This is a genomic window from Prevotella sp. kh1p2, from assembly GCF_900111525.1.
GTDB lineage: Bacteria > Bacteroidota > Bacteroidia > Bacteroidales > Bacteroidaceae > Prevotella.
On record NZ_FOHY01000015.1, the window covers coordinates 30,497 to 88,167 of the forward strand.

Genomic DNA, 57,671 nt, shown 5'->3' on the forward strand with positions numbered 1-57,671 from the left:
ATAACTGATTTTTAAATAGATAAAAGGTTATTTAGAGAATTATAAAATGATACCGCAAAACAAAATCCCATTCGATAAGAGTGGGATTTTCGTTTTCTATTGGATGCGAGATTAGAATAGTTCCAATTGTTGACCAGGAGTATTAGGAGGCTTTTGTTTCTCACCATAGAAGAGTTGGATGTTAGCAAACTGCTTATCTGTGATGCACAAGATACCGACTTTTCCCACTTTGGGCAATAATGAACGGACACGCTTCATGTGAACCTCGGCATTCTCCATACTTGCACAATGACGTACGTAGATGGAAAACTGGAACATTGTAAAGCCATCTTTCATCAGAGATTTGCGAAAATCAATATAGGCTTTCTTCTCCCTCTTGGTTTCCGTTGGCAGGTCAAAGAATACAAGAATCCACATAATTCGATATTCACTGAAGCGGTCGAAGCTGGTCATATGAATCTACATTTCTGGAAAACTGATGTGACGAGTCTCGCCGGCAAAACATTTTGCAAGGGAAGCGGTTGTCTGTTGAGTGGCAATCATCAGCGGACTGCGCTTGCTATTCACCACGACATCTAACATCGGAATACCCAGAAGCTGCATTTTCAGTTCTTTGGTAATTACCGAAACGTCGTCGTTATGGTTAATGATGTCGATAACAAGCTGGTCTACATACGGTCGATAGGGTTCCATTATGTCGTCAGCCAAACAGTAAGCGTTGTAACGGTTGTGATGATGAATGCCCAGAGTTGGAAGCAAGCCACTACCCACTAACGACCGGGCAATGACTGCTCGCAAGATGGCATAGCCATAGTTGAGAAGATTGTTTGGTGGTATACCTTCGCGGTCGCGAACAAAGCCGGGATAATCTGCGAAGATATTTCGCCAGTAATAGACTGCTGCTCTTGCTTCAAGGTTTCCGGGGTCTCCGCTGCGCACGTCGTTTGCCCATACACGCATGCAGTTGGTTTCTTTGTCTGTGTTGGTTCGTAGGATATGCTCCTGATTGAGAATTTTCTGCTTCACAGTCTGTTGCCAAAGCTGTTTCCGCAATGGCAGCGAGGCATCCAACTGTGAACGAAACCGCTCGTTCTGTGTATTGTTACCACATAAAGGGAGAAGCAGACCAACAGGCATACTTTTTTGGTCGCAAGTGATAACGGCACAGTTGTTCTCCAACAGTGCTTCCAGTACACCCGAAGTTACCGTTATGCGCCGATTATCAAGTATAACCACCCCGATATCTTCTATCGGGATGGTGCGCTCAGCTTCTTTCTTCATCGTTTCAGGCAATGTGCCGTTGTCCTCCACTTCGGGCAAATGTAATACTAACTGGGCATTACGCAGACTCAAGTAGATGGGGTTGCTGAAACATAATGTTTTCTTAATCATAGGAAAAGAAATTTTATTTAATTATTCTAAGAATATTTCCCAGACGATCTACTTCCATTTTCCAGCAGACAGTCTTTATCATTTCGCCAGATAAAGCTCTACCTATTTTATTCATTGCTTCAAATTCAAACTTATCGTAAATAGGTTTAGCTATATAACATGGTAAGAAATGACATTGATTCCCTGTAGAGCTTACCATTTTATAAATCCTTTCCTTATTCAATCTGCATTCCTTCGTAATCATTTCATCCTCTGATGGTACATAGACCAGATCATTAGGCGAGATATAGAACTTCAACGGCACCCCCTCCTCATTCTTCTCTGGCACTGGAGGCAGTTCTTGTTTCAGCCGTTCTATCACCTCGTTCAATGGCATTGTTTTGTATGTTCTTTTTCCTTCTTCATCTTCGTAGATGGCAAAGTAAAGGTTAGTGCCTTTTTGAGCTTCAACAAACTTATCAGCCTTGTTGCCTATTTGTCCTACCGGATACTTCGCACCCATTGGTTCAGACACTCTGACCTTCAAGATTGGTTGATGCTTCTTACCGCCGTTATAGTCAGCTATATGCTGATTTAACTCAGTAATTCCCTCTGGCGTAAAGGCTACGGTAGGGTTTCCTCCTTTCGTCTCAAGGTAGGTAAGGAGTATTTTCTGGATGCCTGTATCTGTGATAGAAGCAATGCGCTTGGCATCAAATGATATATCAAGTGTTTTCCTCGTTGCCACCATCTTTTCTTTCTCATCACTGAATTGCCAAACCTCCACTTTATCCACATGCTGCTTGTTCCAATGATAACCGATGCTCTTGAAATGGGCAAGCAACTGTTTGGTATTGAAATGTTTCTCAACCAAGCTGTTGATGTAGTCACGCAAATCCTTGTTGCAAATAGACGGGATATTCTCCAAAGCATCTTTAAGCTTGACCGTTTCTTTCCGCCGAAGATTGACATGACCAAACACCGTTTCCTTGTGCATTGGCTTTCTTACTGCCCACATTTCCTTACTCTGCTGTTCCGCCATAATCTTCTTACCTTCTGCATCATACCGCTCATAATAATTGGTGGCTTTGTTGATAACACGGACATAGCTCTTGAAGCTGACTATCACATTTTCCAGTGCAGCACAGGCATCCTGCGTGAAAGTGTCCCACGGCTTACGGATAATTCGGTTCTTGTCACAAAGCTGCCGCCGCAGGTCTTCCCGTTTATCCAGACTGTTGGCAGACTCATTGTTAAGGTAGTTGATGATGTTGCGGGAGGCACATGCTATCACCAATGCGTCCATGGCATGGTGACGGTGATCGATGCGTTTCTTACTAAATCCAACCTGCAACTTCAGCGGGAGAGATGTCTGGAAGACCCTTTTGCCTTCCTTGTTTTCCCAATGGCCGAAAACTTCAGACTGTGTAAGATCATTGAGCCGTTCAAAACGTGGGTAAACGATATGATTCCATACATCATTCAGTCCCCAGTCTTTCTTCAGTCTGTCAGTTATGCCACCCGTACAAGGGATGACAAACTTTGAAGTGGTTTCCATTTCCTCCTCCGTCCGCACGATATTTGAAAGCAAAGCCATTACCACCTTACTTATATATCGGCTGTCGTTCATCTGTCGGTTCAGGAACTCCTGAGGTATGTCTTCCATCAGTAACTTATCTTTCTTTGCCCGATTGTTAGCGTAATGGTCCAATACGAATGCCTTGTACTCGTTCTCGCTTAGGATTTTGACATCACCTAACATCGTGCAGTGGACTATCTCTCCACCATGATTTTTGATAAACTCGTAGCCCAGCATATTGCTCTTCTTGGTGTTTACCTCGGCCTCACAAATCACTTTATTATTAAAAGAATCGTCAAAGTAACGGCTCTGTGGAATAACATGTTCTATCTGATATGCCGAAGTGAAGAGCTTCGACAGCGAAATGGGCTTCCCGGTATAAGGCGAACGATATTTCTGTTCCAGCCAGAGCTTATACCTTAACAGTTCGCTTGCCGAAGGCTGCGCCATTTTTGAGATTTTAGAAATCTCGGTAAAGTCCTTATCATCCTTGGTCAGTTCCTGTAAGGCTCCTTCCTCATAAATACGCAATATCTCCTGCTGCATGGGCGAGTAAGGACGTACATCCTTGATATCCGCATCATTCTTCAGTTCCATCAGTAGACTCTTGATGCGCAGATTGGTATTTTCGTTCTTCTGAATATTCTGCGTCATGCGGGCGCGCTGATCCGCTGTACTCTTCATGCTTCGTCCTAATTCAACATGAATTTCGTCTATTCGTCCAGACTCTTTCCATATGTCGTGAACTGTCCGAAGAGTTTCGAGAACACATTGCTCTACGATGGGATTGCGAAGCGAGTGCTGCTTGAAACCATTTATATATGCCATCAAGCTTTCCGGAGTCTCCCAACGTTGAATCTCCGTTGCTTCAGAATGACGCCCATACACAACATAGCATGCCAACCATTCGGGCAGTCCCTGAAAGTCAGAGAGCTGACCGAAAGAATAGGCTGCATGGCTCATTCTTTCTTTTATCTTTTCATCCATATCTCCTTGCAGAATACTCACTATCCTACCTCTCGTCTCTTCACAGATGTTTGCCTCGTGCCACAAGCTACCCATACGCATGACAGCCAACAGCTTTTTCACGGCTTTCTCAGAGTAGGCACCGTAATCTTTCTTAAACGGCTTTACTTTTAGGAAAGCACTAACGAAAACATTCTCATCATTGACAACAACCCGTTTTGCTGCCTCTATCTCTTTTCCTTTCTCTTTTTTATTTGTATCTGCACACAGTTTCTGCAACGCTCTTTCTACCTCATCCTTGGTTTCTACAGAGTAGAGCAAATGCCAAAGGCGATATTGTCGTTCACCGTCATCCAGCCAACTGTGTTCCAAACTTGCACGATCGAGTGCCATAAGCAGTTCATATCGCGTCTCATTGCATGGATATTTCTTCTCTTTATCCTCTATGTAATTCCAACGGATGGGAAACTCTTTCTCTGCACCCGGTGCCTTTACTTTTTTCAGACCAAAGAAATCTTTCAGTAATGTCTCCTGATTGATTTCCTTGCGGTCGTTCAGATAAACAAACAACCGTGCATAATCTTCCCGTGACTGCAGGTACTCCGCAGTAACTTCCTTGTCGTCCGTTCTGTCATAGAGCCGAAGATTGAGGATGAACTGCCACAACCGGAACTCCTGATAATACGGGTTTGACTTCGCAATACACTTGATACCCTGCTGCCTGATTTCTCCTGTCTCCTTGTCTACATATTGATAATGTTCGTATGGACAATCTGCAATCAGCGACTTCTTGCTCTTCAGCGGTCTCTGATAGAAGATAAGGTCAGTCAAGAGCAGATAGACCATATCCTTCTTCAACAGACTATCCCGGTGAGGCTGATTGTTCTGATAAAGTTCCCTGGCACAAGCAGCAAGTATTTCCTTACTCCGCAGTTCCTCATGATATTTGCATTGCTCACGCAGAATGGCTTCCAGTTCTGCCTTATAGTATTTGCGTTCGATGGTACGGATGAAGTTTCCGCGAATTTTGTCAGCAGGTTCAGCCAGCAGATGATCGTAGATGAACGTTCCTACAGTTTTGCCCGATGCTTCCAGTTGACTCTCCGTACGTTTCTTCCGCAACCCCCAATCGTCTTCTTTTGGGGCCCGGAACGACCGTTTCACCTCTCCGGCTTTGTCTTTCTTCGGTGTTGTGCCATCCTTTTCATATTCAGTCGTAACGATAAACTGCCTGGTCTTGCCCACCCAGTCATCAAGAGAAATCTTGCTGCTGCGACGATAAATCCATCCGTTTTCCAACCTGACATTATACCACACTTCATCACCTTTCCGCTCATCTGTTGCTTCCACACCGGTCACTTTCAGCTCATAGAATTCCTCACGCTTCGTCGGATCCTCTTCTTCCTCTTCTCCACGCAACTGATAGTAGCCACGCTTCTGGTTGAAGTTGAGCAGTATCCACGCCAGTTCCTCTTTCCGGATGGCTTGCGTAAGGGCCTTTTTCCGCAGGTAATAGAGTGTCCAGTCCAGTGGTATCTTCCTTCCGTCAGCAACCAGGGCTGGCTGATAACGTTCGAAATCAGCCATCATCTCATGAAACGAATCCATGAAGAGGAACCGCATTGAGCCGTCTGCCTGCCGTTCCCAAGCCAGCTTCGGTTCGCCATGATTGAGGAACTTGCCGTATGTGATCGCCTCCTCTCTGTTCCATCCGATGGCCGAGTCGTAGTGAGGAGGCAGGAAACCCATCACATGCAGCACTCTGTGCAACCGCTCGCGACGCTGCAGGGAACGTTCCCGAATTCTCCGCACACCCCGAAAACCCGTCCGAATGGCTGTCTGCGACTCTGTTACTCCTTTGTCGAAGTTACCCAGTGCATCCTGGCTCATCGGAATAATGCGGCTTCCAAGTTTGATGTCATGCAAGTAATTACCATCGTCGTCAATAGAGACTTTAGCCCAACCAATACTATTGGTTCCCAAGTCTAATCCTAAGATTGTTTTCATCTTTTTGATAGATTTATTTGGTTATTAATAATTAAGTTATTATATTTGCAACAGAATTTTCAAGCAAATCACAATAAGGATTATTCCGTTGTGAAAACAAACAAGGCGGGGCAACTCGCCTTTTTCTTTTTTTCCGAAATCCTTAGCATTTGCTTGTAATATCCCGACTGTCCGTAGATGGAGTTCCAGACTGGATTGGCAGCGATTACAAACGCATGGGTTCACAATTGTGAAAATCTTGCAGAGATTTTCAGTAGACCTCATCTGCCCCATGTCTCTTTCAGTGAGAACTTCTTTTATTCTGCTGGTTAGCTTTTCCATAGGTATTGTAGATTATTTGCAAATATAGCAAATAATATACGACAAAGCGCACAAACGGCATCAATTTATTAAATATAAGGGCTTAAATTCTCGCTCTATTGCTGGTTTATTGGGTGCTCCTATCAAAGCGTGTATGTCTTCCTTCAATCCTTCTTGCCCTTTCCGTTACTCTTCTGGCTTAAATTTTCCCAAGCGAGCATTGGACGGCTGCGCCCGCCACCTTTTAACCTTGAACAGCAGGAGGGCGGCAGCTTGCTGATAGGAGGCAGGATAGCAGAGGGTGAGGACATACCAGCGGCCGCTGCGCAGGATGTAGTGGGAGCAGTAGCGGTAGCCCTCTACAGATGCCACGGAGCCGGAGTCCACCACATCGGCTGTGCGGAAGCGGTACTTCCCGGCAGGTTCAACCCTGCACTCCATGACCATATTCATGCCGTGGGCATGGTAGCCGAACTGCACACGGCCCGCCCCATCGCCGGCAAAGGTTTCCTGTTGGAAGAAGGAAGGATAGCTGAAGCTGTAGTCCAGAGCCGTATCGGTGTAGGTGTTGAAGTACACAAAGTTCATGCCTTCCTGGAACACTTCCTCGAACGGACGCTCATCGCCCACCGGGATGGTGTATTCGGCCACGATGACGGCAAACACCAGAACTGCCAACAGCACCAACAACTTCCTCATACGCCTACATGATGCCCGTTTGCCTGTCCTCGTTTTTGAGCTGTCTCTGCACTTCGCGGAACTTCCGTCCACGGCTCAGGCGCCACGCCACGTTCAGCATAAGCGCGTTGCCATAGTCGGTTCCGCGCATCATAATCTGCTTCCACACGTAGCGATTCACCACTTCGTCCTTCATCATCATGGGGTTCTTCTCCAGCGGATGCTGCCAATAGGCCGACAGCGTGAGATTACCTGCCCGGTAGGAGCAGCCCACGTAGGTTGCCGCCCCCTGCCGGCTACGCGTCTCACCCTCCATAAAGCGCCAGCCGTTGTCGGCATAGGCCGTCAGTGTCCACCGTCCCAGATAGGCCTGCATGCTGCCCTGCACGTTGTAGGCCGTGAGATAATGGCGGTAGTCGTCGCCGCGGTTGAAGAAGCGGTAGATGCCGGCCGAGGCCTGAAAAGTCAGCTTCCGGGGCACGATGTCCCAACGCACGTCGTCCGATACGTAAAACATATCGATGCTGCGCTGGTTCTTTTGCGTGTAGAGAAACTCGTTGTTGTCCGTCCGGGTGTAGCTTGCCATGTTGGGATGGCGGTTGAGTCGCTGCACAATGTTGATGGAGTTAGACAGCCGGGGCACGTTCCAGGCTATGCGCAGGCTGTGCTCCAGGCGACTTGTAGGCTTCAGGTAGGGATTGCCCACCGTCCATTCCATGCTGTTCTGCCTGATGCGCGTGTCGCTTACCATGGCCACCTGCGACAGCCGACTCTCCACACCAGCCATGTAACGCACCGAGAGCGAGGGCGCAAACTCATACGTTAGCGTGAGCCGGGGCATGAAGAGCCAGCGGTTATAACTGTAACCGCCCTGGCGGTAGCGCTCGTTCGTGGCCCCCAGACCGGCCACGTAGGCCCACTTGTGCCAGTTACCCTTGACCTCGCCGAAGAGGTACAGCGAGCTGTTGTGCATGCAGTTGAGCGACTCCACGCTGCCTGTATAGGCGTTGCGGGTATATTTCCACTTGTGGCGGGCACCGAACGAGAGCGTGAGGGGCCGCAAGCGGTGTTCGTAAATAGCCTCGGTGAGCAGCGACCACGTGCGACCCTGCACGTCGTAGGCATAGGGCGAGCCCTCCGTATTGAGCCGGTGGCTGCGTGTGCCGATGGCTGTACCCACGATGTTCACCGTTACCGTTCGCCCTCTGCCGATGTGACGGAATGCGTAGAGGTCGGCAACGGGCGAGAAATTGCGGCCATGCGAGCGGATGAATGCGGTGCTCCCGGCCGAGCCGTCTGCTATCCTGCGCTGCTGCCAGTCGCCGGGCATCTGATTGAACGAACCGTACAACGAGGCCTGAAGCACGTTGGAGGCAGAGTCGGCGAGGCTGAATTTCAGCTCGGCCGAATGCCTGTAGCTGCGCGAGCGTGCGGCCTCGTCGCGCCGCGAGATGTCGTACCTACTGCCGTCGGTCAGCAGGTAGCTGGCCAGTTCCTCGTACCGGCTGCCCCTGAAGTCGCTGTAGCCGAAGTCGTAATTGAAGGCTATCTCCGCATCTCCGCGGTTCAGGCGCCCGTACACGGCGTTGTCGCCATACCGGGTGGTAACGGCGTTGCTTGCATCCACGCCCACTACGCTGCCGCTTACGGCCCGCTGTGTGCGGATGTTGACCACATAGGCCACTCCCTGTCCGTACCTCACGCCCGGATTGTCTATAAACTCAACGCTCCTGACCGTGCCTGCATCGAGCGCAAGAAGGTCTTCCCTGGAGGCTATGGCTCCGTTGAGCCGCAGCTGGAGTTCGCCTCTGCCGTCCAGCACCACCACGGAACGCATCACCTCATCTACCCTCAAGCCGGGCAACTGCAGCTTGGCCAGCAAGCTGTAGCCATTGGTCGAGGCCCGTTTCTGCGCCTCCGAAGGTATGAGCAGCTTGCCATCGGGCTTGTTTACCACGCGGGCGGCCTCAACCGTTACGCTGTCCAGCTGCACTTCCTTTTCCGTTTGGGCCTGCAGGGGCAGGGCTATGAGCCACAGGCAGGCCGCCATCATCATCTGTTTTTGCATCTTCCTTCGTTTTTGAAGCGAAAATACGCAAAAGCATAAAGACACTACCTAAAAGCCAACTGACATTTTACTGACATCTTGCTGACACCGCCCCGTCGGCCTGCCGACAAGCCCCGGCGCCGCGAGAAGGCTATTCCGTAATGATTTCCTGCACGCCTTCGCTTACCGGTCGTAGTTTGATGTGCGCGCAATACTTATCGTAAAGGGGCTTGAAGTACGGCTGCGGATGCTTTTCATAGGCGTCTTTCAGTTCAATACCAAAGGTCAGGAGGTCTTCCTTCGGCATGTTTTGACCCATCAAGTGCTGCAACATGCGGTAGCTCCACGGCTCGGGATAGGCCAGCAGCACCGGAATAAGATACGTGTCCGACAGCGCTGAAGGCTCTCCATCAATGGCTTCGCGGCATTGCTCCTGTACAAACCATGCGAACGACTTATGGGGCCAGTTCTCAACAGCTGCCAACCCGGCTATCGTTTTGTCGTAACTCTCCGCCCGCATGGTTTTCAGCACCCGCTCTATAAGCGGTATATCCGCCGTGCGGTGGAATTTGGCAAGGGCTGCCACGGGGGCATAGTTCCCCTTTGCCACCTCCGTCCGCAGCTTGGAATAATAAACTTTACGGGGCCGGAGTGTGCCGAGAAACCAGGGATTTTGCAAGAGGTCGGCCTGCCGATTGGAAAAGAACTGCAGGCTGTCCAACTGGTTCTGCCACACCGCAGCTAAGGGAGGCTGGTCATGGTCCATTGAGTTAACGGCCTCAATGGCCTCTACAAACGGGGCATCGTACACGATGCAGCCCGACTGGAGTGTGACTTTGACGCTGTCGTTGATGTGTTCTTGGTAGAAGTGCACGGCCTTTTGGCCCGACTTACGCCGCAGTTGGCGATACGCACACAGCCGTACAACGAGCGAGCTGTCGGTGCCGGCGAGCCAGTAGAGCACCTCGGTGCCGGCATGTCGGCCCAACCGGTTGCACCACTCCCACTGTGGCTTCTCCGTGCCGGCCATGCCCACGCCTCTGGTAAGATAGAAGGTGGAATCCTGCCTGATGCTGTCAACCATCATTATGGTACTGTCGTTCATCTGCGGGCGGCTCTTCAGCACGTTGTCATGGCAGCCGGCGAACAATAAAAAGCACGTGGCAAGCAGCGCGAGTGCGCAAGCCGTCTTTCTCCGTTTATCCATCATCGCATGTGTTTGGTATTACTTTGGCAAATATACAAAATAATCTCACACTCGCAATACAAAGGAGCAGGAAAAACGAATGCCGGTTTCAACAACGGCAGCTGCTACCCCCGGCACATCCTCTCCGGATGCTCAAGCCCGCTGAAACGGCTGTATTACGATACGCCGGGGCTCGATTTGCGGGCTTTAGTCTTTCAGGCAACCTATCGGCACTACATATACACCATCCGTACGCCTGTAGGCATAAGCGCCCACTCCTGTGAGAACCATCATAAAGGCGGGTGCTTTCATTCTTGTAGTATCAATCTTCTCGCTTAATGCAATCAGGTTCTTTGCTCCTTCGTCAATCAGTTTATCGCCGCCCAACTTAATTTCTATCAAGCCATAAGACCCGTTGCGCAGATGGATAACGGCATCACACTCCAATCCGTTTTTGTCTCTGAAATGGTAAACTCTTCCGTCTAAAGCGTCTGCGTAGACACGGAGATCGCGAATGCACATGGTCTCGAAAAACAGCCCAAAGGTATTCAAATCGTTTATCAGGTCATCAGGACCAAGGCCCAAGGCCGCACATGCAACAGACGAGTCAACGAAGTAACGGGTGTCCGAAGTCCTGATAGCCGTCTTGCTCCGCAGGTTCGGGTTCCACGCCGGCATGTCTTCAATGACAAAAATCTTCTTCAGGGCATTCAGATAAGAAGCAAGTGTGGCAGAACTCATTTCCTCCGTGTCATTAACTACTATGTCATCCAGTATTGTCTGCATGCTGGCTTGCGTCCCCTGGTGCCTGGCATAGGAGCGCATCAGGCGTTTGGCGCGTTCTTCATCACGCCGAACATCATCCACCCTTGATATGTCGGACCGGGTAATTGCTTCATAGTATTCTGCTGCCTGCGTAAGAGCAGCCTTTTCGGTCTTTGCCCACAGCGAGTTAGGCCATCCTCCTCTGCACACCAGGAACGCCAAACGTTCCATCGTGAGGTTGGCAGAACTGCCTATCTGTTCTGGCGACCTGAAGACTTCCGACAGGCTGATGCCGCCGTTGGAGTCGCCCGTTTCCCACAGACTCATTGGCCGCATGGTCAGCCACCCGTAGCGACCGGTGCCGGTGTGGTGTATGTCTTTCGTTTCAGGTGGAACGGCCGAACCTGTCAAAATATACTGACCGACTTCGTTGCGATGGTCAACCTCGAACCTGATGGCATCCCAGAACCTGGGTACTACCTGCCACTCGTCTATCAGTCTGGGTGTTGTGCCCTGCAAAAGGAAACGAATATTGGTTTGTGCCATTTGCAGATATTGTTCAGAACGTTCCGGGTCGTCCATGTAGAGCACACTCTTTGCCTGTTGTTCTGCCGTGGTTGTCTTGCCACATCCTTTGGGTCCTTCTATCAGAACCGCTCCCATTGCATCCAACTTGTCCATAAGCAATCGGTCTGCAATGCGTTTCCTATATACCTTTTCCATGTTTTCTCAGAATAAAAGAATATGCAGCAAAGATAACAAAATAACCTTATCAACGCAAATTATCAGCCATCTATTTAGCAATTTGGCCAACTTTCGTTTAGCAGTTTGGCTAACTTTTAGTTTGTAGTTTGGCCAAAATTCACCTTAAAAATTGTGCTGTAACAACCCTGGTTGTCAGGAATGTGGGGGCTGCTTGGTGGGTTCATTTGGCTCCGTCGCCCTTTGCAGCCCCACCCGCTGTAAACAGCGCTCCGCACGGAGCTATGGTTCGAGGCCCTTGAAGGATACGTTCAATGGGCTTGAAGGTATCGGTCAAGGGGCTTGAAAGGCAGCTTCGGTAAAGCTGTTATGTAAGTATCTGATAATGAGAGGGATGTAATGGCGGGCCTGCTGGGCTGAAAGGGAGTGACTAAAACGGGTTCGACAAGCCTCCGGAAAGCCACTCTGATGGTGCAAAAGCAAGGAAACCGTTGCTGCAATCATCCCCTCCTAACCTCCCCTTTCTAAGGGGAGGAACCGCTGCTGTGTGCGTTTAAAGACAGAGTAACAGAGTAATCTTTCGGCTGCTGCAGGTTTGCTGCTTCATAGAAAAAGGTAAACAACGCTTGGAGAAAGGTCAAACCGGTATCCTCCCCTTAGAAAGGGGAGGCGGAGGAGGGGATGACTTGATGGCATGAAATAGCGATGCTGCTTAAGAAATCATCCCCTCTTTCATTGTGAATTGTGAATTATGAATTGTGAATTAGGAGCTTGCTGCTTGCAAAATCATCCCCTCCTAACCTCCCCTTTCTAAGGGGAGGAACCGTAGCTGCTTGCATCTAAAGACAGAGTAACAGAGTAATCTTTCGGCTGTTGCAGGTTTGCTGCTTCATAGAAAAAGATAAACAACGCTTGGAGAAAGGTCAAACCGGTATCCTCCCCTTGGAAAGGGGAGGCGGAGGAGGGGATGATTTGATGACACGGCGGAGAGAAATAATGCTGCCGGCTGCATGCCGTTTCGGCTAAAAGCGCTATCTTTGCATGAACAACTGATAACGAGCATGCAAAATCCTTACCTCAAGCAATACCCTGACCTCATGCAGGGCAAGAAGATACTCTACATCCACGGCTTCGGCTCCTCGGCCCAGTCGGGCACCGTAAAGCTCATTCAAACGGTGCTGCCCTCGGCCGATGTCATGGCCTACGACCTGCCCCTGCATCCCGAAGAGGCCCTGGCGCTGCTGCGCCGGGTGTGCAGCGAACGGCAGCCCGACCTCATCCTGGGCACCTCGATGGGCGGTATGTACGCCGAGATGATGTACGGCTACGACCGTATCTGCGTGAACCCGGCCTTTGAAATGGGCGAAACCATGCACAGCCACGACATGATGGGGCGCCAAACATACCAGAACCCGCGGCAGGACGGAGTACAGGAGTTCTTCGTAGACAAGCCGCTCGTAAAGGAGTACAAGGCCATTACGGAACAGTGCTTCGGCGGTGTGACGGCCGAAGAGCAGACCCGCTGCTACGGTCTTTTTGGCGATGAGGACGACGTGGTGAACACTTTCGACCTCTTCCGGGCACACTACACGCAGGCCATACGCTTCCACGGAGGCCACCGGCTGGACGACCGCTCCTTCATGCACGGCGTGCTGCCCGTAGTGAGATGGATTGACGACCGCCAGCAAAGGCGCGAACGGCCCATCGTGTACATCGACTTCAGCACCCTGCACGATGGATACATGAAGCCGCGCTCCAGCATGGCCAAGGCCTACGCCATGCTCTGCGAGCGCTACCAGGTGTACGTCGTGGCCCCTGCTCCTGCCAACGAGCCGGCGCAAATGGCTGCTGTGCAGGCCTGGGTGGAGCAGTATCTCAGCACGCCGGCTTACGACCGCGTTATCTACACCAACCGCAAGGCGCTGCTCTACGGCGATTATCTCGTCGATACTGCACCCGATGACGACGCCATGGCCACAACTATCGCCTTCGGGAGCGATGAGTTCAAGACCTGGGAAGAGGTCATCACGTACTTTAAAAGGTTAGGAGGACAGTAGCTGCTTTGCTCTAATTGATAATTTATAATGGATAATTGATAATTATGATTAGTCTTAATTGAGAATGGAGAACTGGGTAATTGAGAATGGAGAACTGGGTAATTGAGAATTGAGAATGGACAATTGAGAATTATGATTCGTTTTGTGGACAGGCTCTTCTGCCTGATTTCGCGCTGCGCTACGCCCTGTTTTCTTCCTTTATTCATACGGATTAAAATTGCCTGTTATCAATCATCAAATGTCCATTCGGACCAATCATAATTATCCATTGTCCATTATCAATTCTCAATTCGGACTAATCATAATTCTCAATTATCCATTATCAATTATCAATTAATTAACTGTGCTTTTGTTGAATCAATAAAATTGATTACTTTTGCCACATCAAATTCATGAAGACATGCAACAAGAAAAGTTCAACAACATCGTCTCCCGTTTCCTCACAGAGGGGACAGTGGAAAGCGTGGAGCCGTTAGGAAACGGACTCATCAACGACACCTACCGCGTGACAACTACCGAGCCCGACGCGCCCGACTATGTCCTGCAGCGCATCAACAACGCCATCTTTACCGATGTTGACCTGCTGCAGCACAACATCGAGGCCGTTACAAGCCACATTCGCCGCAAGTTGGAGGCTGCCGGAACGGCCGACATAGACCGCCGCGTGCTGCGCTTTGTGCCCACGGGCGAGGGCAAAACCTACTTCAAGGATGCCGACGGCACCTACTGGCGGCTGTCGGTGTTCATCCCGAGGGCCCACACCTACGAGACCGTAAACCCGCAGTATTCCTACGATGCGGGCAAGGCATTCGGCCAGTTCGAGGCTATGCTCGTCGACATTCCCGACAAGCTGGGCGAAACAATACCCGACTTCCACAACATGGAGCTGCGCATGCGCCAGCTCAGAGAGGCCGTGGCAGCCGACCCCTTGGGCCGGGCGGCCGAGGTGCAGGAGTACATCGACGGCATTGAACGCCACGCCGAGCGCATGTGCAAGGCCGAACGCATGTTCCGCGAAGGCACGCTTCCCAAGCGCATCTGCCACTGCGATACGAAAGTAAACAACCTGATGTACGACGAAGACGGCACCGCCCTCTGCGTCATCGACCTCGATACAACCATGCCGAGCTTTGTTTTCTCCGACTTCGGCGACTTCCTCCGCACGGCCGGAAGCACCCTTCCGGAAGACGACCCGGATACAGAGCGCGTGGACTTCCGCATGGACATCTTCCGTGCTTTTGCCCGCGGGTACATGGAGTCGGCACGTGCATTCCTCACGCCCGTGGAGACCGAGAACCTGCCTTATGCCGCCGAGCTGTTCCCCTTCATGCAGTGCGTGCGCTTCCTGGCCGACTACATCAACGGCGACACCTATTACAAGATTAAGTATCCGGAGCATAATCTCGTCAGAACCCGCAACCAGTACCGCCTCTTTGAGCGCGTTTGCTCGTACGAGAAGGAAATGGCAGAGTTCATCGAGAGCTGCAAGTAAGAGCTTGAAGACATGAAGACGTTATCCGTTCGCAAAATAGCAGCGGCCCCGAAAGAGGCTGCCGAGGTGCCTGCCCTGCTCGACCGCGATGGCGTGGAGTGGCAACCCATAGACTGCGTGAACTGGCCCGAGGCCTATCCCTACGCCCCTCGGGTGGCTTTCCGCATGGCTCACACGGGCCCGCTGCTGCTTATCCACTACCGTGTCAGGGAATACAGCGTGGCTGCTGTGGCCCCTCACGACTGCGGCCGCGTATGGGAAGACTCCTGCTGCGAGTTCTTCTCCGTCCCTGCTGCCGACGGTTACTATTACAATATGGAGTGTAACTGCGCCGGAACGCTGCTTGTTGCGGCCGGCACCGGGCGCGAGGGGCGCGAGCATGCGCCGCAGCCGGTGCTCGAGAGGGTGCTGCGCTGGTCGTCGTTAGGCCGCCGGCCGTTCGCCGAACGCATAGGAGAAGTGGAATGGGAGCTGGCACTCGTTGTTCCTGCTGCCACCTACTTCAGGCACAGCATCACGGCTTTCGACGGCCTCACCATGCGGGCCAACTTCTACAAGTGCGGCGACAAGCTGAGCCGACCGCACTTCCTGTCGTGGAATCCCATTGCCGTCGGCAAGCCCGATTTCCACCGGCCGGACTTCTTCGGGACCTTGGTATTTGCGTAATCCGGGCCCGGCAGGGCAGCTATTACGCCCTTTTCATCCAACTACTCCACGCGGTCGGTCAGCTCATAGCAGCGTCCGCGGTCGGAGACTATTCGCAGGTTGCTGTTCTGTTCCACAACAGGCTTCAGCCTGCGAATAAGCGTATAGAGGGTTTCTGATGCGTCCGGCTTCTTCGGCCACAGTGCTTCGCAAATTTCCTTTTTGCCGAGCCGGTGTGCGGGAGCGGCGAAGAAGAGCTCCATGAGCTGCTGTTGCATGGGCGTGAAGGGAATGAGCGCGTGGTCGGCATCGTAGAAGCGATGCTCGGTCCGGACGTAAACCATCCGCCCGAAGACGGCTGCCGGCATGGCATGTTTCCTGAAGTAGCCCACGGAGAGCACTGCCCACAGCGCCGCCAAGGCGCCCAGCGAGAGCGGTAACCGTTGGTCCGACATGCCCACAACGGCTGCAACGGAGCAGTTGGCGTAGCTCTGGAACGCCACCGCACGGCGGCTTCTGCGCCACTGCATACGGCGGCTGCACAGAGCGCCTGCCTGGTTCTCCAAGGCGTAATACACGAAGGAGCGGTCGCGCAGTGCCGCTATGTTCAGGTTACTGCGGTAGGTGAGTATCGTGTCGGGCGTAATCCAGCTTTCCTGCTTGGCCGCGAGCGTGCGGGCCAAGGCCTGGTTCATGTCCTCCACAATGTACGCTTGCATGCGGTGATAGCTGCCAACGCCCGTGACGACTGCACTGCACACGATGACCAAAAAGATGATAACAGCATGGTAAGGTTTCATAATTACACGGTAAGATTGCAGGAGCAAAGATAGCAAAAATAGCTCATTCCGCCGCCTCTTCCGGCAAAATATTGCCTCAAAAGATGCAGCTTACCTTGTTACATGCCCGGCCGGTAACCTCCGCTCGGGAAAAGAAACGATGGAGGCGATGATTACCAGAGGGCTTGCTACCTGCATGCAGCGGTGCAGCAGGATACGAGGAGGAACTTTCGACAGGTGTCAAAAGATTGTGCGACACCTGTCAAACGATTGTGCGACAAGTGTCGAAAGTTCCCGAAGCACACATGCAAGAACCCCGCTTGCCCACTACGCGACCCCGTGGAGGCAGCTGCAGGACGGCATCAGCAGAGGGATGAAACAAAAAAACGGGACGTTTAGGCTAAAAACATCTGATTTATGTGCAAGATTTCTTATTTTTGCAGTTGAATGGTTAAATAACTTCGAAAATGAGAAAAACGACTTTCTTTTATCTTCTTCTGTTCCTTACGAGCCTCGTAACGGCAGGATGTGAGATAGCAGACAACGGCACCAGCTCCGACACAGAGTACCAGTCGCCCGGCCGGCAGGTCTATTCGGGTGTGTGGAAGCATGGCGACAAGACCATGGAAACAGCCTTGTGTACGTTCTTCAACAACCAGATAGCCTTCTCGTCGTTCAACACCCGGTTCCTCTTCGAGCAGGTGGGAACCGACAAGTTTCCCTACCCCATCGACCAATACGTGGGCTCCACCGTCACGCTGAACTGCATGCGGCAGGGCATATCGGATGCAAACGACTACTACACCATCAACGACACCGTGATAACTGTGGGCGGGTTTTACGACAACTCCACCCTGCCGGAGCTCACGACGGTGGCCGAGCCCCGTCTCGACCTCCATCTGCACGGCTCCGTGTTCTACGTCACAAGGAGCCCGGCCACGCTTACCGCCATCATCCGCATCAGCCAGATAGACTACAATCCCGATGGTAAAGCCGTGGAGAGCAGGAAGTTCAGCGAACCGATTGAAATGCAGTTTGTAGGCAAATAGCCGCGAGGCACGTTCGTAGACATGACGGAGCAGCAGATACTGAAGGCATGGAAACATGACAGCCGCGGAGCGATGAGGGCGCTCTACGACTGCTATGCGGGCTGTGCATGGACGGTTGCACGCCGTTATCTGGCCGACGACGGCGACGCGGAGGACGTAATTCAGGACTCGTTCCTCAAGGTCTACGACCACATAGGCCGCTTCAGCTACCGCGGCGAGGGCTCACTCAGGAGCTGGCTCATGAGCATCGTGGTCCACGAAGCCATCGACCTGCTCAAGCGCAGGCAGCGTTTGGTGTTCACGGAGCAGCCCATCGAGACCGGCGAAACGGCCGACCCGCAGCCTGCCAACGTGCCCATAGAGGCGCTGCTGGCCATGATACGCCGCCTGCCTGCGGGCTACAGGGCGGTATTTAACCTCTACGTGTTCGAGCAACAGAGCCACCGAGAGATTGCCGATACGCTCGGCATCAAGGAAAGTAGCTCGGCTTCTCAATTCCACAGAGCCCGGAAAATGCTGGCTCAGATGATAAACGAATATACGAAAACAAAAGAACGATGAAGCAAGACTGGACAGATGAACTCAGAAAGCGGATGGGCAGCCATCACGCCGAGGCGCCGGCAGAACTCCGCGCGCGGCTGGATGCTGCCCTCGACGAGCACCTGCGCCGCCGTGCCATGATAGTGCGGCTGCGCCGGTTGCTGGCCGCTGCCGCCGTGGTTGGCGTCATCTCGCTGGGCGCGGTCTGGCTGTTGCCGTCGCAGCAGGAGCCCGTCGTGGGCCACAAGGCCGGCGGCCGGCAGCCGGAGCAGCCTGTTCCGGCCCCTTCATCGTTGCCGAAATCAGATACCGGCGCACCCGTGCAGGACGGTTCCCCGCTCCTGGCCAGGCTGCACGAAGCCCTCACCCGGCGCGCGGCAGCCGTGCAGCCAAGGGCTCCGCAGCATGCTGCCGACGGCCGGCAGGAGCCCCTCTTGGCGCAGCAAGGCAGCGGGCACGACAGCCGGAACACGCCCGGCGGCCAGCCGGAAGCCACCCCCGTGCAGCCCGAAGGCCACGAACAGAGCCGCCAGAAGCCCCAACGCAGCCAGCCGCAACCCGCCGGCACCACGACTGCCTACGGCTACAACCGTACACGGAGGCCTGCCGAGGGCGCGCGATGGAACGTTGACCTCTACGCCCAAAACGGCTACAACAGCAGCATGGGGGCACTGAACCAGACGGGAGTGCGCATGAGCAACGAGCTGCTGGCAAGCTACCAGCTGGCCAAACCGGCCTTGCGCGCCGACCAGCAGGAAACCGTTTACCTTGCCGGCTACAACGAGCAGACCAAGCACAGGCTGCCGCTTACGGTGGGCGTAACGGTGAGCTACCGCCTCAACGGGCGCTGGGCGGTTGAGTCGGGTGTGGTGTACAGCTATCTGTCATCAGACTTTACGCAGGTTATGCGCGATGCCCAGGTAACGCGCGAGCAGCGCCTGCAGTACGTTGGCGTGCCGCTGGGGCTGCGTTACACGCTGTGGGACAGCAGGCATCTCAGCGTCTACGCCACGGGCGGAGGACAGGTAGACTTCAACGTAAAGGCGCAGTCGGAAACCGGCGGCGTGAAGACCGGGATGAAGAAAGACCGTCCGCAGTGGTCGGCCCAGATGGGTGTGGGCGCGCAGTACAACCTCAACAGCCAGATTGGTGTGTACGTGGAGCCGGGCGGCAAGTACGAGTTCAACAACCACAGCGGCATCCGGAGCGCCTGGACCGATAAGCCCTGGAACCTGAACCTCAAGGTGGGACTGCGCTGGAACATCAAGTAAGCCCGCACTGCAAGCAGCATCGGGCAGCCTGCGGCAAACCGCCGGGGCAGCATCAGGGCCCTGCCGTCTGCTCCGCCAAGGAGAGGTGGCAGGGCTTTTTTCGGCCTCCGGGGCAGAGGGTGGCATGCGGCAGTTTGGGCGGAGCTATGCTTCGGGGCGCTTGATGCTATCGGTCAAGGAGCTTGAAGGTATCGGTCAAGGAGCTTGAAGGTATCGTTCAAGGGGCTTGAAAGGCACCTTCAAGAGCGTCGTTTGTATCTATCTGAAAATCAACAACTTACGAAATGCGTTTTTGGAGCTCATCTGATAGCCTGCGGCAGGCTCGTTTCCGTGCCGCCGGTACGCTGTTAACGCAGCGGCGGCAGCGGCCGGCGGAATTTTAAGTGGCGGCAGGATAATCTTTCGTTTTTTTCTTTTCACATTCCGAAAAAAGCCTTATATTTGTGCCATTGTTCTAAACTAATGTTATTACTATGAAGGTTCATGAATACCAGGCAAAAGCTTTTTTTGCAAGTTATCAACTACCCGTTGACCACAGCATCCTGTGCCGTACCGCCGACGAGGCCGTAGCGGCATTCCGACAGCTGGGCACCGAGAAGGCCGTAGTCAAGGCGCAAGTGCACACCGGAGGCCGGGGAAAGGCCGGAGGCGTGAAGGTTGCCACGGGCGAAGAGCAGGTGCGGCAGTATGCCTCGCAGATTTTAGGAATGAATATCAAGGGCTTCACCGTTGACAGAGTTCTCGTTGGCGAGGCCGTTGACATTGCATCGGAGTTCTATGTGAGCATACTCATAGACCGCAAGAGCAAGTCGCCGCTCCTCATGCTCAGCCGAGAAGGCGGCATGGACATAGAGCAGGTGGCGCGCGAAACACCGGAGAAGATAGAGAAAATAGCCATAGATCCGCTCGTGGGCATGACCGACTATCTGGCGAGGGAGGCTGCTTTCAAGCTCTTCGACGACATGCAGCTCGTTAAACAGGCCGTGCCGGTGTTCAAAAACCTATACCGCCTCTTTGTTGAAAAGGACGCCTCGCTGGCCGAAATCAACCCGTTGGTGGTCACGAAGGACGGCCGGCTGAAGGCCATTGATGCCAAGATGACCTTCGACAACAATGCCCTGTACCGCCATCCCGACGTGTTCGAACTCTTTGAACCCACCGACGACGAGCGCAAGGAGCAGGAAGCCAAGGACAAGGGGTTCAGCTACGTGAACCTGGGTGGCACCATAGGCTGCATGGTTAACGGTGCAGGACTGGCCATGGCCACCATGGACATGATTAAACTATATGGCGGCGACCCGGCTAACTTCCTCGACATAGGCGGCTCATCGAACCCCGAGAAGATTGTGGAAGCCATGAAGCTGCTGCTCAGCGACAAGCATGTAAAGGTGGTGCTCATCAACATCTTCGGCGGCATTACGCGCTGCGACGACGTGGCCCAGGGCCTCATCGAGGCCTTCCGGCTCATCAAGACCGACGTTCCTATCGTCATCCGGCTTACCGGAACCAATGAGGCAGAGGGCCGCAAGCTGCTCGAAGGCACCCATTTTACAGTAGGTACAAGCATGGCGGACGCCGGACACAAGGCCGTGGAGCTGGCCGGCAAGCTGTAGGAAGCAGCCCTCCGGCGGCCCTGCTGCCAAGGAGCACGGGCCGCGGAGAAAGGTAAATAACTGATTATTGATGATTAAAGACAATTTGAAATGAGCATACTGATAAACAAGAATACCCGACTGATTGTTCAGGGAATAACCGGTCGCGACGGCAGCTTCCATGCTGCCAAGATGAAAAACTACGGTACCAACGTTGTTGGAGGCACCTCGCCGGGCAAAGCCGGGCAAACAGTAGAGGGCATACCCGTGTTCAACACCGTGAAGGATGCTGTGCGCGCAACGGGTGCCAACACCTCTGTTATCTTCGTGCCGGCACCCTTTGCCAAGGATGCCATGATGGAGGCAGCCGACGGAGGCATCAAACTCATCATCTGTATCACCGAAGGCGTGCCCGTAATTGACGCCGTCGAAGCCCAGCGCTACATCCGCATGAAGGGCGCACAGCTGATAGGTCCCAACTGTCCGGGCCTCATCTCGCCCGATGAAAGCATGGTAGGCATCATGCCGACCAACATCTTCAGGAAAGGCGGAACGGGCGTCATCAGCCGCAGCGGCACGCTGACGTACGAGGTGGTGTACAACCTCACGCAGGCCGGACTGGGCCAGTCAACGGCCGTAGGCGTAGGAGGCGACCCCGTGGTGGGCCTCTATTTCGAGGATTTACTGCAGATGTTTGAGGACGATCCAGATACTGACAGCATCGCGATGATAGGCGAGATAGGCGGCGATGCAGAGGAGCGAGCCGCCCGGTTCATCAAAGAACACGTCACCAAGCCCGTTGCCGTGTTCGTTTCCGGCCGCCAGGCGCCCCCGGGTAAGCAGATGGGGCACGCCGGAGCCATCATATCAAGCGGCTCGGGCACCGCTGCCGAGAAGATTGCTGCTTTCGAGGCAGCAGGCGTACCGGTAGCAAACGAGACCAGCGAGATACCGGAACTGCTGAAAAAACAGCTGAACCGGTAACGTGAAAAGGCTCTCTACCCGCTGGGGTAAAGAGCCTTTTCTTCGTTTGGTGGAATAAACCGCCCGCTCCTGTCGGGGCAGGCAGTATGGCCGGTGGCCTTACTTGAGATTGAACTTGTAGCCTACCGTGAACTGGAACACGCTGTTCTTGCTGTCTGCCCAGTCAGCTACTTTGGTCACGCCGAAGTTGTAACGGGCGTCAAACACAAAGCGGTTCACTTCGTAAGAGACACCTACGGGGATGGCCAAGTCAACGGATTTGATGCCCGAAATATCGTCATCGCTTACGTTAAAGCCCGGTTGAAGACCCAACTTAACGGCCAGTCCGCGCGTTACATACACGTTGGCCAGGATGGGAGCATTGATGTAGTTCAGCTTGGCGTCGTCTTCACCCTGCATGGAGTACAGTGCACCGGCGGTCAGACTAAAGATATCAGTGAGCTGGAACTCAAATTCAGCACCCGTGACGAGGCCTATACGCGAGTCGCCCGGGGAGTCCGTGAGGTCTGCTACATTGAGTCCGATTTTAGGTTGGATAGTAATGGAACCAACCCTGTGCTGTGCGAAAGCCGTTACTGATGCCAACATCACCACTGCCATTAATACAATCTTCTTCATAATTCTCTGTTCTTTTTATAATGTTAATATTCTTGGACCTGACGGTCCGTTACCTTTAAAATTTTAATACCTGTGCAAATATAAGCCTATTTTTCGTTGTAACAAGTGTTTTTTTAATTAAAATTGTTTATTTAAAGTATTTTATATCTACGCCGGAGCCTGTCAGCACGGCGCCTGAAGGGCATGAACAAGGAGCTTGAACGGTACCTCTTCCGGAGTGCCCGTAAATAAACGGAAAGTCCGCCTGCCTCTCCTTGCGGAGCGACAGGCGGACAGCTGTGTATCAAGAGCTTGTTTTAGAGGTCGAACTTGTAGCCGAGCGTAATCTGGAAAACGCTGTTCTTAGCGTCCGAACCGTCAAATACTTTGGTCAAGCCCCAGTTGTAACGGGCGTCGAGCACTACGTTGTTGTACTCGTAAGACAGGCCTACAGGGATGGAGAAGTCTACCGACTTGGCGTCGAGTTCAGCCTTCTCGTCAACATCACCGATAACGGTCTTGCCGCTGAAGGTCTGCTTGCTGTTCACGTTAAAGCCCGGTTGGATGCCCAGCTTCACGGCCAGCCCCTTCACGACATATACGTTGGCCATGATAGGTACGTTGATATAGTCGAGCTTGGTGGTTGTTTTGATGTTCTGTTTCAGAATAGTCCGGTCATACTTAGAGCCCTGCATGGAGTATATAGCGCCACCGGAAAGGCTGAAGATGTCGCTTACCTGATACTCTAACTCGGCTCCGGCGGCCAGTCCTATACGTGAGTCGGCGTTGTCGAGTTCGGTCAGGTTAGCCACGTTCATGCCAACCTTGGGCTGCAGAGTAAACGAACCTACAGCGTGCTGAGCACTTGCTGCAACTGATGAGAGCAGTACTACTGCCATTAACATAATCTTTTTCATCATTCAAAAGTTTTTATTAAGTTCATGTTTTTAGGGCTTCATCGGCCCTGTTGTTGTTTCGTTTCAACGGGTGCAAATATATTTCGAAACTTTGAAAGCCACAAGGGTTTTGCAAAAAAAATACTTAAAACAGGCCATTTATAGGGAAACAGCACCCTTAGTAGGGTGTTTTCCCCCGCCTGATAGGGATTTCCTATACCTTATTAATATAGCCCCCGCGCTGGCGGATGTGGGCTATCAGGGCGGCAAAGAGCGCGTTACGGCCCAGCAAACGGGGGTTCCCGGTCAGTATGAGCTGCTTGCGGGCCCGCGTAATGGCTACGTTGAGCTTGCGGTCTATGGTGTGTCCGGCCTCAACGAAGCTGTTGGCGGTCAGGAAATCGAGCTGGTAAAGGTGCTTGATGGTGAAGGAGTAGATGATGATGTCGCGCTGGCTGCCCTGGTAACGCTCCACGGTATCGATGCTGATGCGTTCCAGCTGGGGCGTCCCAAGCCGCTCTATGTGCTTGCGTATCATGGCTATCTGGTTGCGGTAGGGCACGATTACGCCCACTGTACGGTCGGCATCGAAGGCCTGTCCGTAAAATCTGTGGATGCGGCGGAGCATGTCGGCCACGATGGCAGCTTCCTCTTCGTTCACCTTGTCGCCTGTTCCGTCAGTCTCATCACTGGCCGACGGGATGAACAACAGCCGGTTGCTCTTGAGCCGCTGGTCCATTTCGTCCTCGGCGGGGAGCGTGTAGGGCAGCTCCGTTTCAAGCTGATGGGCCAGCGGAACGGGCTCCAGACGCTCGCTGAAGTAGAACATCCGGTTCGGAAACTCGGCTATCGCGGGGTGCATGCGGCCCTGTTTGCGCAGTATTCCGATAAAGTCGGTGCGGCCGCTGCGCTGTTCCGTGCGGATTAACCGCTCGAAGAGGGAGTTCCGGCAGTTGTCAAGACCGATGCCGAGCAATAGCGACTCGCTCACTGCCGACTCCCTTTCGTCCTGCTGAACCACTGCAGGCAGCTGCTTGTAGTCGCCTATGAGGATGAATTTGGCTATGTTCTGGGGGGTGGTGGGTGATGGGTGATGGGTGTTAAGGGCTGGGTGATGGGTGATGGGTGATGGGTGATGGGAAGCCAAAAGGCCGATGATGTTGGGTTCGAGTATCTGACTGGCCTCGTCGATGATGGCCAGGTCGAAGCGTTTAAGCGCGAAGATGAACGGCCGGGAGACAAGCATGGAGGTGGTGCTGACGATGACCTGCGTTGCCAGAATGCGCTCGCGCAGGGCTTCGAGGGTAGGATGCTCGGCCACGATGCTGCCTATCAGATGGCTTCGGAACTTGCTGTCGCACGAGAACTCGTTGCCTATGCGGATGAAGTTGATGCCTGCCAAGACCAGCATATCGCAGATTTCGTCCACTGCCCGGTTGGTGTAACTCATCAAAAGCAGTGATGCAGCGCTGCCGCGTGAGGCCAGCGCCTCCCTTACCATGAACTGCAGGGCCATCGAGGTCTTGCCTGTGCCGGGCGGGCCCACCAGCAGGAAGTAGTCAAGAGCTTGCTTGGCACGCAGCAGCATGTCGTCGTAATCGGCACTGTAGCTGCGGGTCAGCGTGCGCGAGGCATCCCTCCGCGGCTCGCGCTGGCCCAGCAGGAGGTCGCGGCAGGGCTGCGGTGCCGTCATCAACTCGTGCAGGGAGAACACTGCGCTGCTGCCTCCGGCGTCGCTGCCGGCATGCTCTATGGCGAAGAGAGGCTTGAAGCCGGCTGCCGAAAGCGGCATTCGCTCTATCACGTCGGGGTTCTGCAGGCCGTCGGTAAGGTGGAGCGTGAGCGTTGCCGTATGTATTTCTTCCATCACGGCCTTGTACAGAAAGCTCTTCCTCACGTCGGGTTCTTGTCCCGGTCGGTAGGCATAGAGGTACACCATGTCGCCGGGACGGAAGTTGGGCAGGAAGTCTTCGCCCTGTGCAGGTACGCTCAGCGTGAGGGTATCGTAGCCGTTGAAGCCGCTGCTGCGTTCCTTCCGGCTGATGGTGAGCCCGGTGTAGATGTTGCCGGAGTCGCGTTTCTCGGCCGTGGGCATGCTCCACAGGTCGGCCATGCTGGTGCCCTGACTGCCCGGACCGCCCGTTTTGGCCACCACGAGTTCGGCCGTCACGAAGCGCATCATGCGGCAGAAGTAGGCCCGTTCCAGCTCCGAGAGGTGCTGCAGGGGGGCCGTCACGGCCTCCAGTTGCGGCCGGAGAAAGGTCTCGTAGAAGTATCCTTGCATGCCGGCAGTGTTCAGCGCGGCCGGCGTAAGTGCGGGCAAGAGGGCCTCCATGCCCTCTTGGGCGATGCAATACTCGCCTGCCACGATGCGGTTACGCAGTTTGATGGCCTCGTAGAAGAGCTCATCGTAGGCGTGTTCTTCGATGAGTCCGCGCTCCAGAGGATAGCGGGAGTACATGAGATAGCTGTCTACGTGCTCCTTGCTGACCCCGAAGTTGTAGCGCAACACGCCCAGGTAGAGCAGCATCTGCACGAAGTGCTTCTCCAGATGCTGTGCTCCGTGGTTGCTGAAGTTGCGCTCTATGTAGATACTCTTGCCCGATTTCTGCTCTACCAGCAGCCGGAGGTCGGTCGTAAGGAGGTCTACGCGCCCCTGGAGTCCCAGCTTCTCGCATACAAAAGAGGGCTCCAGCAGCGCCTGCCTGCGGTCGTGAGAGCGGAAGAGGTCGGCCGTCATCAGCCTGATGTTCTCCACCTGGCGGGCCGCCTCGGCCTTGAAAGCCACCGGGTCCAGGTCTTCGCAGGTGGCGTACTCCATCGCTTTCTCCCTGAAGTTGCTCCTCACGGTGTCCTGCATGTCGTAGCGGGGGTTGTTGATGATGTCGTCCAGCGCGCTGCCGGCAAAGTTTCCGAGCACCGTGTGGCGGGTGTTGGGCTTGGCCTTCATGCGGTTCACGGTGTAGAGGAGCGGATGGTGGCCGTAGTCCTCGAAGCAGGCAGCCAGCGCGCTGATATCTATCAGGTAGTCTGGTTCTGCCACCACGAGCCTGGGTACGAGCCTGCGGCCGGCCTGCTCACAGCCCAACAGGTTCAGTTGCATGCCTTCGCGCAGCAGGCGGGGCAGGTAGCTCAGGTCTGCAAACTGTCTGCGGTTGGCTATATCCACTTCGATGGTGGTGTGCGCGGCGTCGATGTCGGCCTCTGCCGTAATGGTCTGGCCGTCCCAACTGCGCACGATGCAGCGCACGCACTGCAGGTCCAGCTTCAGCCCATGCCTCTCCTCGGGCGCGAAATGAGGGATGCGCCGGGCCACATCGGCCGGGATGGCGGTGCTGAACACGGCCGAGACGAGCCTTGCCACCGCCCCCGCGGCCTGCAGAGCCTGCCTGCAGGTCATGGGTTCGGGGCCTTTTGACTGCCTCCGGGCGGCTTGCAGGGCCGTGCGGTCGGGCTGCGGGAGGTGGAAACGGGTACAAACCTTGTCAACCTGCGTGATGAGTCCGCCCATGGCATGCCGCTCCCCCTGCAGTCCGGCCTGGCAGACAAGCTGCAGGGTCTCGAACACCAGGTGGTTGAGCAGCGTGCCCCCGCCGTCGCAACTGTCGGCAATGAGCGCCACCCTGTCGTAGAGTTCGCGTGCGGTAATATTGCTGTTGGGGTTGTTTTCCATCCGTTTTGCCATGCTGAGAGGGCAAAGATACGAAAAAACAAACGAAAAGCCTTCGCCATGTCTCAATAAATCGCTATCTTTGCCCACGGTGTATGGAATTTGCGCATGCGGGCAGCAGGCCGCAGGCCTTGTTGCCGTGCGCACTCCGGAAACCGCATTGCTATCAGCAGAACCTAAGCTAACAAAAATAAATGGATAAGAACGAATTGATGCGAAGGGCAATAGCTCTGAGCGAAGAAAGCGTGAAGAACGGCGGCGGACCATTCGGGGCAGTCATTGCCCGCAATGGGGCAATCATAGCCGAGGCCAGCAACAGCGTGACCACCGACCACGACCCGACGGCTCATGCCGAAGTTAACGCCATACGGAAAGCCGCATCCAGGCTGGACACCTTCGACCTCTCGGGCTGCGAGATATACACAAGCTGCGAGCCGTGCCCCATGTGTCTGGGCGCCATTTACTGGGCTCACCTGGACCGCATCTACTATGCCAACGACCGGAAGGACGCTGCACGCATCGGGTTCGACGACGACTTCATCTACCGCGAGATAGCCCTCAGCCCCGCCGAGCGGCACAAGAAGATGGAAATTCTGCTGCCCCAGGAGGCCCGCAGGGCGTTCGAAATGTGGCAGCAGAGCGCCGAGAAAACCGCCTACTGACAGCACCCGGCGGGCTGCTCGTTGCGGGCCGTTTTCCCGGAGCTATGCTTCAAGCCTCTTGATGCAGCCCTTCAACGCCCTTGAAGGTATCGTTCAAGGGGCTTGAAGCATAGCTCCGCCGCAGCGCCCGTAAACAGGCGCCGTGCCGAGGGAGCACCAGGCGTGCTGCCGAACGAAGAATTACAGCTTGAAATACAGAAGTTGCGGGGAGCCGTGAGCTCTCCGTGAGGCTACTCTGTGGCGTGTGCCACGGAGAACCCTTTCATCCACTTGCCGCTGAAAAGGCGGATGAGGAAGAGCGTGCCGCGGAACGTCAGTTCGCACGCCATGGCTATCCACACGCCCCGCAGACCGTAGTGAGGGGCCAGGAGGGCGGCCGTTGTGAGGCGCACAAACCACATGGAGAAGAGGTTTATCATGGCAGGGCGCAGCGTATCGCCCGCACCTATGCACACGCTTGCTGTCACGATGGCGGCTGCAAAGAACGGTTCGGCAAAGGCCTCGATGCGCAGCACCTGGGTTCCTAACTGCCTGATGCCCTCTACGGGCGAGAGAACACCAATCATCTCCGGGGCAAAGATGTACATCACCACACCCATGAAAGTCATCACGAGCATGCCGATGCCCACCGTCATGTAGGCAAAGTTCTTGCACAAATCGAGCCTGTTGGCGCCGTGGGTCTGGCCAACGAGCGTGGTGGCAGCGTCGCCTATGCCGTAGCCGGGCATGTAGCAGAGGCTCTCAGCCGTAATGGCAAAGGAGTTGGCGGCTATGGCGATGTTGCCCAGAGGTGCCACAATGAGCGTACTCACCACCTGGGCACCGCTCATCAAGAACGACTGCACGGCTATGGGGAGGCTTATCTTGAGCGCGTTCTGCACGTAGTTCCAGTTCCACCTGAAGCGTTCGCGGTCCAAGTTCAGCGCCAGTATCTTGCTTCGCCACATGGCCATGTAGGCCATGGGCATGGAGGTGGCAATGTAGGCGCAGGCCGTTCCGATGGCTGCTCCCATCACTCCCAGGTTCAGGATATAGATAAAGAGGTAGTTGAAGATGACGTCGAACACGCACATCAGTATGCTCAGCACGCTCGGCGTGTGCATGTTGCCGGCGCTCTTGAGCATCGACGCCGAGAGGTGAAACAACATGACGAAGGGCAGAGTGAGCGAGTAGATGAGGAAATAGCGTGAGGAATCGGGCGCTATGTCGGCCCCGCCGCCGAGCCAATAGGGCAAGGGAACGTGGATGCCTACGCCGATGGCGCATATCAACACGCTGACCACGGCGCCGCAAGTGAGCCCGTGGCGGAACACCTGGCGCGCTTTGATAAAGTCGTTGGCACCGATGAAGTGAGCCACCTGCACCGAAAAGCCCATCGACAGGGCACCCATCACGCTGCCCATGAGCCAGGTGGTGGTTTCTATCAGGCCGATGCTGGCCGACGCCTCGGCACCCAGATGGCCTACCATGGAGGCATCGATGAAGAACATCAGCACGTTGGTAATCTGCGCAAGCATAGAAGGAATGCTCAAACCGATTATCAGACTGAGTTTATCTGCATTCGTCAGAGGCCGTCCCTCACGAATACTGGCCAGTAAAGCGTCGCTCTTTTTGCTCATATTATCCCTTGAATTGCAAAGGTACTACTTTTTAAACATTGCCACAAACATTAACCCCATAATTGCCAAAGATTGTTGGCAGGCCGGCCTAAAGCTACGAAAAAAGGCAACCCCACTGATGTGGGATTGCCTTCCTCATATTCAAATTCTATGTTCTCTCTTATTAAATGGGGCTACCACTGTTCCAAGTTGTCTGCCCACATGGCAATTGCGGCGTAGGCCACAAACATGCCCAAAATCAATGTCATACTCATAATTTTTCCTTTCTTCTAATGATTATCCTGAAAAAGACGTTGTCTCACGACGGGTCGAATTCCTCTTTTACCTATACCTATCTTATCGTTGTCCCTTCTACAATCTTTAGTTTACCTTACAACTAACACCTTTTCCTGTTACAATCTTTATTTACCTTGCCTAATACCTTTACTCTCTTGTCAATCCTGAAGCTCTTTGTTACCTTGTTCTAATACCTTTGTTAATCCTGACTTCTTACCTTACTAACAGCCTATTGTTTCCTTTTGACGATGCAAAGATACAACCATCTGGCGTATCACGCAATACTTCGAGCCCGCTTTTTGCCAAAAACGGCCTTCTTCTTGACCTATATCAAAGATTTGTGTGCGTACACAACAACCGTTTGTACCTATTATATAATAAGAAGCGGAGAACCAACCAAGTGTCAATTCTCCGCTTACCGTTTACTCTGTTATCCATCTTCCGGCCTTTGCCTGTGCACCCGGCACCGTGGCATCGGGGCGGAAGTAGCTGTCGAGAGTTATGTCGAAAACCAGCGTGGAATATCCGGGAATGCCGCCGCTCGATGAACCCGTCGTGCCGTAACCCAACTGGTAAGGGATGTAAACGAGCCAGTGGTCGCCGATGTGCATGTTCATCAGCGCCGTTGCAAAGCCGTCTACGTTTTGCGAAACTAACCGTGTAGACGGCTTGGCGGTCTGCGGATTGAACTCTCCCGACCAGCTCTGGTCGAACACCAGCCCCTGGGTGTAGGTCTTGGAGGGCAAGAGCCGGCCCTGATAATGCACCCGCACCGAGTCCGTATAGAGCGGGCTGCCCGAGCCGGTGCCGCTCTTGAGCACCTCGACCACGATGTTGTCGAAGTTGTGAGTGGCCACTCCGTCGTTGAAAGACCAGTTACGAATAACCTTCAAGCCCTGACTCGAGGCCGAGGAATAGAGGTTGTTGAAGTACGTTTCGTTTTTGTTCTGCCAGTCGGCGAACTCGTTTTCGTCGTCGTTCGTCTCCGAGCAGGAGGCCAATCCGGCAACTGCGGCCAGGGCGAAGCACGTTGCCGCGAGGGCGTTATGTATGTACCTGATGTTCATGATTACTGCAATTTCTTTAATAAAGAGGTGATGCTCACGCGGTCTTCGATAATGGAGCGCAGGCTGCTCACGTCTACCCGCTCCTGCTCCATGGTGTCGCGCGAGCGCAGTGTGACGCGGTTGTCCTTCAGCGTGTCGCCATCTACGGTTACGCAGAACGGCGTTCCGATGGCGTCCTGGCGGCGATAGCGCTTGCCGATGGAGTCCTTCACCTCGATGTGGGTATTGAAGTGGAACTTCAACTGGTCTGCTATCTCCTGCGCCTTCTCGGGCAGTCCGTCCTTGTTAACTAAGGGCAGGACGGCACACTTTACCGGAGCCAGCGCCTCGGGCAGCCTGAGCACCACGCGCGAAGAGCCGTTTCCGAGATCTTCCTCGGTATAAGAGTGGCACATCACGGAGAGGAACATGCGGTCTACACCGATGGAAGTCTCCACGTCGAAGGGTGTGTAGCTCTCGTTGGTGTCGGGGTCGAAGTATTTAATCTGCCGCCCCGAGAACTTCTCGTGCTGCGAGAGATCGTAGTTGGTGCGTGAGTGTATGCCTTCTACTTCCTTGAACCCGAAGGGCATGTTGAACTCTATGTCGGTGGCGGCGTTGGCATAGTGGGCCAGTTTCTCGTGGTCGTGGAAGCGGTAGTTGTCGTTACCCATGCCCAAGGCCTTGTGCCAAGCCATGCGGTGTTGCTTCCAGTACTCGAACCACTCCATCTCGGTGCCGGGCTTGCAGAAGAACTGCATCTCCATTTGTTCAAACTCCCGCATGCGGAAAACGAACTGACGGGCCACTATCTCGTTGCGGAACGCCTTGCCTATCTGGGCGATGCCGAAGGGCAGCTTCATGCGACCGGTCTTCTGTACGTTGAGGTAATTGACGAATATACCTTGTGCCGTCTCGGGCCGGAGATATATTCTGCTGGCGCCATCGGCGGTAGAACCAACCTCGGTAGAGAACATGAGGTTGAACTGACGCACGTCGGTCCAGTTCTTGGTGCCGCTGATGGGGTCGGCGATACCTTCGTCGAGGATAATCTGCTTCAGCCCTTCAAGGTCCGGACCCTGCATGGCCTGGGTGTAGCGGGCATGCAGAGCGTCGCGCTTCTGCTGGTGTTCAAGCACCCGGGGGTTGGTTTCACGGAACTTGACTTCATCGAACGCCTCGCCAAACTTCTTGCTTGCTTTGGCCACCTCCTTCTGTATCTTCTCGTCGTACTTGGCTATCTGGTCCTCGATGAGCACGTCGGCACGGTAGCGCTTCTTGGAGTCGCGGTTGTCGATGAGCGGGTCGTTGAAAGCGTCAACATGCCCCGAAGCCTTCCACACCGTTGGGTGCATGAAGATGGAGGCATCGATGCCCACGATGTTGGAGTGCAAGAGCACCATGCTCTTCCACCAGTATTCCTTGATATTGTTCTTCAGTTCCACGCCGTTCTGTCCGTAGTCGTAGACTGCGGCGAGGCCATCGTAAATCTCACTGCTGGGAAAGACGAAGCCATACTCCTTGCAATGGCTCACTATCTTCTTGAAAACATCTTCTTGTGCCATAATCTCTTTTAATTCGATTTTTGCCTGCAAAGATAAGGTTTTTTGGCGAATTAAAGCGCATGGCGCGCGTTAAAATAGAGTAAATAGCGCCGCCCGGCGGGTTGGGAAGACGCAACTGAGGGGGCTGACCGGCCGGCTTGCGGGGCTTGAATGGGGTGAGCGGGAACTTTCGACACTTGTCGCACAATCATTTGACAGGTGTCGCACAATCGTGCGACAAGTGTCGAAAGTTCGCAAAGCATATCTCCGGGGAGACGCTTTAACGCTCCCGGGGAGCCGAAAACGCCCAAAGGCGGTTGATTTTTTTGCCGTCTCGAAAAATTATCTTATCTTTGCAAGGATAATTTGAACCGCACTCAATATGAAGGACAACGACAAGCATACAGACGACGAGACAACGGGAAGGGAACTGCCTGCCGACGATGCCGGCCTGAACGGGGCCGACGGCGGGGCTGCAGAGACCGCTGACGAGGCATCGGCAGCCGAAGAGGCCGGCGATGCCGACACCGACCGGCACTCTGACTACACACCTGCCAACAGGTTCGATGCCTCGGCCGTGCACCACCTATCGGGCATGTACAAGAACTGGTTCCTCGACTATGCCAGCTACGTGATACTGGAACGTGCCGTGCCTCATATAGGCGACGGACTGAAACCCGTGCAGCGGCGCATCCTGCACACCATGAAGCGTATGGACGACGGCCGCTACAACAAGGTTGCCAACATAGTGGGCGAAACCATGAAGTTCCACCCCCACGGCGATGCCTCTATCGGCGACGCCCTCGTGCAGCTGGGACAAAAGGACCTGCTCATCGACACCCAGGGCAACTGGGGCAACATACTGACCGGCGACCGCGCCGCAGCACCACGCTACATCGAGGCCAGGCTCTCCAAGTTTGCACTCGATACGGTGTTCAACCCCAAGACTACAGTGTGGCAACTCTCCTACGACGGGCGCAACAAGGAGCCCGTCACGCTGCCCGTTAAGTTCCCCCTGCTGCTTGCACAGGGCGCAGAAGGCATCGCGGTTGGCCTGAGTTCGAAGATTCTTCCGCACAACTTCAACGAGATATGCGATGCGGCAATCAGCTACCTCAAGGGCGAGGAGTTCCATCTTTACCCCGACTTTCCCACCGGGGGAGCCATTGACGTGAGCAAATACAACGACGGACAGCGCGGCGGAGTTGTCAAGGTGAGGGCCAAAGTGGAGAAACTGGACAGCAAGACGCTGGTTATCCGGGAGATTCCTTTTGGCAAGACGGCCGAGAGTCTGCAGGACTCAATCCTCAAAGCGGTAGACAAAGGCAAGATAAAGGTGCGCCGCGTGGACGACATGACGGCCTCGGAAGTGGAGATACAGGTGCATCTGGCGCCCGGAGTGAGCTCCGACAAGACCATTGATGCACTCTACGCGTTCACCGACTGCGAGGTTAACATCTCGCCGAACTGCTGCGTCATAGAGGACAACAAGCCCTGTTTTCTCACCGTGAGCGACATGTTGCGCCACTCCACCGACAGCACCATGGGGCTGCTGCGCCAGGAGCTGCTCATCCGCAAGGGCGAACTGGAGGAGCAACTCTTCTTTGCCTCGCTCGAAAAGATATTCATCGAAGAGCGCATCTACAAGGACAAGAAGTTCGAGGAGGCCAGGAACATCGACCTCGTGGTGCAGTACATAGACTCACGGCTGGAGCCTTTCAAGCCGTCGTTCATCCGCGAGGTGACGCGCGACGACATCCTTCGGCTGCTCGAAATCAAGATGCAGCGCATCCTGAAGTTCAACAAGGACAAGGCCAACGACCTCATTGCGCGGACCAAGAAGGAGATAGCAGGCATAGAGCACGACCTGAAGCACATGACCGATGTTACCGTTAACTGGTTCAGCTACTTAAAAGAGAAGTACGGAAAAGCCTATCCGCGCAAGACCGAAATCCGCTCCTTTGACACCATAGAGGCAACTAAAGTGGTGGAAGCGAACGAGAAACTCTACATTAACCGGCAGGACGGGTTCATCGGAACGGGCCTGAAGAAGGACGAATTCATCAGCAACTGCTCCGATATTGACGACATTATCATCTTCTACAAGGATGGTAAATACAAGATAATACGCGTTGCCGAGAAGATATTCGTGGGCAAGAACATCCTCTGGGTGCAGGTTTTCAAGAAGAACGACAAGCGCACCATCTACAATGCTGTGTACCGCGACGGCAAGCAGGGCAACTATTACATGAAGCGGTTCAACGTTACCAGCATGACGCGCGACCGCGAGTACGACCTCACGCAGGGCAAGCCGGGCTCGCGGGTGCTGTACTTCACGGCCAATCCCAACGGCGAGGCAGAGGTCATCAAGGTAACTCACGAGCCCAACCCGAAGCGCAGGAGCGACCACATCTTCATGGAGCGCGACTTCTCCAAGGTTGCCATCAAGGGCCGCGGGGCCAAGGGCGTGCTCCTGACCAAGCGCCCCGTGCACCGCATCTCGCTAAAGAGTCACGGCCATTCTACGCTCGGCGGCCGCAAGGTTTGGTTCGACCCGGACGTCAGAAGACTGAATTACGAGGAGCACGGACGCTTCCTCGGCGAGTTCAACGATACCGACTCCATCCTCATTATCCTTGCAAACGGCGACTTCTACCTCTCCGATTTCGACATCAACAACCACTACGAGGACAACATCCGCACCATAGAAAAATGGCTTCCGGAGAAAGTCTGGACGGCTGTTCTCTTCGATGCCGACAACCAGAACTATCCTTACGTGAAGCGGTTCCTCATGGACGCCACCAAGAGACACCAGAACTACCTCGGCGAAAACCCTGACAGCAGGCTCGTGATGCTTACCGACCAGCCCCACCCTCGCATCAACGTAACCTTCGGGGGCAACGATGCAAGCCGCCCGCCAATGGAAATCGACCTCGAAGAGTTTATTGCCGTAAAGGGCTTCAAGGCCAAAGGCAAGCGCCTCTCTACATGGGAGATTGACTCCATTGAGCTGCAGGAGCCGGCTCCGGAACCCGAAACCGAGGACGAAGAAGCCGACGACAGCCACGAGGGAGACGACGAAGAACAAGCTACAGAACCCGTTACGGCCGAGCCGGAAGAGAACTTCGACCCCGATGCAGGCAAAAGCGAGGAGCAGGTAGCTAACGAAATAACCGGTCAACTTGATTTGTTTGCCGATGAAGACCTTGAGAACAATTAGCCTCTGTGCCCTGCTCACGCTGCTTGCTGCTGCCGTGAGCGCACAGGAAACGGCGCAGCAAGCCCGCACCATCACCAATGCAAAGATGCTGGGCGTGGCCCATGCCAACATTCTTGACACGTATCTGTCGCCCGAGGAGTATGCAGGCCCCGAGCTGCGCTACATCTCCCACACCGTGAGGGAGAAGGAGCACAGCCGCCTGATGCGCGAAATCATACACCAGGGCAGCTTTGCCTACACCGACAACCGGGCGGGCAAGGGCCGCGAGATGGCAGGAAGCTACAACTTCCAGTACGGCTTCCACTACCGTGCTCTTGACATGCAGCTGGGCCCGGGACAGCTTACGCTCAGCGCGGGGGGCAATGCCGACCTCAATCTCGGCTTCATCTACAACACCCGCAACTCCAATAATCCGGCCCAGGCCCGCGCCTTTTTCAACATCACTCCTACAATGGTGGCCGCTTACCGGTTCACAATAAAGAACCACCCTCACACCTTGTGCTATGAACTCGGCGTGCCGCTGTTGGGAGTGATGTTCTCTCCAAACTACGGACAGTCGTACTACGAGATTTTCTCCGAGGGCAACTACGACCACAACATCGTGCCAACAGGCCTCTGGAATGCCCCGAGCATGCGCCAGCTGCTTACCTACGACTTCCCCCTTTGGCACGCCACGGTGCGCGTGGGCTACCTGGGCGACTACCAGCAGGCCCGCGTAAACCACCTGAAAAACCACATCTACACCCACGCCCTGGTGCTGGGCATCGTCCGGAAGTTCAGCTTAGCCAAGCTCCAACCATGAAAACGCTCCGCTCACTTCTCGCTTTCGGCCTCATGCTCACGGCCCTTTACCTGACCACTTCCTGCGTTCAGGAAGACGAATATGCCAACAATCCGCAGGGCAACTTTGAGGCCCTGTGGCGCATTATGGATGAGCATTACTGCTTCTTCGAGCAGAAAGGCGTCGACTGGAACGAGGTGCACGACCGCTACTCGCGCCAGATTGACGCCGGGATGAGCGAAACGCAGGAGTTTGAAGTGCTTACCAACATGCTGGCCGAGCTGAAGGACGGCCACGTGAACATCTATTCAAGCTTCGACGTGGCGCGCAACTGGAGCTGGCAGGAGAACTATCCGGCCAACGTATCGGACACACTGCTGCGCAAATACCTCGGCACCGACTATCGCATCTCAAGCGGAATGCGCTACCGCATGCTCGATGACAACACCGGATACCTGCGCTGCAGCTCCTTCGAAGGCGCGATGGGCGAAGGAAACCTGGACGACATTTTCTCCTACCTGCTGCCCTGCAACGGCCTCATCATCGACCTGCGCGGCAACAGCGGCGGCATGATAACCAGCGCCGAGCAGCTGGCCGCCCGCTTTACCAACGAGGAAACGCTCGTGGGCTACATGCAACACAAAACCGGAAAGGGGCACTCCGACTTCTCCGACATGGCCCCGCAGCGCATCAAACCCTCAAAAGGCATACGCTGGCAGAAGCCAGTCGTGGTGCTTACCAACCGCCAGGTGTACAGCGCGGCCAATGAGTTCGTGAAGTACATGAAGTGCTTTCCGCTCGTCAGCATCGTAGGTGACAGAACCGGAGGCGGCGCCGGCATGCCCTTCTCCAGCGAGCTGCCGAACGGCTGGGGCATACGTTTCTCGGCCTGCCCCATGTACGACGCCGACAAGCAGAGCACCGAGTTCGGCATCGACCCCGACCACCACGTGGCCTTGTCGCAGGTAGATTTGCTCATGGGTTACGACACCCTGATAGAATACGCCCGCAACCTCATCCGCCAAAAGCCATAGACCGCCCGCCCCATTGCAGGCCCTCCGCAGCCCTGCTGCCATGCGGCAGCCGCCGCCGACATGGCCGCAAATTTAGCGATAAATATTTGGCCGTGAGGCAAAAAAAGGCTAACTTTGCACCCGCAAAGCGCCCGTGGCGGAATTGGTAGACGCGTTAGACTTAGGATCTAATTGTTCACGCAGTGCAGGTTCGAGTCCTGTTGGGCGCACCACAACAACACAATGATGATGAAAGCGTTATGAGAAGCGGCGAGTTTCTCATAACGCTTTTTCTTTATCCCTTGCTTGCAAGGGGGCAGAAAGGGCGCCGGCGGGTGCCGGAAGCGGCAGGGTTGAGGGGCTGAAGATGGTTATCGGGAACTTTCGACAAGTGTCGCACATATCTGCGACAGGTGTCGAACAATCGTGCGACACTTGTCGAAAGTTCGCGATAGATACCTTCAAGCTTCCGGAACGGGGATTTCGGAGACCTGAAACAAGACGAAAAGGAGGGTGGAAAGACAGATTCCGCGACGATGAGGATGCCGTTGCTGCCGGCTGCAGCAGGCGAGTGAACGCAGAAAGGCTTGGCTGCCGGAGCGGGTTCCGGTGCAGCCAAGCCTTTGTCATCCTGACGATGCAACTACTTTACGTTGCCTGTCTTGAGCAGATATTCGGCTATCTGCACGGCGTTGAGTGCCGCGCCCTTGCGTATCTGGTCGCCGGTGAGCCAGAGGGTCATGCCGTTGTCCGAGGCCAAGTCCTTGCGCACGCGGCCCACGTACACGTCGTCGTGGCCGGCGCTCTCCAGCGGCATGGGGTAGATGTAGTGCTGCGGGTCGTCTTTCAGGGTAACGCCGGGGGCTTTGGCGAGGGCCTGGCGCACCTCCTCTACGGTGAGGGGGCGCTCTGTCTCGAACCATACGCTCTCCGAATGGGAGCGCAGCGACGACACGCGAACGCAGGTGGCCGAGGTGCGGACGTCGCTGTGCATAATCTTGCGCGTCTCGTTGAACATCTTCATCTCTTCCTTTGTGTAGTCGTTCTCGGTCATTTTGTCAATCTGCGGAATGACGTTGTAGGCCAGCTGATGGGGGAACTTGCTCACCGTTTTCACCTCTCCTGTCTCCACCATCTCGCGGTATTGCTGCTCCAGTTCGCGCATGGCGGCCGCTCCGGCGCCGCTGGCGCTCTGGTAGCTGGAAACGTGTATCTTCCTGATATGCGAGAGGCGGTCGATGGGGTTGAGCACTACCACCATCATGATGGTGGTGCAGTTGGGGTTTGCTATGATGCCGCGGGGGCGCTGCAGGGCGTCGTCGGGATTGATTTCGGGCACCACCAGGGGCACGTCGTCGCACATGCGGAAGGCGCTGCTGTTGTCTATCATCACGCAGCCGTGGCGGGTGATGGTTTCTGCAAACTCCTCGGAGGTGCTTCCGCCGGCCGAAACGAAGGCGATGTCGATATCCTTGAAGTCGTCGTTATGCTGCAACAACTTGACCTGATAGTCCTTGCCGCGGAAGTTATAACTGCGTCCGGCGCTTCGCTCCGAACCAAAGAGAACCATGTCATCCATAGGGAATTCGCGCTCTGCAAGTATGCGGAGGAACTCCTGACCCACGGCACCACTGGCGCCAACGATTGCTACTTTCATTTTAGACTCTGATGTTTTAAAATACAATTATCAGTTGCAAAATTACAAAAATATCATAACTCACAACCCTCAATCATCAACTTTTTAGTACCTTTGCACAAAAATAAGGAGCCGCTGCAGCCTCTCCGCGGAGCCAGCTCCGTGCGGGCAAGAGGGTGCAACCACTCTGCGAACCAAATACCGGAGCCCAGATGTTCGACATATCCCGTTACTTTCCCATCACTGACCCTACGCTGATATTCTTCGTAGTGCTGCTGATTATCCTGTCGGCACCTATCATCATGGGCAAGCTCCGCATTCCCCACATCATCGGAATGGTGCTGGCGGGCGTGCTGGTGGGCAGGTACGGGCTCAACATCTTGCAGCGCGACGCCTCTTTCGAGCTGTTCGGAAAGGTGGGACTGTACTACATCATGTTCCTGGCTGCACTGGAGCTGGACATGGAAGGGGTACGTAAGAACATGGCGCGCATGACGGTTTTCGGGCTGCTCACGTTCCTCATTCCCTTCTGCCTTACGTGGTTCATGGGTATCCATCTGCTCCATTACTCCATGATGGCATCCCTGCTGCTGGCCTGCATCATGGCTTCCAACACGCTCATAGCCTACCCCATTGTGGGCAGATACGGCATACAGCGCAAGCCGAGCGTCATGTTGAGCGTCGGTTCGTCGATGATTTCGCTGCTGCTGGCACTGGTTTTCCTGGCTACTCTTGTGGCTGCCAACGGCAACGAGGCCGGTTTTTCGTTCTGGGTGCTGTTCATCCTCAAGTTTGCCCTGTACTGCGCAGGGCTCATCTGGGCCATTCCGCGGCTCACGCGGTGGTTCCTCAGGCGCTACAGCGACGCCGTGATGCAGTTCATCTTCGTGCTTTCCATGCTCTTCCTGAGTGCCGCCCTGTCGGAGATGATTGGCCTGGAAGGCATCTTCGGAGCCTTTCTCTCGGGTCTGATACTCAACCGCTTCATCCCTCATGTATCTCCGTTGATGAACCGTATCGAGTTTATCGGCAACGCGCTCTTCATCCCCTACTTCCTCATCGGCGTGGGTATGCTCATCAATGTGCGCATTCTGTTCCAGGGAGGAGGCATCCTGTGGGTTGTGTTCTGCATCGTGCTGTTCGGCACCTTGGGCAAAGCCATCGCGGCTTACGTGGCCGCCATGCTGTTCCGCATGCCCGTATCGTCGGGCAACATGATGTTCGGCCTCACCTCGGCCCATGCCGCCGGCGCCATTGCCATGGTGATGGTGGGCATGAAACTGGAAACTTCGCCGGGCCATTACCTGGTGAGCGACGACATGCTCAACGGCGTTATCATCATGATTTTGTTTACTTGCATCATCTCGACGCTCGTTACCGAGAACGCCGCCAAGCAGATTATCCTGCGCGACAAGGAGTTTCCGAGCAACGAGGAGCCCGACAAGGACGACGAGCGAGTGCTCATTCCGGTCAAGTATCCCGAGTATGCAAACCGGCTGGTGAACCTTGCCATCCTGATGCGCAACCCCAAGTTGAGCAACAACATGGTGGCACTGAACGTGGTGTACGACGACATGAACATGCGCAAGAACCAGGAGGCGGGCCGTCGCATACTGGACATGGTGACGCAGTATGCCGCAGCTGCCGACGTGAAGATGGCCACCCAGGTGCGCATTGCGGCCAACATAGCCAACGGCATCAAGCATGCGTTCAAGGAGTTTCAGGCTTCCGAAATCCTTATCGGCATGCACATGCACCGCAATGTGTCGCCTAAGTTCTGGGGAGAGTTCCACCAGAGCCTCTTCAACGGACTGAACCGGCAGATTATCATGGCCCGACTGAACCAGCCGCTCAGCACTTTGCGGCGCATACAGGTGGCCGTTCCGTCGCGCGCCCAGTACGAGCCGGGCTTCTACCGCTGGCTGGAGAGGCTGGCAAGGCTGGCGGAGAACCTGGAATCACGTATCCAGTTCCACGGCCGAACGGACACACTGGCCCTCATCAACGAGTTTATACGGAACCGGCATGCCGACGTCAGGGCCGAATACATCGGCATGCAGCACTGGAACGAACTGCCTAAGCTGGCCGGAACGATAGCCTCCGACCACCTCTTCGTGGTGGTTACGGCGCGCAAGGGAACCGTTTCGTACAAGTCGGCGCTGGAGAGCTTGCCCGACGAAATCACCAAGTACTTCAACGGCAAGAACCTCATGATTATCTTCCCCGACCAGTTCGGCGACGCCATGGACACCATGACCTTTGCCGAACCGCAGCATCAGGAGGAGCAGAGTGCCTACGAGGTGCTGCGCGACTGGCTGCACCGCAAGCTGCGCAGGCCGTAGGACGGCTGCCGCAAACAAAGAACGAAAACATCAAGAGATATGATAACAATCAGCAATATCACCAAGAGCTTCGGCTCGCTGCAGGTGCTCAAGGGCATAGACCTGCAGGTACGCAAGGGCGAAGTGGTGAGTATCGTAGGCCCGAGCGGTGCCGGCAAGACCACTCTCCTGCAGATTATGGGCACGCTCGACAGGCCCGCCGGCGGCCGGATAGAGATTGACGGCACCGACGTGAGCCAGCTCTCGACCGACAGGTTGAGCGACTTCCGCAACCGGCATCTGGGCTTCGTGTTCCAGTTCCACCAGCTGCTGCCCGAGTTCTCGGCGCTGGAAAACGTCATGATACCGGCCTACATTGCCGGCAGCTCGCACGCCCAGGCCAAGAAGCGGGCCCTGGAACTGCTGGATTTCATGGGACTGAAGGACCGCGCCAACCACAAACCCAACGAGCTCTCGGGCGGAGAGAAGCAGCGGGTGGCCGTGGCCAGGGCGCTTGTTAATAACCCCGCGGTCATCCTGGCCGATGAACCATCGGGCTCGCTCGACACGAGGAACAAGGCCGAACTGCACCAGCTGTTCTTCGACCTGCGTGACCGCTTCGGCCAAACCTTCGTCATCGTGACCCACGACGAGGGCCTCGCGGCACTCACCGACCGCACCATACACCTCAAGGACGGCCTCATTACCCACACCACAACACGCCAAGACAAGGAGGAAATATGAACACCATCAAGCTGGGCGACTACAACCGCCTGACCATTACGAAAGAAGTTGACTTCGGACTCTACCTCGACGGTGGCGACGAAGGCGAAATCCTGCTCCCCAAGCGATATGTACCGCAGTCGTACCGGATAGGCGACGAGCTGGAAGTTTTCATCTACCTGGACCAGGACGAGCGGCTCGTGGCCACCACGGAGACGCCGCTGGCCAAGGTGGGCGACTTCGCCTATCTGGCCTGCTCGTGGGTGAACGAGTACGGAGCGTTCCTCGACTGGGGGCTCATGAAGGACCTCTTCTGCCCTTTCCGCGAGCAGAAACGCCGCATGGAGATAGGCCAGAAGTACATCGTCTACGTGTACATTGACCCCGAAAGCTACCGCATCGTGGCCTCGGCCAAGGTAGAACACTTCCTCTCCGACGACTTTCCGCCCTACCGGCGCGGCGATGCCGTAGACCTGCTGATATGGCAGAAGACCGAACTGGGCTTCAAGGTGATAGCCGACAACAGGTTCCAAGCGCTGGCGTACGATGACCAGATATTCAAATACGTGCACACCGGAGACCGCATGCAGGGCTACATTGCGGCCGTGAGGCCCGACGGCAAGATTGACGTAACCCTGCAGCCCGCCGGCCGACAGCAGACACTCGACTTTGCAGAGGTGCTCCTCCAATACCTCAAAGACAACGGCGGCTTCTGCGATTTGGGCGACAAGAGCGACGCGGAGGACATCAAGCGCCGCTTCCAGGTGAGCAAGAAGGTGTACAAACGGGCCGTAGGCGACCTCTACAAGCGCAAGCTCATCAGCATCACCGACGACGGAATACATCTCCTTAGTTAGGGAATTGATAATTGATAATTGATAATGGACAATGGATAATTATGATTAGTTATAATTGAGAATTGATAATGGACAATTGATAATTATGATTAGTTATAATTGAGAATTGATAATGGACAATTTATAATTATGATTAGTCCGAATTGAGAATGTAGCTTGATTGTGTAACAGCACGAAATCAACTATCCATCCTCCCCAACAAAGCCAATCATAATTGTCAATTGTCCATTTTCAATTCTCAATTACCCCATTCTCAATTCTCAATTATAACTAATCATAATTATCAATTGTCCATTATCAATTCTCAATTAGCCAGCATCAAGGGGCTGTTTTGTCAAATATTCATGCCTAAAAAACCTGCATCTGTTTTGCTCGAAATAGAAAACGGAAAGGCTGTTTTTGGCCTCTTCAATGCCCGGAAGCCACCTTTTTGAGTGCCAAAGATGGCCTTCAAGGCCCTTGAAGCTATGCTTTTGAGGCTAAGGAGCTATGCTTTTTAGCGTAAAGAGCTATACTCCTTACCGTAAGGAGACCATCTCCTTAGCCTAAAGAAGCCATCTCCTTAGCCTAAGGAGGCCGTCTCCTTAGGGTCAAAAAGCATGCAGAAGAAACAACGTATTAATACTCAATGAGTTACGAAAATAGCAATTTTAGCGCGTATTTGCGGCCAAACGGACGGTTGGTGGCAAATACGCGAAACTGGAGAGGGTGTTTGTAAAATTAAATAACAGTATTCCTTCCCTCCTCTCCCGTGCCCGGAAGTGCGGCTACAGATTGAAGGTGAGGCCGGCAGAGACGGCGAACTTGTCCTTGTAGAGCCAGGCATCCTCGGGGCTGCCGAAGGTCTTGAAGGCATTGTACTGCACCTGCAGGTAGCAGCCCACTACCTCGCCGAAGTTGTAGCGCACGCCTGCATGCGCATCGCCGACCTTGAACCCGAGCCCAATGCCGGCATAAACGTCGACCGGCGAGGGCAGGTGAAAGGCTTCCTGGCCGTGGGCGTCGAGGTGGAAGCCAAAGTTGTAGCGCTCTATCAGGTCGGAATGGTCGTCGTCGGAGCCATCGGACACGAAGAGCAAGCTCACCTTTCCGCCGAACGACAGCCAGTCGTTGAGCCCGTAGTCGCACCCAATCTCGGCCCCCGAGTGGCTGCCCACGAGCGTATATCCGCCATAGAGCTTCCAGTCAAAGTCGCCGTCAAAGGCCTGGGCCTGCACCCGTGCCGATGCCGTAAGCAGCAGGCACAGCAGCAGGAGGCCGCGCAGCATGGGCCATCTGCAGGCCGGGCATGGTGGCGTAAGTTTCTTCTTCATCATTTAATCGTATATTTCGTTACGGAGAAAACCTTGCGGCGCGAGCCGTTCTCCTTGTTTTTCACTATCTGCGTGCCGTACACCAGGAAGTTCTCTCCATACCAGTGCTGCGTGTTGGTTTGCTTGGCTTTGCGCACGGACTCCGCCTCGTTGTCGGTTTCCAGCCGTTCTTGATTGCGGTCCTGCAGCACGCTGCCGTCGGAATTGGCAAAGAGTTTGGAGACAAAATACTTGCCGTCGGCATACACCAGGTTCACGTTGTCGCCCTTGAAGCCTGCCGATACGAACCTCTTAACGTACATGGGGCGCGTCTTGGTGTCCATGGGGAAGCAGTTGTCCCACAGTATCTTGCCCTCCGGGTCGAACTTGGCGAGCACGGCGTGGGTGTATTCGTAGCCGTCGAAGCGCGTCTGCATGATGTTGCCCATCATGTAGGTGACGTACACGGGATAGTAGGCTTCGCCCAGGTAGAAGTAGTTGCGGCCGTCGGTCATGATGTCGTGCGAGGCCATGAGGTATTTGAGCGAGTATTCCTTGCCCTTCTTCTCGGCCTTCTCCTTGCGCCTTTCGACCTTTGCCTTGCGCTTGTCGCTCATATATTCGGTAAAGTTCTTGAGGTCGAGAAAGTTGTAGAACTTCACGAAACGGAACTGCCAGTCGGCCAGTTCGGAGAAGTAGATGCCCTCGGCCATGTCACCCTTGTGGGTGTAAGTGCCCGTAACGAAGTACTTTCCGCCTGCTTCGGAGATGGAAGCAGACAGGAGCTTGCGGTCTGTATCCTTGGTCAGACAGGTTGCCCCGAGCTGGTTTCCGTTTCTGTCTACGCGTACCAGGTAGACCTCTCCGTCTACATCCACGAGTGCATAGATGGTTCCGCCGATGACGGTGTTCTCCATGATGAATACCTTCCGGTCCTTTACGCCCTCGAAGTGCATGTCGGCAAAGCGGCTCTCACCGGTCTTGAGGTCGATGATGCCTATGCGGTCGAGCTTCTTCCGGGTAGAACTGAAGACCAGCAGGCCGTCGAAGATGTTCAGTGTTCGTATGCTTCCCTTGCGCGTGTACTCGCCGTCGGTAATGGCGGTGCGGCGGGTCGAGGGGTCGAAAGCCACGATGGAGAAGCCGCCGTCGCGTGCCCGCAGCACGGTGTAGTTCATGTGCTGCTCGTAGATGGAGCGATAGTAGTAAAGGTCCTTGTCTATGAGTACGGAGTCTACGAACAGACGTTTCATGTCGGTAGAATAGTACTCGGTCTTGAAGAAGCGCTTGCCGTTCTCGGAATCTTTGGCAAACGACTGGATGAGCAGGCCCTGCTCTTCCATCGACAGCACTACTTCGTCTTCGTAATCATCCTTGTTCGAGAACTCCAGTCGCCCCGTTACCTGCGCCGTGGCGAGGTTGGCTTGCATGCAAAGGAGCAGGATCAGGCTGCATACATTTTTCATGTTTCTTGGTTTTTAATGGTCCGGAAAAGGTTGCTACATGGCTTTTTAACTATATTAACGATGCAAATATAGCTTTAAACCGGCAAACACACAAGCGCGGGAAACGACAAAAAGGAAAATGAAACGTGTTTTTAAGGTTATTTAAATAAAAAAAGTGAGCAGGCGTCTGGTTATCAAACGCCTGCTCACTTGGCAGTACCGGTATCGCCGTATCAGAACTCGGCGTTCTTCGGTGTACGCGGGAAGGGGATTACATCGCGGATGTTCTGCATGCCGGTAACGAAGAGGATGAGCCGCTCGAAGCCCAATCCGAAGCCGCCATGCGGACAGCTGCCGTACTTGCGGGTATCAAGATACCAGCTGTAAGCACTCTCCTCCATGCCGCGCGACTTGATTTCGGCCACCAGCTTGCCGTAGTCTTCCTCGCGAACGGAGCCTCCTATAATCTCTCCTATGCGCGGGAAGAGCACGTCGGTGCCCTGCATGGTCTTGCCGTCGTCGTTCTTCTTCATGTAGAAAGCCTTGATTTCGGCCGGGTAATCGGTCATGATGACGGGGCGCTTGAAGTGCTCCTCCACGAGATAACGCTCGTGTTCGCTGCTCAGGTCCATGCCCCAGCCGGTGACGGGGAACTCGAACTGGCGGCCGTTGGCTACGGCCTGCTCAAGGATGTTGATGCCTTCGGTGTACGGAAGGCGCACGAAACGCTCCTTGACTACGGACTCCAGCGTCTGGATAAGGCTCTTGTCTATCATCTGGTTGAGGAATTCGAGGTCGTCCTTGCAGTGGGTCAGCGCCCAGTTTACGCAGTATTTGATGAAGTCTTCCTCCAGATCCATCAGCTCGTCCTTGTCAATGAAGGCCACTTCAGGCTCTATCATCCAGAACTCGGCGAGGTGTCTCGGGGTGTTGCTGTTCTCGGCACGGAACGTAGGACCGAAGGTGTAGATGGCTCCCAGGGCCGTTGCGCCGAGCTCGCCCTCCAGCTGTCCGCTCACGGTGAGGCTGGTCTTGCGGCCGAAGAAGTCGTCCTTGTAGTCGATGTTTCCGTTTTCGTCGCGCGTCAGTTCATTCAGGTTCAGCGTCGTAACCTGAAACATGTCGCCCGCGCCTTCGGCATCGCTGGCCGTAATGAGCGGCGTGTGGAAGTAGAAGAAACCGTGGTCGTGGAAGTACTTGTGGATGGCAATGGCCATGTTGTGGCGTATGCGGAACACTGCTCCGAAGGTGTTGGTGCGCAGACGCATGTGAGCATACTTGCGCATGTACTCAAAACTCTGCCCTTTCTTCTGCATCGGGTAGTCTGACGGGCAGAGGCCGTAAACCTCGATGTGCTTACCGGTTACCTCGACCGTCTGCCCCTTGCCCTGGCTTTCTACGAGTACGCCGTCTACGTTGAGGCATGAGCCGGTGGTGATGCTCTTCAGCACCTCGGCGTCAAAGGCCGTTGGGTCTACTACTATCTGTATGTTCTTGATGGTGGAGCCGTCGTTCAGCGCAATGAAGTCAACAGCCTTGCTGCTGCGGTGGGAACGAACCCAGCCCCTGACATTGATTTCCTTTCCAAAGTCGGTGCACTGTAAGGCATCAACAACTTTAGTTCTTTTCATTCTGTAATGTGTCATTAAGAATAATGAGCCATGTTGCCATCGCTCATTATTCCGGTTTGTTGTGTTCTCGTTATTCAAAAGCACCCATGCGGAGCATGTCTACTTCCTTCTCCGTAAGGAAACGCCAGTCGCCGCGACGGAGGCCTTTCTTGTTGAGTCCGGCAAACTGTACGCGGTCGAGTTTTACGACCCTGTAGCCCAGACTCTCGAAGATGCGGCGCACGATGCGGTTCTTGCCGCTGTGAATCTCGATGCCCACCTGGCTCTGATCACGGTCATCGGCGTATTCGATGGCGTCAGCATGCACCTCTCCGTCCTCCAGTTCCACGCCTTCAGCTATCTGCTGCAGGTCGTGCTCGGTAATGGCTTTGTCGAGAAATACGTGGTACACCTTCTTCTTGAGGAACTTGGGATGAGTGAGCTTGCTGGCCAGGTCGCCGTCGTTGGTGAGCAGGAGCACGCCCGTTGTATTGCGGTCAAGGCGTCCCACGGGGTAGATGCGCTCGGGGCAGACGTCCTTCACGAGGTCCATCACCGTCTTGCGCTGCTGCGGGTCGTCGCTGGTGGTAACGTAGTCCTTGGGCTTGTTGAGCAATACATAGACCTTCTTCTCCAGCGAAACCACCTGGTCGTGGAACTTCACTTCGTCGGAACGCAGCACTTTTGTGCCCAGTTCGGTTACCACTTCGCCGTTAACCGTCACCACGCCTGCCTGGATGAACTCGTCTGCCTCACGCCGCGAGCACACTCCGGCATTAGCCAGAAACTTGTTCAAGCGCAGCGGCTCGTTGGGATCTACGTTCTCCTCTTTATATTCTATGCGCTTTTTCAGACTGTATTTTGCGTTCGGATCGTAGTCGGGAGTGTGCTGGCGATAGCCGCCCTGGTTGTAACCACGGGGCTGATAGCCGCCTCGCGGCTGGTAACCTCCACGCTGATTGTAGCCTCCGCGGGGCTGATAACCGCCACGTTGGTAGCCACCTTGCTGCCGTGGTTGGTAGCCTCCCTGCTGCCGAGGCTGGTATCCACCCTCCTGCCGGGGCTGATATTCACCTTGCTGACGAGGCTGATATTCGCCTTGCTGACGAGGTTGATAGCCACCCGGACGGGGCTGGTAACCTCCCTGCTGACGCGGTTGATAGCCACCCTGCTGGCGTGGCTGGTAGCCTTCCTGACGCGGTTGATAGCCGCCTTCGGCATCGCTGTTGTTGTAGCGGGGGCGATATCCGGGGCGCGGACGGGGCTGATAGCCTCCGCGCGGCTGGTAACCGTCGCGCTGCTGATAGCCGCCTCCGTTGTTGAAACGGGGACGGTACGGGCGTTGCTGACCTGTCCCGGAACCCTGGAGTCCGGCTCCAAAGCCCTCGGGACGGAACCCGCCTTCGTCGTTATTGTTGCTACGATCGGTGCTGTAAGCACGCTGCGAATGGATACGAGGGCGCTGCGGACGACCCTCCTCACGATAATCTCTCTGATAATTGCCGGCTGGCTGGTAGCCTTCACGGCTGCTTTCATTCTGCTCAGCTGTTGAATCCTGAGTTTTGTTCTCTAATTCTGAGTCCATAATCAATTATTTTTTAGCCTCACGGCTGGGGTTAATAATATTGTATTTAATTAAATGCCAGTATAGTTACGGGGCGTAACAGCCATGAGTTCGGCCTTCACGGCGTCGCTCACATCAAGTCCCTCGATGAACTCGCGAATGGTTTCGCGCGTCATCTTCCGGTTGGTTCGCGTCAGTGCCTTGAGTGCCTCGTAAGGATGCGGATAGGCTTCGCGACGCAGAACGGTCTGTATGGCCTCGGCCACCACGGCCCAGTTGTTGTCGAGGTCGGCGTTGATCTTGTCCTCGTTGAGTATCAGTTTGCGCAGTCCCTTTAGCGTACTCTGTATTGCGATGATGCTATGGCCGAAAGGAACACCCACGTTACGCAGCACGGTTGAGTCCGTGAGGTCGCGTTGCAGGCGGCTAACGGGCAGCTTCTGTGCCAGGAACTGCAGCACGGCATTGGCCATGCCGAGGTTTCCCTCACTGTTTTCAAAGTCTATGGGGTTCACCTTGTGGGGCATGGCACTGCTGCCCACCTCGCCTGCTTTTATCTTCTGCTTGAAATACTCCATGGAGATGTACATCCAGAAGTCGCGGTCCAAGTCGATGATGATGGTGTTGATGCGGCGCAGGGCGTCGAAAACAGCACCCATGTTGTCGTAATTACTAATCTGCGTTGTGTACTGTTCGCGCTCCAGACCGAGCTTCTCACTTACGAAGCGGTTGCCGAATGCGCGCCAGTCGAACGTGGGATAAGCCACGTGATGGGCGTTGAAATTGCCCGTGGCACCACCGAACTTGGCCGACATCTTGCAGGCCTTGAGCGCCCCGAGCTGTTCGGTGAGTCGGTATACGAACACCATGATTTCCTTTCCCAGACGTGTAGGAGAAGCCGGCTGACCGTGAGTCTTGGCCAGCATGGGCACATCTTTCCACTCGTCGGCATAGGTCTGCAGCTGCGCGATGAGTTCCTCAATCTGCGGACAGAGCACCTCCTTCAGGGCCTCCTTGATGGAAAGAGGCACGCTGGTGTTGTTGATATCCTGCGAGGTGAGGCCGAAGTGGATGAACTCCTTGTACGAATCGAGCCCGCCTATCTTGTCAAACGTCTCCTTGATGAAGTACTCCACGGCCTTCACATCGTGGTTCGTAACCTGTTCAATATCCTTCACACGTTGCGCTTCGGTTTCGTTGAAGTTGAGATAGATGCTGCGCAGGGTCGGGAAACGCAAATGGTCGAACGCGGCCAGCTGCGGTAACGGCAGCTCGCAGAGCGCAATGAAGTATTCAATCTCCACGCGTACACGGTAACGAATAAGTGCAAACTCCGAAAAATAGTTGGCCAGTGGTTCTGTCTTTCCCCGATAACGGCCGTCAATAGGCGAAACGGCCGTCAGCATGTCTAATCCCATAAACGATTTCGTATGATTTGGGCACAAAGTTACAAATTAAAATCCACAATGCCTGCAAACATTTAGATAAAAAGTTTTAAGAACCGAAAAGTCCCGCAACTCATAAGAATTGCAGGACTTCCGAGTGGGCGTTGACGGATTCGAACCGCCGACCCTCTGCTTGTAAGGCAGATGCTCTAAACCAGCTGAGCTAAACGCCCCTACCACTGTAAGGCGAGTGCAAAGGTACAACCTTTTAGCGGAACGGCCAAATTTTCGGGCCTCTTTTTTTCTGTTTTTGCAGAAATCGGCCTCTCAACTCTGTCTTGTCACAGTTCTTTCTGCCTTTTCCGGAGGTGCTGTTGCCATCTGTTAGGAACTTTCGACACTTGTCTCACATATGTGCGACAGGTGTCACACAATCATGCGACAAGTGTCGAAAGTTCACGAACACCAACTTCAGCCCGGAAAACCATACCGCTTGAGGCCCCGAACTCACACGCAGAAACCTATGGGAACAGGCAAGGCAGAATACAGCAAAAGGTAGGGAAACAAAAAACCGCAACCTTTGCAGATTGCGGGCATTGGTGTATGTGGGCGTTGACGGATTCGAACCGCCGACCCTCTGCTTGTAAGGCAGATGCTCTAAACCAGCTGAGCTAAACGCCCTTACCACTGTAAGGCGAGCGCAAAGATACTGCTTTTGGACGGAACAGCAAAATAATCAGGCTGTTTTTTATATCGCTTCAACGGTTTTCATGCGGTTCCGCTGCGGTATGGACATAAAAAAAGTGCCTCCCGAAATCGGGAGACACCTTTAAATTTTATCTGTTGTGAGAGATTACTCAGCAACTTCAACAGTAGCACGACGGTTGAAGGAGATAGGAGAAAGCTCATCAACGCCACCATTACCCTTAGTAGTAATGTTGTCGCGGCTTACGCCCATGTTAACCAACTCGTTAGCAACAGTCTCAGCACGCTTCTCGGACAGCCACTGGTTGTGGTCGGGTTTGCCGGTTGCGCTGTCAGCATAACCATTGACAACGAGCTTGCGGTCGTTCTCCTTAGCATACTTGGCAACGGCCTCAACATTTACGAGGTCCTTCTTGGAAGCGATGTTGGTCTTGTTCAGGTTGAAGAATACAGATACCGGAGTGGTAACGAATTCCTTCACAGACTCGGCCGGCTTCTGGTTAGCAAGCATCTCTTTCAGGCGAGCGTTCTCAGCATTAGCATCGTTGAGCTGTGCATTGAGAGCGTCAATCTGCGACTGAGACAGAGCCTTGATAGCGTCAACATCGGGAGTCTTGTCCCATGTAGCGCGACCCAGGTTGAAGGTCAGACCAACTTCACCATAGAGGTTGTTGTCGTGAGAATCCCAACCACGGTTAGGACGGCCTACGTTCTCATTGCCATCAAGGTCACCCTCGTAGCGGTTCCAACCCAATTCAAGGTTGATGGCTACGTGACGGCTTACGTTGAACTCATTGAGGATACCTGCGCTCAGACCCATAGCATAGAGGTTGTGGGTCATCGTACGGCCTACGCCACCACCTGCGAAAGGAATGAAATTCCAAACACGGTTGGGGTTGTAACCCAGAAGCATGTTGCTCAAGTTGAACAGGATGTGCTCGTTGAGAATCCAGTACTTGTTGAAGTTACCTGCGTTCACGTCGTCGTTTACAGACTTACCCCAGATGCCCTGCAGCTTTGTACGGAGACCGAGACCCGGAGTAAACCACTTACCAATAGCAACAGCGGCACCAGGACCTGAACGGAAATCCTTGAAAGGACTCTTCTCAAGATCCATACCATGTTCCTGACCTGAATACCACGCATTCCAATCTGCACCAACTTGGATGAACCAGTTGCTCCAGAAAGAATTGGTTGCAACACTGTACTTTTGTACAGGATCTGCGTCCTGTGCCATTGAGCACATAGAAACGCCGGCAAATGCCAATACAATCAATAATTTTTTCATAACTTTTTATATTTAACAATCAATAAATTAATTCCTTAGTGCTTTCGCACATACATCTAACCAGCGGCAAAGATAATAATAAATTTTAAATCTTATCACATTTTCGGGAGAAAAACTGTTTTTTAACAAAAAAAAGATAGATATTTAGCAGTTTCGTGCCTCAAAACCAGCATCAGCTAAGCAAATGTTCGATTTCATCCTGCCTTAATATACACAGAATATTATTTCCATCCGGTGTGTAATTCACATTGGAGCAAGCAAAGAGACTGTTGATAATATTTTCCATCTCGTCATTGCTTAGAACCTGACCTTGGGGGATAGCTGCATGGCGGGCCATACTCAGCGACAGGCTCTCTTTGATGCGCGCATCAACGGCCGTACCCTTATCCATGGTATCGCTGACCATCTCCTTTATCAGGTTCACTACATTGAGTCCTTCGATGTCAGAGGGCACAGCATTCACGGCATAACTATTGCCACCGAGGTCTGTAAGCTCGAAACCCATCTGTTGCAGCTTCGGAAGTATCTTGTCCAGCAGCACGCTTTCCGAGGCCGGAAACTGCACTACTTCGGGAAACATCATCTTCTGAGGCGAGAAGCGGTGCGCCTCGAACTGCCGCAGATACTGCTCGTAGAGGATGCGGACATGGGCCCGGTGCTGGTCGATAATCATGAGCCCCGACTTGACTGCCGTCATGATGTACTTGCCCTTGTACTGATAGTGGCTCGGTGACTTCTCCTCAATGATGGTCTGCTCATTGCCCGCAGGCTGCTGCTCCTCATCGGGAGCAAACAAGCCGGCATCCTGCCGCGCCTCTCCCCCGAGTCCCGCGTACAGTTCCTCCCACTGGTCAGGAATCTCGCTGCGGCTGTTCATCTTGCTTTCCCTGAAGGGATTGTACTGCGGATTGTAGTTTATCTTAGGCGCCGAGGGGGCTGCCGACCGGCCGTCGAACACGGGAATGTCGGGCCGGCCCTGCGTATCGAAGTCGATGGAAGGCACTTCGTTGAACACGCCGATAGCCTCCTTGACCGCTGCAACGAGTATCTGCCAGATGGCCTGCTCGTTATCAAACTTGATTTCGGTCTTTGTGGGATGGATGTTCACGTCGATGTTCTCCGGCTCCACGTTGAAGTAGATGAAATAAGGCACCTGCTCGCCCACGGGAACCAGCCGGTCGAGCGCCGTAACCACAGCCTTGTTGAAGTACGGATGCTTCATGTAGCGGCCGTTGACGAAGAAATACTGGTGGGCTCCTTTCTTGCGGGCAGCCTCCGGTTTGCCCACAAAGCCCGTTATGCGGCACATCGTCGTGTCAACGTCGAGCGGCAAGAGGTCTTGGTTCAGCCGCTTGCCGAACACGTCGATGATGCGCTGGCGCAGGCCGCAGGCCTTGAGATTGAACATCTCGGCACCGTTGCTGTGCAGCGTGAAGGCCACGTCGGGATTCACCAGCACGATGCGCTCAAAGGCTGCCAGGATATTGTTGAGCTCCGTGGAGTTAGACTTCAGGAACTTTCGGCGTGCCGGAACATTGAAGAAAAGGTTCTCTACCGTGAAGTTGCTGCCCACGGGGCAAGAGCACGGCTCCTGACCGGCGAAGCGCGAACCCGACACCGAGAGGTGCGTTCCCACTTCGGCGGAGGCCTGGCGGGTCTTGAGTTCAACCTGCGCCACGGCGGCTATCGAGGCCAGCGCCTCTCCGCGGAAGCCCATCGTGCGCAGGGCAAACAGGTCGTCGGCCTTGCGTATCTTGGAGGTTGCATGCCGCTCGAACGACAGGCGGGCATCGGTTTCAGACATGCCCTTGCCGTCGTCTATCACCTGGATGGATGTGCGCCCGGCGTCTACTACCAGCACATGGACGTTGCGGGCACCGGCATCGATGGAGTTCTCCACCAGTTCCTTGACCACGCTCGCGGGCCGCTGGATAACCTCGCCGGCGGCAATCTGGTTGGCCACAGAGTCGGGTAAGAGTTGTATAATGTCACTCATCTCAGCTTAATTTACTAAACAATACCATATTACAAGGAGCAACGTAATGAGGCAAACGATGATGCCGCCGTCGCGAAACCACACCTTATTATATATAGGGCGACGCCGGCGGCGGAACGAGAAGATTTTGCCGCCGCGGGCGGAGCTATCCTTCAAGGGGCTTGAAGGATGCCTTCGGGCGCCCTGAACGATACCTTCGGGCCGCTTGTTTGGCATGTCCGTGTAGATGAAGGTATGGCGGAAGCCGCGCGGCCGGCGTTTTCCGAAGTACCTCATAGCCCGCTGCCGGCCTTCTCACGGCCCTCGGCGGCATTTTTGCCGGGCTCCGTGGCGATGTGCTGCAGCGGTGCCGCAGTGCGTTGCTGCTCCTTGAGAGTCTCGCCCGCGGCCTTGGGTTTCCAGATAAAGATATCGTCCTTATCCACCGGGCGGATGTAGTCGTACCAGGCAAAACGGTCGAGTTTATCCTTGCGGGGCGGTATCTGCGTCATCGGATACATGTCGCCCGTGGGCTTGTAGGCCCATATCCGCTGCAGTTTTCGGTCGGGTGTCATGTACATTCTCATCGTATCAGTCTCGATGTAGTTGAGCCCTATGAGCGAACTATCTTTGTCGCTGATGGGATAATAGACCGACTGCACGTTGCCGATGGCGTCCGACCGCCTGATTTTTCCGTCCGTGAAGTAAGCCATCATGTCGGTAGAAGAAATCTGGTTGAAGTGCTTCCCGTCGTCCATCTGCTCGATGGAGAGGGCCTGCTTGTCAACGTGGGCGTAGCGGATAGTGGAGTCGTTCATGTACACTTTTATCCTCTCGCCCAGCAGCTGGCGGGCTCCGTTCCACACGATGGGGTCGCGGTACATGGTCATACATGAGTCGGCGGAGTTGAATACCAGCGAGTCACAAACGGCCTGAACGTCCTTTCGGTAGGCTCGGACTTTGTAGAAGCAGTGCACTTTGCGGTAAACAGAGTCGGTGTTGATGTTGAACGTGTAGAGTTTAACGGAGTCGGCGTGGGCATAGAGCGTGTCGCCCTGCGAGAAATCCTTCATCACCGCGTTCCTTGTTGCGTAGCCGTAGCCCGTTGCCTCGTTGTAGTGCAGCACGTCGCAGTCCAGCTCGTTCTTGTTTTCCTTGTCCACGTAAATCACCCGTCCGTAGCCGTAGCTGTCGCCGTTCTTGGTGTAGAGCAGCGTGTCTCCTACGATTGACTTCTGTTTGTCCTCCATCATCGAGCGGCCGTAGAGCCTTGCCATGTCGGTTTTCGTATTGTAGTAGGCGTCGTTGGTGTGCACAACGCTCCCGTCGGAGGTTATCTTCGAGTTCGGTCCCACTACGTGCGCCATCGACGTTCGGGTGTCGTAATAGAGCGTATCGGTAGAGATTACGCTCTTGTCGCTGCGCATCCGCACGTTGTAATAGAACACCGACTGCCTTGTGTCGAGGTTGTACTGCCCCCAGTCGGCCACGAGCTTGCTCTTGCCGTCAACCAGCGTGCCTCCTTCTTCAAAGAAGGCGTAGTTGTAAAGGCGGTCGTAGTTCAGCGAATCGGTATTGAGCGTCTGCCCCCGATGCTTGAGCCACACCTTCCGGCGGGCCTCCATCATCTGCCCCATGCCGTCGTAATAGGCGTATTCGCAGGTCAGCGAGAGCGTGTCTCCTTGCCTGAACCTGACATGACCGAAGGCTTTGACCGAGTTGGATGCCTGGTAAAAGTAGGCACTGTCGCACCACAGGTGCCCTCCCTGATGGCTGAAGTGCACGTTGCCCTTCACTATCTGGGCATCGGGATTGTTGCCGAACTGGTCGAAAAGCAGCTCATCGGAGTGGATGAGGTAGATGCGTTCGTCCGATTTCGGCCGCTTCTTCACCGGCTGCACGGCCCATGCAAGGCACAGGCCGAAAAGGCATAGAACCGCAACTCCTGCAATCCTATGCCCCCACAGATAGCTGAATATGTGAGTTCTCGATGTCATTTAATCCATCCTTGGTATTCAAACTTGCAGTCCTTGTACCGGTCGTTAATCCTTACATACGTGTGTCTGATTTTGTCAACCACCCAGTTGTGGATGAATTCTTCACGCTTCTTGGCCAGCACAAGGTCCTTCATGACCTGATAGTCCTCTGTAATGGAGGCGCGATGGCCGTCGATGCGGGCCTTCAACTTGGCGATAACGCACACTTTCTTGCCCTTGCTGTTCACCATCTCAAAGGGTTTCGAGATGTCTCCAACCTTCATTCCTTCCACCTCGCGGGCTATTTCAGTGGGCAGGTCCTTCATCTGGAACTTCGACGTAAGCGTCTGGTTCTGGCGGTCGTTGTATGCCATGAGGCCGTGGTTGTTGCGGGTATCCTTGTCGTCTGATAAGAAGGAAGCGGCATCCTCGAACGAGAACTTGCCGGCCTTGATATCGCTCGAGATGGAGTCGAGCTGCAACTTGGCCTTGTCTACGGCATCCTGAGACACGTTGGGCTTGAGCAGAATGTGGCGTACATTTACGCGGTCGCCGCGTTTGTCGATAAGTTGGATGATGTGGAAGCCGAACTCCGTCTCCACAATCTTTGATATTTTCTTGGGGTCGGTGAGGTTAAAAGCCACGTTGGCAAAGGCCGGGTCGAGCGTTCCCCGGCCGGTGTAGCCCAGCTCGCCGCCCTGTCGGGCCGTGCCGGGGTCCTCGGAATAGAGGCGCGCCAGTGTGGCGAAGGTGGTCTCACCGCGCGTAACACGGTCGGTATAGCTGCGCAGCACCTCCTTTACCCGGTTTATTTCGTCCTGCGAAACCTTGGGTTGGCGGGTCAGGATTTCCACTTCCACCTCCGTCGGAACGTAGGGCACGCTGTCTTCGGGCAGCTTTTCGAAATACTTGCGCACATCGGCGGGCGTCACGGTGATGTCCTTCACCAGCTCCTGTCGCATCTTGGTGATGAGCTGCTGGTTCTTGAAGTCGTCGTGCATCTGCTGCCTCATCTGGGCTATCGACATGCCGCGGTATTCCTCCAGCTTCTCCTTCGAGCCGTTGGTCATCTGCAGCCAGTAGTCTATCTGCTGGTCTATGCTGCTTGTAACGTCCGACTCAGACACCTCGATAGAGTCCAAATCGGCCTGGTGAAGGAAGAGTTTCTGCACTGCTATCTGCTCGGGAATGGAGCAGTCGGGGTCTCCGGCCCACTTCATTCCTTCGGCCTGACCCTGCATGCGCATCACTTCAACGTCCGATTTCAGTATCGGTTCGTCGCCTACTACCCACACCACTTCGTCTATTACGGCCGACTCGGGCGCCTTGGGTTCCTCCTTGGCCACCACTGCAGTATCGTTGGCAGCAGCGTGCCGGCCCGTCTGGCGAGCGTTGGCACTCATTCCTGCCAGCAGCAGGCAGGCCATGCAGCCTGCAAAAAGTTTATATCCTTTATTCATATCTTGTATTTCTAATGATTGTTCACTGTAGCGAGAACGGCCTTATTGACCGTTACCGTGTATTTTCTACGCAACGACTGCACCCACTCCTTCTCGAGAG

The 57,671-nt window shown here is 54.5% G+C and carries 42 protein-coding genes and 3 tRNA genes (1 of these 45 cut by a window edge); 16 read left to right on the forward strand and 29 right to left on the reverse strand.

Annotated features, from left to right (window positions below; all coding sequences use genetic code 11):
• Window positions 1-111: 111 nt before the first annotated feature.
• The 8 genes from cas2 to BMW31_RS09760 all read right to left on the reverse strand — a co-directional run bounded on the left by cas2 (window position 112) and on the right by BMW31_RS09760 (window position 11,622).
• Complete coding sequence (gene cas2 / locus BMW31_RS09725; RefSeq protein WP_177166307.1) at window positions 112-453, reverse strand: CRISPR-associated endonuclease Cas2; 342 nt, start codon at window positions 451-453, stop codon at window positions 112-114.
• 6 nt (window positions 454-459) lie between these two features.
• Window positions 460-1,392, reverse strand: coding sequence for a type II CRISPR-associated endonuclease Cas1 (cas1, locus tag BMW31_RS09730; RefSeq protein WP_091824868.1), 933 nt, complete (start codon window positions 1,390-1,392; stop codon window positions 460-462).
• A gap of 13 nt (window positions 1,393-1,405) precedes the next feature.
• On the reverse strand, window positions 1,406-5,923 hold the full coding sequence (cas9, locus tag BMW31_RS09735) for a type II CRISPR RNA-guided endonuclease Cas9 (protein WP_091824870.1): 4,518 nt from the start codon (window positions 5,921-5,923) through the stop codon (window positions 1,406-1,408).
• Between the two features lie 39 nt (window positions 5,924-5,962).
• On the reverse strand, window positions 5,963-6,244 hold the full coding sequence (locus BMW31_RS13600) for a hypothetical protein (RefSeq protein WP_255404931.1): 282 nt from the start codon (window positions 6,242-6,244) through the stop codon (window positions 5,963-5,965).
• A 165-nt stretch (window positions 6,245-6,409) separates the two neighbouring features.
• Window positions 6,410-6,922, reverse strand: a complete 513-nt coding sequence (locus BMW31_RS09745) for a hypothetical protein (RefSeq protein ID WP_091824874.1) — start codon at window positions 6,920-6,922, stop codon at window positions 6,410-6,412.
• Between the two features lie 4 nt (window positions 6,923-6,926).
• Window positions 6,927-8,969: a porin family protein gene (locus BMW31_RS09750; protein ID WP_091824877.1), complete on the reverse strand. Its 2,043-nt coding sequence runs from the start codon at window positions 8,967-8,969 to the stop codon at window positions 6,927-6,929.
• Between the two features lie 130 nt (window positions 8,970-9,099).
• On the reverse strand, window positions 9,100-10,158 hold the full coding sequence (locus BMW31_RS09755) for a hypothetical protein (protein WP_091824880.1): 1,059 nt from the start codon (window positions 10,156-10,158) through the stop codon (window positions 9,100-9,102).
• Window positions 10,159-10,341: 183 nt separating this feature from the next.
• Window positions 10,342-11,622 (reverse strand): ATP-binding protein, encoded by a 1,281-nt coding sequence (locus tag BMW31_RS09760; RefSeq protein ID WP_091824883.1) that lies wholly within the window; start codon window positions 11,620-11,622, stop codon window positions 10,342-10,344.
• A 1,040-nt stretch (window positions 11,623-12,662) separates the two neighbouring features.
• Between BMW31_RS09760 and BMW31_RS09765 the strand changes: the two genes are divergently transcribed.
• From BMW31_RS09765 to BMW31_RS09775, 3 genes are all read left to right on the forward strand, one after another.
• On the forward strand, window positions 12,663-13,658 hold the full coding sequence (locus BMW31_RS09765; RefSeq protein ID WP_091824886.1) for a YqiA/YcfP family alpha/beta fold hydrolase: 996 nt from the start codon (window positions 12,663-12,665) through the stop codon (window positions 13,656-13,658).
• Between the two features lie 400 nt (window positions 13,659-14,058).
• The gene (locus BMW31_RS09770; protein ID WP_091824889.1) at window positions 14,059-15,150 is read left to right on the forward strand and encodes a phosphotransferase enzyme family protein; all 1,092 of its coding nucleotides are present in this window, start codon (window positions 14,059-14,061) and stop codon (window positions 15,148-15,150) included.
• Between the two features lie 12 nt (window positions 15,151-15,162).
• Window positions 15,163-15,816 (forward strand): carbohydrate-binding family 9-like protein, encoded by a 654-nt coding sequence (locus BMW31_RS09775; protein WP_091824892.1) that lies wholly within the window; start codon window positions 15,163-15,165, stop codon window positions 15,814-15,816.
• A gap of 41 nt (window positions 15,817-15,857) precedes the next feature.
• Here BMW31_RS09775 and BMW31_RS09780 read toward each other — a convergent pair whose 3' ends face one another.
• Window positions 15,858-16,595, reverse strand: coding sequence for a winged helix-turn-helix domain-containing protein (locus BMW31_RS09780; protein WP_091824895.1), 738 nt, complete (start codon window positions 16,593-16,595; stop codon window positions 15,858-15,860).
• A gap of 446 nt (window positions 16,596-17,041) precedes the next feature.
• Between BMW31_RS09780 and BMW31_RS09785 the strand changes: the two genes are divergently transcribed.
• The 5 genes from BMW31_RS09785 (at window position 17,042) to sucD (ending at window position 22,010) form a co-directional block, all read left to right on the forward strand.
• Complete coding sequence (locus BMW31_RS09785) at window positions 17,042-17,623, forward strand: hypothetical protein (RefSeq protein WP_091824900.1); 582 nt, start codon at window positions 17,042-17,044, stop codon at window positions 17,621-17,623.
• Window positions 17,624-17,644: 21 nt separating this feature from the next.
• Window positions 17,645-18,184 carry an RNA polymerase sigma factor gene (locus BMW31_RS09790; protein WP_091824903.1) on the forward strand — a complete coding sequence of 180 codons (540 nt, stop codon included), beginning with the start codon at window positions 17,645-17,647 and terminating at the stop codon, window positions 18,182-18,184.
• The gene (locus BMW31_RS09795; RefSeq protein WP_091824906.1) at window positions 18,181-19,434 is read left to right on the forward strand and encodes a porin family protein; all 1,254 of its coding nucleotides are present in this window, start codon (window positions 18,181-18,183) and stop codon (window positions 19,432-19,434) included. Before BMW31_RS09790 ends, BMW31_RS09795 begins: the two co-directional genes overlap by 4 nt.
• Window positions 19,435-19,907: 473 nt before the next feature.
• Complete coding sequence (gene sucC, locus BMW31_RS09800; RefSeq protein WP_091824909.1) at window positions 19,908-21,047, forward strand: ADP-forming succinate--CoA ligase subunit beta; 1,140 nt, start codon at window positions 19,908-19,910, stop codon at window positions 21,045-21,047.
• A gap of 90 nt (window positions 21,048-21,137) precedes the next feature.
• Complete coding sequence (gene sucD, locus BMW31_RS09805; protein ID WP_091824912.1) at window positions 21,138-22,010, forward strand: succinate--CoA ligase subunit alpha; 873 nt, start codon at window positions 21,138-21,140, stop codon at window positions 22,008-22,010.
• 99 nt (window positions 22,011-22,109) lie between these two features.
• Here the strand turns inward: sucD and BMW31_RS09810 are convergent, their stop codons facing one another.
• From BMW31_RS09810 to BMW31_RS09820, 3 genes are all read right to left on the reverse strand, one after another.
• Window positions 22,110-22,628 (reverse strand): porin family protein, encoded by a 519-nt coding sequence (locus BMW31_RS09810; RefSeq protein ID WP_091824915.1) that lies wholly within the window; start codon window positions 22,626-22,628, stop codon window positions 22,110-22,112.
• 296 nt (window positions 22,629-22,924) lie between these two features.
• The gene (locus BMW31_RS09815) at window positions 22,925-23,524 is read right to left on the reverse strand and encodes a porin family protein (protein WP_091824918.1); all 600 of its coding nucleotides are present in this window, start codon (window positions 23,522-23,524) and stop codon (window positions 22,925-22,927) included.
• A 193-nt stretch (window positions 23,525-23,717) separates the two neighbouring features.
• The gene (locus BMW31_RS09820) at window positions 23,718-27,176 is read right to left on the reverse strand and encodes an AAA domain-containing protein (protein ID WP_091824921.1); all 3,459 of its coding nucleotides are present in this window, start codon (window positions 27,174-27,176) and stop codon (window positions 23,718-23,720) included.
• 191 nt (window positions 27,177-27,367) lie between these two features.
• Here BMW31_RS09820 and BMW31_RS09825 point away from each other — a divergent pair, with 191 nt between their 5' ends.
• Window positions 27,368-27,835 carry a nucleoside deaminase gene (locus BMW31_RS09825; RefSeq protein ID WP_091824924.1) on the forward strand — a complete coding sequence of 156 codons (468 nt, stop codon included), beginning with the start codon at window positions 27,368-27,370 and terminating at the stop codon, window positions 27,833-27,835.
• 230 nt (window positions 27,836-28,065) lie between these two features.
• On the opposite strand, the gene BMW31_RS09830 is transcribed toward BMW31_RS09825, so the two are convergent.
• From BMW31_RS09830 to BMW31_RS09840, 3 genes are all read right to left on the reverse strand, one after another.
• Window positions 28,066-29,454 carry an MATE family efflux transporter gene (locus BMW31_RS09830; protein WP_091824927.1) on the reverse strand — a complete coding sequence of 463 codons (1,389 nt, stop codon included), beginning with the start codon at window positions 29,452-29,454 and terminating at the stop codon, window positions 28,066-28,068.
• 698 nt (window positions 29,455-30,152) lie between these two features.
• The gene (locus tag BMW31_RS09835) at window positions 30,153-30,797 is read right to left on the reverse strand and encodes an FKBP-type peptidyl-prolyl cis-trans isomerase (RefSeq protein ID WP_091824930.1); all 645 of its coding nucleotides are present in this window, start codon (window positions 30,795-30,797) and stop codon (window positions 30,153-30,155) included.
• 2 nt (window positions 30,798-30,799) lie between these two features.
• Window positions 30,800-32,341, reverse strand: coding sequence for a glycine--tRNA ligase (locus tag BMW31_RS09840; RefSeq protein WP_091824934.1), 1,542 nt, complete (start codon window positions 32,339-32,341; stop codon window positions 30,800-30,802).
• Window positions 32,342-32,702: 361 nt separating this feature from the next.
• Here BMW31_RS09840 and BMW31_RS09845 point away from each other — a divergent pair, with 361 nt between their 5' ends.
• The 4 genes from BMW31_RS09845 (at window position 32,703) to BMW31_RS09860 (ending at window position 37,567) form a co-directional block, all read left to right on the forward strand.
• The gene (locus BMW31_RS09845) at window positions 32,703-35,540 is read left to right on the forward strand and encodes a DNA gyrase/topoisomerase IV subunit A (protein WP_091824938.1); all 2,838 of its coding nucleotides are present in this window, start codon (window positions 32,703-32,705) and stop codon (window positions 35,538-35,540) included.
• On the forward strand, window positions 35,518-36,342 hold the full coding sequence (locus tag BMW31_RS09850; protein WP_091824940.1) for a DUF3316 domain-containing protein: 825 nt from the start codon (window positions 35,518-35,520) through the stop codon (window positions 36,340-36,342). Before BMW31_RS09845 ends, BMW31_RS09850 begins: the two co-directional genes overlap by 23 nt.
• Window positions 36,339-37,355 (forward strand): S41 family peptidase, encoded by a 1,017-nt coding sequence (locus BMW31_RS09855; protein WP_091824944.1) that lies wholly within the window; start codon window positions 36,339-36,341, stop codon window positions 37,353-37,355. Before BMW31_RS09850 ends, BMW31_RS09855 begins: the two co-directional genes overlap by 4 nt.
• Window positions 37,356-37,482: 127 nt before the next feature.
• A tRNA-Leu gene (locus tag BMW31_RS09860) sits at window positions 37,483-37,567 on the forward strand.
• Between the two features lie 410 nt (window positions 37,568-37,977).
• Here the strand turns inward: BMW31_RS09860 and BMW31_RS09865 are convergent.
• Entirely contained in the window at window positions 37,978-38,991 is a 1,014-nt protein-coding gene (locus BMW31_RS09865; protein ID WP_091824947.1) for an aspartate-semialdehyde dehydrogenase, read from the reverse strand.
• Between the two features lie 191 nt (window positions 38,992-39,182).
• Between BMW31_RS09865 and BMW31_RS09870 the strand changes: the two genes are divergently transcribed.
• The 3 genes from BMW31_RS09870 to BMW31_RS09880 are packed head-to-tail and all read left to right on the forward strand — an operon-like array spanning window position 39,183 to window position 42,871.
• Window positions 39,183-41,312, forward strand: coding sequence for a cation:proton antiporter (locus BMW31_RS09870; protein ID WP_091824950.1), 2,130 nt, complete (start codon window positions 39,183-39,185; stop codon window positions 41,310-41,312).
• 39 nt (window positions 41,313-41,351) lie between these two features.
• Window positions 41,352-42,035, forward strand: a complete 684-nt coding sequence (locus BMW31_RS09875) for an ABC transporter ATP-binding protein (RefSeq protein ID WP_091824953.1) — start codon at window positions 41,352-41,354, stop codon at window positions 42,033-42,035.
• A complete protein-coding gene (locus tag BMW31_RS09880; RefSeq protein WP_091824957.1) occupies window positions 42,032-42,871 on the forward strand; it encodes a CvfB family protein in 840 nt (279 codons plus the stop codon). Before BMW31_RS09875 ends, BMW31_RS09880 begins: the two co-directional genes overlap by 4 nt.
• Window positions 42,872-43,638: 767 nt before the next feature.
• On the opposite strand, the gene BMW31_RS09885 is transcribed toward BMW31_RS09880, so the two are convergent.
• The 13 genes from BMW31_RS09885 to BMW31_RS09940 all read right to left on the reverse strand — a co-directional run.
• A complete protein-coding gene (locus tag BMW31_RS09885; RefSeq protein ID WP_091824960.1) occupies window positions 43,639-44,187 on the reverse strand; it encodes a DUF6646 family protein in 549 nt (182 codons plus the stop codon).
• Window positions 44,184-45,629 (reverse strand): hypothetical protein, encoded by a 1,446-nt coding sequence (locus BMW31_RS09890; protein WP_091824963.1) that lies wholly within the window; start codon window positions 45,627-45,629, stop codon window positions 44,184-44,186. Before BMW31_RS09890 ends, BMW31_RS09885 begins: the two co-directional genes overlap by 4 nt.
• Before the next feature lie 212 nt (window positions 45,630-45,841).
• Window positions 45,842-47,239: an asparagine--tRNA ligase gene (gene asnS, locus BMW31_RS09895; RefSeq protein WP_091824967.1), complete on the reverse strand. Its 1,398-nt coding sequence runs from the start codon at window positions 47,237-47,239 to the stop codon at window positions 45,842-45,844.
• 70 nt (window positions 47,240-47,309) lie between these two features.
• Window positions 47,310-48,803, reverse strand: coding sequence for a pseudouridine synthase (locus BMW31_RS09900; RefSeq protein ID WP_091824971.1), 1,494 nt, complete (start codon window positions 48,801-48,803; stop codon window positions 47,310-47,312).
• A gap of 50 nt (window positions 48,804-48,853) precedes the next feature.
• Window positions 48,854-50,200: an adenylosuccinate lyase gene (gene purB / locus BMW31_RS09905; RefSeq protein WP_091824974.1), complete on the reverse strand. Its 1,347-nt coding sequence runs from the start codon at window positions 50,198-50,200 to the stop codon at window positions 48,854-48,856.
• Window positions 50,201-50,325: 125 nt separating this feature from the next.
• Window positions 50,326-50,400 (reverse strand) — tRNA-Val (locus tag BMW31_RS09910).
• A gap of 373 nt (window positions 50,401-50,773) precedes the next feature.
• A tRNA-Val gene (locus BMW31_RS09915) sits at window positions 50,774-50,848 on the reverse strand.
• Between the two features lie 172 nt (window positions 50,849-51,020).
• A complete protein-coding gene (locus BMW31_RS09920) occupies window positions 51,021-52,160 on the reverse strand; it encodes an OmpA family protein (RefSeq protein WP_091824977.1) in 1,140 nt (379 codons plus the stop codon).
• A gap of 172 nt (window positions 52,161-52,332) precedes the next feature.
• Window positions 52,333-54,156, reverse strand: a complete 1,824-nt coding sequence (gene mutL / locus BMW31_RS09925; protein ID WP_091824980.1) for a DNA mismatch repair endonuclease MutL — start codon at window positions 54,154-54,156, stop codon at window positions 52,333-52,335.
• A 6-nt stretch (window positions 54,157-54,162) separates the two neighbouring features.
• Window positions 54,163-54,432: a hypothetical protein gene (locus BMW31_RS13315; RefSeq protein ID WP_143049184.1), complete on the reverse strand. Its 270-nt coding sequence runs from the start codon at window positions 54,430-54,432 to the stop codon at window positions 54,163-54,165.
• On the reverse strand, window positions 54,429-56,132 hold the full coding sequence (locus tag BMW31_RS09930; protein WP_091824984.1) for an OstA-like protein: 1,704 nt from the start codon (window positions 56,130-56,132) through the stop codon (window positions 54,429-54,431). The genes BMW31_RS13315 and BMW31_RS09930 overlap by 4 nt, the downstream gene beginning before the upstream one ends.
• Window positions 56,129-57,571, reverse strand: a complete 1,443-nt coding sequence (locus BMW31_RS09935) for a peptidylprolyl isomerase (RefSeq protein ID WP_091824988.1) — start codon at window positions 57,569-57,571, stop codon at window positions 56,129-56,131. Before BMW31_RS09935 ends, BMW31_RS09930 begins: the two co-directional genes overlap by 4 nt.
• A gap of 11 nt (window positions 57,572-57,582) precedes the next feature.
• A protein-coding gene (locus BMW31_RS09940) for a peptidylprolyl isomerase (RefSeq protein WP_091824991.1) crosses the window boundary here: on the reverse strand, window positions 57,583-57,671 show its 3' portion. It continues 1,333 nt past the right edge of the window; 89 of the gene's 1,422 nt are visible here — the last part of the coding sequence; its start codon lies beyond the right edge, outside the window — the gene reads right to left on this strand; the stop codon is at window positions 57,583-57,585.

What these genes read in the sequence shown, in the direction of transcription:
- cas2 (WP_177166307.1), bottom strand. Translation starts at nt 453, where the DNA reads ATGACCAGCTTCGACCGCTTCAGTGAATATCGAATTATGTGGATTCTT.
- cas1 (WP_091824868.1), bottom strand. Translation starts at nt 1,392, where the DNA reads ATGATTAAGAAAACATTATGTTTCAGCAACCCCATCTACTTGAGTCTG.
- cas9 (WP_091824870.1), bottom strand. Translation starts at nt 5,923, where the DNA reads ATGAAAACAATCTTAGGATTAGACTTGGGAACCAATAGTATTGGTTGG.
- BMW31_RS13600 (WP_255404931.1), bottom strand. Translation starts at nt 6,244, where the DNA reads ATGGAAAAGCTAACCAGCAGAATAAAAGAAGTTCTCACTGAAAGAGAC.
- BMW31_RS09745 (WP_091824874.1), bottom strand. Translation starts at nt 6,922, where the DNA reads ATGAGGAAGTTGTTGGTGCTGTTGGCAGTTCTGGTGTTTGCCGTCATC.
- BMW31_RS09750 (WP_091824877.1), bottom strand. Translation starts at nt 8,969, where the DNA reads ATGCAAAAACAGATGATGATGGCGGCCTGCCTGTGGCTCATAGCCCTG.
- BMW31_RS09755 (WP_091824880.1), bottom strand. Translation starts at nt 10,158, where the DNA reads ATGATGGATAAACGGAGAAAGACGGCTTGCGCACTCGCGCTGCTTGCC.
- BMW31_RS09760 (WP_091824883.1), bottom strand. Translation starts at nt 11,622, where the DNA reads ATGGAAAAGGTATATAGGAAACGCATTGCAGACCGATTGCTTATGGAC.
- BMW31_RS09765 (WP_091824886.1), top strand. Translation starts at nt 12,663, where the DNA reads ATGCAAAATCCTTACCTCAAGCAATACCCTGACCTCATGCAGGGCAAG.
- BMW31_RS09770 (WP_091824889.1), top strand. Translation starts at nt 14,059, where the DNA reads ATGCAACAAGAAAAGTTCAACAACATCGTCTCCCGTTTCCTCACAGAG.
- BMW31_RS09775 (WP_091824892.1), top strand. Translation starts at nt 15,163, where the DNA reads ATGAAGACGTTATCCGTTCGCAAAATAGCAGCGGCCCCGAAAGAGGCT.
- BMW31_RS09780 (WP_091824895.1), bottom strand. Translation starts at nt 16,595, where the DNA reads ATGAAACCTTACCATGCTGTTATCATCTTTTTGGTCATCGTGTGCAGT.
- BMW31_RS09785 (WP_091824900.1), top strand. Translation starts at nt 17,042, where the DNA reads ATGAGAAAAACGACTTTCTTTTATCTTCTTCTGTTCCTTACGAGCCTC.
- BMW31_RS09790 (WP_091824903.1), top strand. Translation starts at nt 17,645, where the DNA reads ATGACGGAGCAGCAGATACTGAAGGCATGGAAACATGACAGCCGCGGA.
- BMW31_RS09795 (WP_091824906.1), top strand. Translation starts at nt 18,181, where the DNA reads ATGAAGCAAGACTGGACAGATGAACTCAGAAAGCGGATGGGCAGCCAT.
- sucC (WP_091824909.1), top strand. Translation starts at nt 19,908, where the DNA reads ATGAAGGTTCATGAATACCAGGCAAAAGCTTTTTTTGCAAGTTATCAA.
- sucD (WP_091824912.1), top strand. Translation starts at nt 21,138, where the DNA reads ATGAGCATACTGATAAACAAGAATACCCGACTGATTGTTCAGGGAATA.
- BMW31_RS09810 (WP_091824915.1), bottom strand. Translation starts at nt 22,628, where the DNA reads ATGAAGAAGATTGTATTAATGGCAGTGGTGATGTTGGCATCAGTAACG.
- BMW31_RS09815 (WP_091824918.1), bottom strand. Translation starts at nt 23,524, where the DNA reads ATGAAAAAGATTATGTTAATGGCAGTAGTACTGCTCTCATCAGTTGCA.
- BMW31_RS09820 (WP_091824921.1), bottom strand. Translation starts at nt 27,176, where the DNA reads ATGGAAAACAACCCCAACAGCAATATTACCGCACGCGAACTCTACGAC.
- BMW31_RS09825 (WP_091824924.1), top strand. Translation starts at nt 27,368, where the DNA reads ATGGATAAGAACGAATTGATGCGAAGGGCAATAGCTCTGAGCGAAGAA.
- BMW31_RS09830 (WP_091824927.1), bottom strand. Translation starts at nt 29,454, where the DNA reads ATGAGCAAAAAGAGCGACGCTTTACTGGCCAGTATTCGTGAGGGACGG.
- BMW31_RS09835 (WP_091824930.1), bottom strand. Translation starts at nt 30,797, where the DNA reads ATGAACATCAGGTACATACATAACGCCCTCGCGGCAACGTGCTTCGCC.
- BMW31_RS09840 (WP_091824934.1), bottom strand. Translation starts at nt 32,341, where the DNA reads ATGGCACAAGAAGATGTTTTCAAGAAGATAGTGAGCCATTGCAAGGAG.
- BMW31_RS09845 (WP_091824938.1), top strand. Translation starts at nt 32,703, where the DNA reads ATGAAGGACAACGACAAGCATACAGACGACGAGACAACGGGAAGGGAA.
- BMW31_RS09850 (WP_091824940.1), top strand. Translation starts at nt 35,518, where the DNA reads ATGAAGACCTTGAGAACAATTAGCCTCTGTGCCCTGCTCACGCTGCTT.
- BMW31_RS09855 (WP_091824944.1), top strand. Translation starts at nt 36,339, where the DNA reads ATGAAAACGCTCCGCTCACTTCTCGCTTTCGGCCTCATGCTCACGGCC.
- BMW31_RS09865 (WP_091824947.1), bottom strand. Translation starts at nt 38,991, where the DNA reads ATGAAAGTAGCAATCGTTGGCGCCAGTGGTGCCGTGGGTCAGGAGTTC.
- BMW31_RS09870 (WP_091824950.1), top strand. Translation starts at nt 39,183, where the DNA reads ATGTTCGACATATCCCGTTACTTTCCCATCACTGACCCTACGCTGATA.
- BMW31_RS09875 (WP_091824953.1), top strand. Translation starts at nt 41,352, where the DNA reads ATGATAACAATCAGCAATATCACCAAGAGCTTCGGCTCGCTGCAGGTG.
- BMW31_RS09880 (WP_091824957.1), top strand. Translation starts at nt 42,032, where the DNA reads ATGAACACCATCAAGCTGGGCGACTACAACCGCCTGACCATTACGAAA.
- BMW31_RS09885 (WP_091824960.1), bottom strand. Translation starts at nt 44,187, where the DNA reads ATGATGAAGAAGAAACTTACGCCACCATGCCCGGCCTGCAGATGGCCC.
- BMW31_RS09890 (WP_091824963.1), bottom strand. Translation starts at nt 45,629, where the DNA reads ATGAAAAATGTATGCAGCCTGATCCTGCTCCTTTGCATGCAAGCCAAC.
- asnS (WP_091824967.1), bottom strand. Translation starts at nt 47,239, where the DNA reads ATGAAAAGAACTAAAGTTGTTGATGCCTTACAGTGCACCGACTTTGGA.
- BMW31_RS09900 (WP_091824971.1), bottom strand. Translation starts at nt 48,803, where the DNA reads ATGGACTCAGAATTAGAGAACAAAACTCAGGATTCAACAGCTGAGCAG.
- purB (WP_091824974.1), bottom strand. Translation starts at nt 50,200, where the DNA reads ATGGGATTAGACATGCTGACGGCCGTTTCGCCTATTGACGGCCGTTAT.
- BMW31_RS09920 (WP_091824977.1), bottom strand. Translation starts at nt 52,160, where the DNA reads ATGAAAAAATTATTGATTGTATTGGCATTTGCCGGCGTTTCTATGTGC.
- mutL (WP_091824980.1), bottom strand. Translation starts at nt 54,156, where the DNA reads ATGAGTGACATTATACAACTCTTACCCGACTCTGTGGCCAACCAGATT.
- BMW31_RS13315 (WP_143049184.1), bottom strand. Translation starts at nt 54,432, where the DNA reads ATGAGGTACTTCGGAAAACGCCGGCCGCGCGGCTTCCGCCATACCTTC.
- BMW31_RS09930 (WP_091824984.1), bottom strand. Translation starts at nt 56,132, where the DNA reads ATGACATCGAGAACTCACATATTCAGCTATCTGTGGGGGCATAGGATT.
- BMW31_RS09935 (WP_091824988.1), bottom strand. Translation starts at nt 57,571, where the DNA reads ATGAATAAAGGATATAAACTTTTTGCAGGCTGCATGGCCTGCCTGCTG.